The 57671-nt window shown below is 54.0% G+C and carries 46 protein-coding genes and 1 pseudogene (1 of these 47 running past the window's edge); 20 read left to right on the forward strand and 27 right to left on the reverse strand.

The window, feature by feature from the left end; translation table 11 throughout:
• The 5 genes from GTP44_RS27620 to GTP44_RS19455 all read left to right on the forward strand — a co-directional run.
• Window positions 1-235: hypothetical protein (locus GTP44_RS27620; protein WP_229256989.1), on the forward strand; the 235-nt coding region annotated here is incomplete at its 5' end.
• 453 nt (window positions 236-688) lie between these two features.
• On the forward strand, window positions 689-1153 hold the full coding sequence (locus tag GTP44_RS19440; protein WP_161020719.1) for a hypothetical protein: 465 nt from the start codon (window positions 689-691) through the stop codon (window positions 1151-1153).
• An 89-nt stretch (window positions 1154-1242) separates the two neighbouring features.
• On the forward strand, window positions 1243-2808 hold the full coding sequence (locus tag GTP44_RS19445) for a recombinase family protein (RefSeq protein ID WP_161020720.1): 1566 nt from the start codon (window positions 1243-1245) through the stop codon (window positions 2806-2808).
• A gap of 28 nt (window positions 2809-2836) precedes the next feature.
• The gene (locus GTP44_RS19450; protein WP_229256990.1) at window positions 2837-3706 is read left to right on the forward strand and encodes a ParB/RepB/Spo0J family partition protein; all 870 of its coding nucleotides are present in this window, start codon (window positions 2837-2839) and stop codon (window positions 3704-3706) included.
• On the forward strand, window positions 3703-4593 hold the full coding sequence (locus GTP44_RS19455) for a plasmid partitioning protein RepB C-terminal domain-containing protein (RefSeq protein ID WP_161020722.1): 891 nt from the start codon (window positions 3703-3705) through the stop codon (window positions 4591-4593). Before GTP44_RS19450 ends, GTP44_RS19455 begins: the two co-directional genes overlap by 4 nt.
• Before the next feature lie 258 nt (window positions 4594-4851).
• Here the strand turns inward: GTP44_RS19455 and GTP44_RS19460 are convergent, their stop codons facing one another.
• From GTP44_RS19460 to GTP44_RS19490, 8 genes and pseudogenes are all read right to left on the reverse strand, one after another.
• Window positions 4852-6396, reverse strand: coding sequence for a recombinase family protein (locus tag GTP44_RS19460; RefSeq protein WP_161020723.1), 1545 nt, complete (start codon window positions 6394-6396; stop codon window positions 4852-4854).
• 398 nt (window positions 6397-6794) lie between these two features.
• On the reverse strand, window positions 6795-8144 hold the full coding sequence (locus tag GTP44_RS19465) for a helix-turn-helix domain-containing protein (protein ID WP_229256991.1): 1350 nt from the start codon (window positions 8142-8144) through the stop codon (window positions 6795-6797).
• A gap of 123 nt (window positions 8145-8267) precedes the next feature.
• A pseudogene (locus tag GTP44_RS28265) lies at window positions 8268-8669 on the reverse strand (TniQ family protein); the annotation flags it as partial.
• Window positions 8656-10017: a TniQ family protein gene (locus GTP44_RS19470; RefSeq protein ID WP_161020725.1), complete on the reverse strand. Its 1362-nt coding sequence runs from the start codon at window positions 10015-10017 to the stop codon at window positions 8656-8658. The gene GTP44_RS19470 and the pseudogene GTP44_RS28265, both read right to left, overlap by 14 nt.
• Complete coding sequence (locus GTP44_RS19475) at window positions 10007-10978, reverse strand: TniB family NTP-binding protein (protein ID WP_161020726.1); 972 nt, start codon at window positions 10976-10978, stop codon at window positions 10007-10009. Before GTP44_RS19475 ends, GTP44_RS19470 begins: the two co-directional genes overlap by 11 nt.
• A 1-nt stretch (window position 10979) precedes the next feature.
• On the reverse strand, window positions 10980-12941 hold the full coding sequence (locus GTP44_RS19480; RefSeq protein WP_161020727.1) for a TnsB C-terminal domain-containing protein: 1962 nt from the start codon (window positions 12939-12941) through the stop codon (window positions 10980-10982).
• Complete coding sequence (locus GTP44_RS19485; RefSeq protein WP_161020728.1) at window positions 12904-13626, reverse strand: TnsA endonuclease N-terminal domain-containing protein; 723 nt, start codon at window positions 13624-13626, stop codon at window positions 12904-12906. The genes GTP44_RS19480 and GTP44_RS19485 overlap by 38 nt, the downstream gene beginning before the upstream one ends.
• A 232-nt stretch (window positions 13627-13858) precedes the next feature.
• Complete coding sequence (locus tag GTP44_RS19490; protein ID WP_161020729.1) at window positions 13859-14281, reverse strand: helix-turn-helix domain-containing protein; 423 nt, start codon at window positions 14279-14281, stop codon at window positions 13859-13861.
• 246 nt (window positions 14282-14527) lie between these two features.
• Here GTP44_RS19490 and GTP44_RS19495 point away from each other — a divergent pair, with 246 nt between their 5' ends.
• The gene (locus GTP44_RS19495; protein ID WP_161020730.1) at window positions 14528-14755 is read left to right on the forward strand and encodes a ribbon-helix-helix protein, CopG family; all 228 of its coding nucleotides are present in this window, start codon (window positions 14528-14530) and stop codon (window positions 14753-14755) included.
• A gap of 80 nt (window positions 14756-14835) precedes the next feature.
• Here the strand turns inward: GTP44_RS19495 and GTP44_RS19500 are convergent, their stop codons facing one another.
• Window positions 14836-16275: a DUF8370 family protein gene (locus GTP44_RS19500; RefSeq protein WP_161020731.1), complete on the reverse strand. Its 1440-nt coding sequence runs from the start codon at window positions 16273-16275 to the stop codon at window positions 14836-14838.
• A gap of 185 nt (window positions 16276-16460) precedes the next feature.
• On the opposite strand from GTP44_RS19500, the gene GTP44_RS19505 reads away from it, so the two are divergent.
• Together GTP44_RS19505 and GTP44_RS19510 are read left to right on the forward strand one after the other, a co-directional pair.
• Complete coding sequence (locus GTP44_RS19505) at window positions 16461-16829, forward strand: nucleotide pyrophosphohydrolase (RefSeq protein WP_161020732.1); 369 nt, start codon at window positions 16461-16463, stop codon at window positions 16827-16829.
• Window positions 16830-16831: 2 nt separating this feature from the next.
• Entirely contained in the window at window positions 16832-18724 is a 1893-nt protein-coding gene (locus GTP44_RS19510) for a DUF2075 domain-containing protein (protein ID WP_161020733.1), read from the forward strand.
• A gap of 3 nt (window positions 18725-18727) precedes the next feature.
• Here GTP44_RS19510 and GTP44_RS19515 read toward each other — a convergent pair whose 3' ends face one another.
• From GTP44_RS19515 to GTP44_RS19530, 4 genes are all read right to left on the reverse strand, one after another.
• Window positions 18728-19567: a hypothetical protein gene (locus GTP44_RS19515; protein WP_161020734.1), complete on the reverse strand. Its 840-nt coding sequence runs from the start codon at window positions 19565-19567 to the stop codon at window positions 18728-18730.
• Complete coding sequence (locus tag GTP44_RS19520; protein ID WP_161020735.1) at window positions 19564-21156, reverse strand: AAA family ATPase; 1593 nt, start codon at window positions 21154-21156, stop codon at window positions 19564-19566. Before GTP44_RS19520 ends, GTP44_RS19515 begins: the two co-directional genes overlap by 4 nt.
• A complete protein-coding gene (locus GTP44_RS19525; protein ID WP_161020736.1) occupies window positions 21143-22810 on the reverse strand; it encodes a restriction endonuclease subunit S in 1668 nt (555 codons plus the stop codon). Before GTP44_RS19525 ends, GTP44_RS19520 begins: the two co-directional genes overlap by 14 nt.
• Window positions 22811-22948: 138 nt before the next feature.
• On the reverse strand, window positions 22949-24355 hold the full coding sequence (locus tag GTP44_RS19530; protein WP_229256992.1) for an HsdM family class I SAM-dependent methyltransferase: 1407 nt from the start codon (window positions 24353-24355) through the stop codon (window positions 22949-22951).
• Between the two features lie 528 nt (window positions 24356-24883).
• Here GTP44_RS19530 and GTP44_RS19535 point away from each other — a divergent pair.
• From GTP44_RS19535 to GTP44_RS19550, 4 genes are all read left to right on the forward strand, one after another.
• Window positions 24884-27283, forward strand: a complete 2400-nt coding sequence (locus GTP44_RS19535; RefSeq protein ID WP_161020738.1) for an ATP-dependent endonuclease — start codon at window positions 24884-24886, stop codon at window positions 27281-27283.
• Window positions 27280-29220: a UvrD-helicase domain-containing protein gene (locus tag GTP44_RS19540; RefSeq protein ID WP_161020739.1), complete on the forward strand. Its 1941-nt coding sequence runs from the start codon at window positions 27280-27282 to the stop codon at window positions 29218-29220. The genes GTP44_RS19535 and GTP44_RS19540 overlap by 4 nt, the downstream gene beginning before the upstream one ends.
• Window positions 29221-29727: 507 nt before the next feature.
• A complete protein-coding gene (locus tag GTP44_RS19545; protein ID WP_161020740.1) occupies window positions 29728-30051 on the forward strand; it encodes an SMI1/KNR4 family protein in 324 nt (107 codons plus the stop codon).
• 217 nt (window positions 30052-30268) lie between these two features.
• Complete coding sequence (locus GTP44_RS19550) at window positions 30269-30886, forward strand: PD-(D/E)XK nuclease domain-containing protein (protein ID WP_161020741.1); 618 nt, start codon at window positions 30269-30271, stop codon at window positions 30884-30886.
• Window positions 30887-31072: 186 nt separating this feature from the next.
• Here GTP44_RS19550 and GTP44_RS19555 read toward each other — a convergent pair whose 3' ends face one another.
• The 4 genes from GTP44_RS19555 to GTP44_RS19570 are packed head-to-tail and all read right to left on the reverse strand — an operon-like array spanning window position 31073 to window position 36685.
• A complete protein-coding gene (locus GTP44_RS19555; protein ID WP_161020742.1) occupies window positions 31073-32911 on the reverse strand; it encodes a TniQ family protein in 1839 nt (612 codons plus the stop codon).
• A complete protein-coding gene (locus tag GTP44_RS19560; RefSeq protein WP_371867277.1) occupies window positions 32908-33894 on the reverse strand; it encodes a TniB family NTP-binding protein in 987 nt (328 codons plus the stop codon). The genes GTP44_RS19555 and GTP44_RS19560 overlap by 4 nt, the downstream gene beginning before the upstream one ends.
• The gene (locus tag GTP44_RS19565) at window positions 33891-35918 is read right to left on the reverse strand and encodes a TnsB C-terminal domain-containing protein (protein WP_161020743.1); all 2028 of its coding nucleotides are present in this window, start codon (window positions 35916-35918) and stop codon (window positions 33891-33893) included. Before GTP44_RS19565 ends, GTP44_RS19560 begins: the two co-directional genes overlap by 4 nt.
• Window positions 35915-36685, reverse strand: coding sequence for a hypothetical protein (locus tag GTP44_RS19570; protein WP_161020744.1), 771 nt, complete (start codon window positions 36683-36685; stop codon window positions 35915-35917). Before GTP44_RS19570 ends, GTP44_RS19565 begins: the two co-directional genes overlap by 4 nt.
• 239 nt (window positions 36686-36924) lie before the next feature.
• Here GTP44_RS19570 and GTP44_RS19575 point away from each other — a divergent pair, with 239 nt between their 5' ends.
• Window positions 36925-37182: a DUF6471 domain-containing protein gene (locus GTP44_RS19575; protein ID WP_161020745.1), complete on the forward strand. Its 258-nt coding sequence runs from the start codon at window positions 36925-36927 to the stop codon at window positions 37180-37182.
• A 328-nt stretch (window positions 37183-37510) separates the two neighbouring features.
• On the opposite strand, the gene GTP44_RS27625 is transcribed toward GTP44_RS19575, so the two are convergent.
• From GTP44_RS27625 to GTP44_RS19600, 5 genes are all read right to left on the reverse strand, one after another.
• Complete coding sequence (locus GTP44_RS27625; protein WP_229256993.1) at window positions 37511-38035, reverse strand: hypothetical protein; 525 nt, start codon at window positions 38033-38035, stop codon at window positions 37511-37513.
• Window positions 38036-38570: 535 nt separating this feature from the next.
• Window positions 38571-39308: a Qat anti-phage system TatD family nuclease QatD gene (qatD, locus tag GTP44_RS19585; protein ID WP_161020747.1), complete on the reverse strand. Its 738-nt coding sequence runs from the start codon at window positions 39306-39308 to the stop codon at window positions 38571-38573.
• Window positions 39308-40570 (reverse strand): Qat anti-phage system QueC-like protein QatC, encoded by a 1263-nt coding sequence (gene qatC / locus GTP44_RS19590; RefSeq protein ID WP_161020748.1) that lies wholly within the window; start codon window positions 40568-40570, stop codon window positions 39308-39310. Before qatC ends, qatD begins: the two co-directional genes overlap by 1 nt.
• Window positions 40567-41418, reverse strand: coding sequence for a Qat anti-phage system associated protein QatB (qatB, locus tag GTP44_RS19595; protein ID WP_161020771.1), 852 nt, complete (start codon window positions 41416-41418; stop codon window positions 40567-40569). The genes qatC and qatB overlap by 4 nt, the downstream gene beginning before the upstream one ends.
• Window positions 41418-43289 (reverse strand): KAP family P-loop NTPase fold protein, encoded by a 1872-nt coding sequence (locus tag GTP44_RS19600; protein ID WP_161020749.1) that lies wholly within the window; start codon window positions 43287-43289, stop codon window positions 41418-41420. The genes qatB and GTP44_RS19600 overlap by 1 nt, the downstream gene beginning before the upstream one ends.
• 699 nt (window positions 43290-43988) lie before the next feature.
• Between GTP44_RS19600 and GTP44_RS19605 the strand changes: the two genes are divergently transcribed.
• The 3 genes from GTP44_RS19605 (at window position 43989) to GTP44_RS19615 (ending at window position 45425) form a co-directional block, all read left to right on the forward strand.
• A complete protein-coding gene (locus tag GTP44_RS19605; protein WP_161020750.1) occupies window positions 43989-44408 on the forward strand; it encodes a hypothetical protein in 420 nt (139 codons plus the stop codon).
• A 207-nt stretch (window positions 44409-44615) separates the two neighbouring features.
• Window positions 44616-45149: an HAD domain-containing protein gene (locus GTP44_RS19610; RefSeq protein WP_161020751.1), complete on the forward strand. Its 534-nt coding sequence runs from the start codon at window positions 44616-44618 to the stop codon at window positions 45147-45149.
• Between the two features lie 75 nt (window positions 45150-45224).
• Window positions 45225-45425: an AbrB/MazE/SpoVT family DNA-binding domain-containing protein gene (locus GTP44_RS19615; protein ID WP_229256994.1), complete on the forward strand. Its 201-nt coding sequence runs from the start codon at window positions 45225-45227 to the stop codon at window positions 45423-45425.
• 361 nt (window positions 45426-45786) lie between these two features.
• Here GTP44_RS19615 and GTP44_RS19620 read toward each other — a convergent pair whose 3' ends face one another.
• The 5 genes from GTP44_RS19620 to dnaA form a co-directional block, all read right to left on the reverse strand.
• Window positions 45787-47541 (reverse strand): hypothetical protein, encoded by a 1755-nt coding sequence (locus GTP44_RS19620; protein ID WP_161020752.1) that lies wholly within the window; start codon window positions 47539-47541, stop codon window positions 45787-45789.
• Between the two features lie 9 nt (window positions 47542-47550).
• Window positions 47551-50073, reverse strand: coding sequence for a DUF8727 domain-containing protein (locus tag GTP44_RS19625; RefSeq protein WP_161020753.1), 2523 nt, complete (start codon window positions 50071-50073; stop codon window positions 47551-47553).
• 1009 nt (window positions 50074-51082) lie between these two features.
• The gene (gene gyrB, locus GTP44_RS19630; protein ID WP_161020754.1) at window positions 51083-53575 is read right to left on the reverse strand and encodes a DNA topoisomerase (ATP-hydrolyzing) subunit B; all 2493 of its coding nucleotides are present in this window, start codon (window positions 53573-53575) and stop codon (window positions 51083-51085) included.
• 108 nt (window positions 53576-53683) lie between these two features.
• Window positions 53684-54790 (reverse strand): DNA polymerase III subunit beta, encoded by a 1107-nt coding sequence (gene dnaN / locus GTP44_RS19635; RefSeq protein ID WP_160991933.1) that lies wholly within the window; start codon window positions 54788-54790, stop codon window positions 53684-53686.
• 153 nt (window positions 54791-54943) lie between these two features.
• On the reverse strand, window positions 54944-56350 hold the full coding sequence (gene dnaA / locus GTP44_RS19640; protein WP_160991932.1) for a chromosomal replication initiator protein DnaA: 1407 nt from the start codon (window positions 56348-56350) through the stop codon (window positions 54944-54946).
• A 377-nt stretch (window positions 56351-56727) separates the two neighbouring features.
• Between dnaA and rpmH the strand changes: the two genes are divergently transcribed.
• The 4 genes in view from rpmH to yidC are tightly spaced (at most 24 nt apart) and all read left to right on the forward strand, a layout consistent with a single transcriptional unit that may run on beyond the window.
• Window positions 56728-56862: a 50S ribosomal protein L34 gene (gene rpmH, locus GTP44_RS19645; protein WP_040378179.1), complete on the forward strand. Its 135-nt coding sequence runs from the start codon at window positions 56728-56730 to the stop codon at window positions 56860-56862.
• 24 nt (window positions 56863-56886) lie between these two features.
• Complete coding sequence (gene rnpA / locus GTP44_RS19650) at window positions 56887-57336, forward strand: ribonuclease P protein component (protein ID WP_161020773.1); 450 nt, start codon at window positions 56887-56889, stop codon at window positions 57334-57336.
• Entirely contained in the window at window positions 57333-57596 is a 264-nt protein-coding gene (gene yidD / locus GTP44_RS19655) for a membrane protein insertion efficiency factor YidD (protein ID WP_160991931.1), read from the forward strand. Before rnpA ends, yidD begins: the two co-directional genes overlap by 4 nt.
• Before the next feature lie 9 nt (window positions 57597-57605).
• Window positions 57606-57671: the beginning of a membrane protein insertase YidC gene (gene yidC, locus GTP44_RS19660; protein ID WP_161020755.1), read on the forward strand. Its footprint extends 1689 nt past the window's final position; only the first 66 of its 1755 coding nucleotides appear in the window; its start codon is at window positions 57606-57608; its stop codon lies off the right edge, out of view.

Here is a 57671-nt window from a genome sequence, read left to right on the forward strand (position 1 = left end):
CGCCCAGCTTCGTCAGCTTGGCTTCGCGCTCCTGCGCAGCAAAAAGGTTGGGTTTCATCATGGCAGAGTCGTCAAGGTTGATGCGCTGACATCATGCCACGGCCGGGCCGGTTTTTCGAGGCCCCCTGAACTACTACAACACGCCAGCAAAAAAAAGCCAACCCGTAGGTTGGCTTTTTTCATTTTCTGCGGCACGAAATTTTCACTAACTTGGCACAGTTTTCACTTACTGTGACATCCGACATTTGTTGTCCGATGCCGCGACTCTTGAAAACTAGCTTTTTGATTTCAAAAGGGTTTTTCAACAAGCGTGGCAAGCCTATATTTTGCAGTGCCGGACTTAGTGAAAATTCCGCTGAGTGCTGCCTCGAAAAATGAAAAATCTTAGTAGCGGGACGATGCAGCATCGAACGGACCTTCCTGTCAGCATAGGCAGTCCTTGAGAACGACGCAGGATGTTGGGAGGGGCGAAGCCAAGGAAAAAATCTCGCAGGTCTTGAGCTTCTGCGCAAAGGGCTTGTCGAGATGATAGAGGGGGACTGGTCGGTGACAACAGAAGAGCGACAGCTCGGCAGTGACGACTTCTGTGGGAAAAAAATCTGCGCAATGCTCAGAAAAAGATAAATTTAGATTGCAAAATGCCCTGGGCTGCACATCCTTCATCGTGCAAGACGGATGGAGACAAAAGATGCAGATCAAGTACTGCGCGGCCTGTGGGAAGAGCTTCCCGCTTCGCGCGCAAAAGCCAAGTCAAACCTACTGTTCTCAACCAGATTGCCAGCGCGTGCGTCGAAAGAAATGGCAGCAAGAAAAGCTAAAGAGCGATTCTGACTACGCCGAGAACCAAGCGCGTGCGCAACAGGCATGGAGCAAACGTAATGCTGAGTACTGGAAAAATTACCGAACTGCACATCCCGATTATGTTGAGCAAAATCGAAAAATGCAACATGCGCGAAATGCTCGGGCCACCCTAGAGAAGGGCGGGCCAATTGCAAAGATGGACGTATCAGAAGAGCGCTCTCAGCTCACGGCCGGGCTGTATCAGCTGAAGCAAATCGATGCTGCTGGGATTGCAAAGATGGACGTGTGGACTGTTGAGTTACGAGTAGTGACCCGCTCCCAAACCAGAAAATCATCAATTGCAAAGAGATGACGTGTCAGCGAGCTAGCAAACAGCTGCTATCTTGGATTTACGCATAGAGATGAATCGAGAAACAAGGTTGCAATTGACGGCTGACGACCATGCTACGAAACCACGCCACGGATGTAGAACTTACCAATTGCCCAGCTACTCAAGCTGTTGAGTACGTCCGTATGTCGACCGAACATCAGCAGTATTCGACCGAGAATCAATCCACCAAAATTCGCGAGTATGCAGCACGTCGAGGAATTGAAATCATTCGTACGTATGCCGATGCCGGTAAGAGCGGGTTGCGGATCGACGGGAGGGAGGCGTTACAGCGGCTGATTCAAGACGTCGAGTCCGGCTCAGCGGACTTTCAAATTATCCTGGTCTATGACGTTAGTCGCTGGGGCCGCTTTCAGGATGCCGATGAGAGCGCCTACTACGAGTACCGTTGCCGCCGTGCGGGCATGCAGGTGGTGTACTGCGCAGAGCAATTTGAAAACGATGGATCCCCTGTTTCCACGATTGTAAAGGGCGTGAAACGGGCGATGGCTGGCGAGTACAGCCGCGAGTTGTCGGCGAAAGTGTTTGCTGGGCAGTGTCGTTTGATCGAGTTGGGGTACCGGCAAGGTGGTCCAGCCGGGTTTGGATTACGGAGGGTTTTAGTCGATCAGAATGGCTGTGCTAAAACTGAACTCAGCCGCGGCGAACACAAGAGTTTGCAAACTGATCGTGTCATTCTGGTGGCTGGACCCGAGGAAGAAGTTCAGACGGTAAACCAGATGTATCGCTGGTTTATTGATGATGACATGGTTGAGTCTGAAATCGCAGCTCAATTAAACAATGAAGGGATGAGGACCGACCTGGGACGGCCGTGGACACGCGCCACCGTCCATGAAGTACTCACCAACGAAAAGTATATTGGCAATAATGTGTACAACCGCACGTCATTCAAACTAAAAAAATTACGGGTGGTTAATACGCCGGAGATGTGGATACGGAAGGAGCAAGCCTTCGAACCGATAGTGCCCAGTGAGGTGTTTTACACAGTCAAAGGAATAATGCGCGCGCGTGCGCGTCGCTATACGGAGGAAGAACTGGTCGAGCGTCTTCGGAATCTCTATCAAAACCGAGGATTTCTATCTGGGTTGGTAATCAACGAGACAGAAGGCATGCCGTCTACGGCGGTGTACTCTCATCGGTTTGGAAGCTTGCTCCAGGCATATAGGACCGTGGGATTTTCTCCAGATAGAGACTATCGTTATTTGGAAGCAAACCGATTTCTGCGGCGGTACCACCCTGAAATCATTGCTCGAGCCGAGCATTCGATCGTTGATCTAGGCGGAAGCGTCACTCGCGATCCCGCCACTGATCTACTGCGGCTGAATAATGAATTCAGCATTTCTTTGGTGCTAGCTCGTTGCCAAGAACATGGGGCGGGCAGGTACTCCTGGAAAATTAGGTTCGACACGAGCTTGGCGCCAGACATCACGGTCGCCGTGCGACTTGATCGTACCAACCAGAACCCGCTCGATTATTATCTCCTACCGCGTCTCGACTTTGGCCTAGCACGTGTAAGTTTGCGGGAAACTAATCCGATCGAATTTGAGGCGTATCGCTACGATTCCTTGGACTATTTATATGGTATGGCTCAGCGTGTACTGGTCAGAAAGGCTGGTTGACATGGAACAGTGGCCTAGTGAAATGCAAATGATCCCAATCGACTTGATCGAAACGCTAAACCCGAGGGAGCGCAATAGCAAGATCTTCGAGGAGATAGTGGCGAACATCAAAACTATCGGCCTAAAAAAGCCAATTACCGTGACCCGGCGTAAGCGCTCCGACGGCTCCGAGCGTTACTTATTAATATGCGGTGAGGGGCGGGTCAAAGCTTATCGAGCTCTAGGTGAGTCCACAATTCCAGCACTTGTGGTGTCAGTCGATGATGAAGCCGCACTCATTATGAACCTGACCGAAAACATAGCGCGCCGCCAATATCGCCCGTTGGAGGCTCTGCAAAGTATCGAACGTCTACGTGACCAAGGTTACGACAAAAAAGCGATCGCTGCAAAGACTGGACTTCGCCCTGAGTACGTACACGGAATTTTATCGCTGCTGAAAAATGGTGAGGAGCGTTTGCTTGTAGCAGTAGCGAAAGGCCGAATCCCGTTGACGGCCGCTTTGCACATTGTTGATGCCGGTGATGATAATGGTGCCGTACAACAGGCGCTACAAAACGCTTATGAATCCGGGGCGTTGAGGGGGCAGCAGTTGCTGCAAGCTAGGAAGATCATTGAGAGTCGACAGTTGATGGGGCCATCGGTTTCTTCCGGAGCGAAGCACCGGCGCGTCGATGTGTCAACTTCCAGCCTGATTCGTACGTATCAAAAGGAAGTTTCCCGTCAAAAGCTGATGGTGAAGAAAGCGGAGTTTGCACAGCAGAGATTGTTGTTCGTAACAGGCGCCTTGCGTCAGTTGCTTGCCGATGAAAATTTCGCGACGCTATTACGAGCTGAAAGGCTCGACACCTTGCCAAAGTATCTTGCTGATCGTGTTTGGCCGATGGGGAACGCGGCATGAGCAAAATCGCCCTGGGTTTCATTCCGGAGCCCATCACAATACCCATTGATCAACTTCTTCTATCACGTAAAGTCTCTCCTGAATCAATCACTACTCGAAAATTCGATCAGATCCGCTCCTCAATCGAGGAGATAGGGCTGATAGAACCGCTATCCGTGATAAAGGCAGAAAAGCATGGCGGCCAGTCGGATCTATATATTTTGCTGGATGGTCATCTTCGCCTGATAGCGCTACAACAGTTGAACTGCAACGATGCCTGCTGCCTGATTTCTACAGACGATGAGAGCTATACCTACAATACGCGAGTTAGTCGCCTATCGACGATCCAAGAGCATTACATGATCCGTCGCGCCATCGAGCGCGGGGTGAGTCCTCAGCGGTTGGCCAAAGCGCTGAGTGTCGACGAGAGCCAGATCAGCAAAAAACTGAACTTGCTTCAGGGGATTTGCCCAGAAGCGGCTGAGCTGCTGACCGATCGTCAGTTTTCACCGGAGATATCCAGAGTGCTGCGCAAGATGAAACCAACACGCCAGGTGGAATGTGTTGAACTCATGACCTCCGCAAACAACCTGACGATCGCCTATGCTGAGGCCATGCTTGTGGCGACACCTACATCCATGTTGGTTGAGGGGAAAAAGCCTCAGCGGATGTCGGGAGTATCGCAAGAGCAAATATCAAAAATGGAACGAGAGATGGGCAACCTTCAACTGCAGTACAAGACGGTCGAGCAAACATACGGCCAGGATGTATTGCATCTGGTTTTGGCCAAGGGATATCTCGCAAAATTATTGGAAAATAAGGCCATTTCGAACTATCTTAGAAATCGTCAGCCCGAGGTCTACTCGGAATTTGAATCAATCGTACAGACTGTCTCGATTGACCAATAGCCCTTAATTAAAGACTGAGCCTGCTCAAGTCTTGTCAGGCCTACTTCGTTACGAAGTAGGCCTGAAATGTTCTTTAAAAATTGACGTCATTATTTTTGGGCGCACGATCAGTCAGCGTGCGCTTAACGGGTTACCTTGGCCCACCGTCGGGAGTTGTAGATGGATTGTGAATCAATAATTGACCTCGGCAGCGGGTGATCCGTATCTCGGACCGAGACGTAAATCTTGGACATGCATTGATGTAGCTAAAAATCATAATCATGGTTGCAGCGCTCCGAACATGTCGTTCATGTTGCTGTGGCGACGCGCATTGAGCGGATTGGGCGAATCGGGGTGCGCAGGCAGCGGTATCCATTTCCCCTTGTGATCAGCCATGCTGACCAGATAGAACTCCAATGCGTGGCGGTTGCTTGGGTCGAGCTTCGCGGCGATGGTGAAGTCGGCCCCCGCCGCGAGGCTTGCACGCAGCCGCCAGCGATTGCCGGCGCCTTCCTTTTGACATCTAACTGCCGCGATTTTGAGGATGATGCTGTCGTTAACTCGCAGCATGTCCTTGCCAGCGGCGACGGTGGCAGTTCCACCAGCAGCTAAGATCAGCTCGCGGGCTTGCGCGACGAGAGCTATCCGAATTTTGCGCAGTGCGCGTCTCGATTCGACATAGGAGAATGCTTCTGGGGTGTCCAGCCCGGCCAGCGCGTATGCGTTGGCGAGCGTCCCGAAGTGGTATTTGAAAGTCTGAGGTGTCGGGGCCGGCGCCCGGGTGGAGATCAACAGGGCGGAGATCTTTCCATGCTCGGCGTGGACCTCGCGCAAGATGTCCAGCAACTCGGCGTCGGAGTAGCGCCTGCGCCGCTCGCTCCGCTCGGCTTGGGCGCTGGCAAATATCATTTTGGCGACCAGCGCGGGGAAGGCCCCATCCCTCCTGATCCACATATCGGGTGGGTTCTTAACCGTCCGCTTTTTGAGCTTGGACGATCTGCGATTGTAGACCGCGTGCCCTGCATACTTCTCATTGGTCAGCACGCTCCTGACTGTGTTCTTCGTCCAAGGCTTCCCTGCCTCACCGAGCGCTCCGGCCGCGTTGAGCATGGTCGCGATGCGCTTGTCGCCAAGCTTGAGCCGCAAATACCAATCGTAGATGGCATTCACGACCATTACCTCGTCGTCGGACCCCAAGCCCAACACGACGCGGTCGGTTTGGACGGCCTTGCGCTCGCCGGCCCGCAGCTCCGCTCGCGGCTTGCCAGCCTGGTCCACGGCGATCCTGCGAAGGCCGTAGCCGGCGGCACCGCCCTGCTTGAACCCCATGAGCGTGTAGTTTGACTGCGCGGCGAAGACCCTGGTGGATAGTTCCCGACTGTATTCGCCGGCCATTAGTCGCTTCAAGATTTTGAGGATCGCTGCCATGGGCGAGTCGTCATCCGCGAAGGGCTCCGCGCAGTATACGACATCTATCCCCGCGCGGCGGCACACGAACTCGTAGTACGCGCTCTCGTCGGCGTCTTGGAACCGGCCCCATCGGCTGACATCGTAGACCAGGATCATGTCGAAATTGGCGGATCCTGAGGAGACGTCTTCCAGCAGGGAAAGCAGACCGGCGCGACCCTCGACGTTCAGCCCGCTCTTTCCACTGTCCTCATACGTCCGTACGATGCTCAGCCCACGCCGGTGAGCGTAGGCTTCGATGGCCACCCGTTGGTGTTGGAGCGAGTAGTTCTGTCGCTCGGTGGACATGCGGACGTAAGTGGCCGCGCGCTTGCTTGCAAGCGGCTCGATCGGTAGGTTGATCGGACTTCGCACCATGGGCTTCTCCCTCGCTAATTGAACCGCTGTTGAGGCATCTCAATATACGCCTCTCCGGCTCGGCTAATGTGGTGAAGGGAGGGGGGCCATGGATGCGTTTCAAGAAGAGCTGATGTTGAGGCTGGCGCGGGAGCTTGCAGTCTCACATGGGACATTTTTCGCTGCGGCGCTTTTGGCCGACATGGGCGTGCCATTTCAGACGTCCTTGGAAGCGCTGACATCTCATTCCCACCGCCTAACGCACTTGTCCGGTAAGGCGTTCAGCGGGGGCTATACGGTCCTAAAGACTTAGTGGTCCAGTATCGAGTCAGTATCTTCACATGTGATGGGGAGTGATTCCAAGCGGGCGGCGCTACTGAGTAAGCCAACTGTTATGTCAATCGAGAGACCCCACACAGTTACAACGGGGGGAAAGAGATGCTCCTTGAGGCTTGCGAGAGTATTAGTTCTGAATCCGACCGTCTGAAAAAATATTGCCTCTTGCCGTCGACGTTAGGACCTGTCACTGGTGTGACTTGAGTTCGTGCAATTAGTCCACGAGATGACGTATTGAGCATTTTGCTGAGGGTTGCAGCCGCAACGTATGTCGCTTGAAAGCGCGTGATTTCCTCGTTGGAGATTCGGCGGGCGTAGCCGGATCTTTCCATTCTCGCGGAAAGTAGGCCCGCTTCCACTAGATCGTATGCAACCTGCTCTTTAAGCCCAAGTATCTTCGCTGCGTCTGAAATCGACATACTCAGCAGATGTTCCTTCCGCCAATGTTCAAGCCATTCGCGAAGACTTTTAATAGAGAGCTGCATCTTGCCAAAGGGAGTGTCTGCAGGAGTTTGTACGATGCGCGTGATCTGGCCTGCGTTGAGTGCGCGGACTAGTGCGATGAATGCTCCGGATTCTAAACGCCAGGACTTGAGAGCTTGTAGGATGGTCACTGGATCACATGGCGGTGATTCTATCGGTGCCGGCTGGAGACTTGGTAATACTAAGCTGTCTAATTCGTACCTTGGCAACATCCACGTCGAGCTATTGCCTTTACCGGCCGAAAGGTATGGATGAATCACTCCGGCTGAGATCAACTCTCGCACTCGTTGTCTTGGTAGCGCGAGATAAGCAGCTGCAGATCTAAAATCTATGCTATGCGCTGCTAGCACGTATATCTCAGCAACTGAAGTAATAGGCACAGACCATGACTGACGCCCGCTTGGATGGATCACCTTTTTGGCCTCGATCAATCCCGCCAGGTGCAGTTGTTTAACTCGGGTTGGTGTGCTGCCGGAGATCTTCGCCGCCAGGCCAATACTTGCTCGAGCGCTATTTGCTCCCTTATTTTCAAGGCGTCGATTGCGCCTGCACACTAACCCCCACCAGTGTTCGTTGACGTAAGCATCGAACGCCTCTCGTAAAAATGAAAATTCTTGGTCGTGTAGATCGACGTAAAGCCAGTGATACAGGCGCCCAAATGTTTTCTGAAGGCTGAATGAAGCTGCCCCTTTTTCTTGCACGTCGCGTAGAAACGTGTGAAAACCTATCGGCCAGTTCTTGAGAAACTGTGATGCTCGCTCCACTACAATGATGCTCGTCGAAAGACTCTGGAGTCCGGCGACCTGACCTGTTCGTAGCTTATGGCTCGGCTCCGTGAGAGCAGCGATTTTTTCAAGTAGACGTATCCATTGAGAAGGTGTAAGTCGAGGTAGATTGAACGCTTCATACTGACGAGATCTAGCGATCAGTGCACTCTGCAGTTTGAGCACTCCAGATGGTGCCTGCAGGCTTTTACAGTTCGACAGAGATTGGCCGCAGGTACAGCGTGTGCAGAAGTGTTCTATCTTTTGGCGGCGCTGACAACTGGGGCAACTGTCAATAAGGTAGGCCTCATGCGTTAAGCAGGTCACGCAAAACTTTACTGCCCACTTAGCGCGTAGGTATGGACTCTCCGCTAGGCATTGAGGGCACCATCGGAAGAGTCCCGTAAGATAGTCGGCTTTGCATAGTCCATCGTGAAGTATGTCTTCGTGACGGAAATACCACGGCCACGGTCCCTCCAGATTTTCAAGCTCATCCTTGGTGAGATCTAAAGACTGGAGAATAACGTCTTCTGTTCGTCGATGAGTAGTTTTTAGTGCTGCACACAGCCTAGTTAAGCTCCCATACCCGTTGGCGTTTGCAACACGTACTAGATACCCATGACGCGATTCAGTTATGCCGGGACGTGGCCGGATCGGTAGACCGGAAAGGTGGCTCGATGTGCCAGCATCAACGGTTTCAGCTAACTTCATTTCTTACCTCGCCAGCATTTAGAGATAACTCATACAAATATTCGCGGTGACTGGACGATATAGTAAGGAGCTGGCCCCCCATCAATTCAAGAAAGTCCGTTGCGGTAAGCGCATTGGCATCCTTAGGGAATGGCGGCCATACTCTAGCGAATCGTCGGAATCGCAAAGCTGCGGTAGGATCTGTTGCTGCCCTGGCGAGGCTGTTCAGTATTTTTGCTGAGATATCAATCGCTCTTGGGTCGGCACTACCATTTATCTTAGTCGCCGGCACAAATGATCTGTCGGCGTGCTCCATCCAGTCTTGAAGGCCTGCCCACCAGAGTTGGACTTCACGTTTTTTGCCCTCGCGCTGAGAGATGGTGAGCGCTGGATTGAAGATCCATAGATAAGAGTCTAAAGCTTCGAAGTTGATATCGTTTAGCATGTGTTGTATTGCCTCTCTCAAGTTTGAAGGCAATGTTTTATTTCGCACTGCCGACCTGAGTAGGAATAGCAGCTCCTTGGTTTTGCTTTTCTCGGATAAATGCACCAGTAGGTCGCTCGACTCTGTCCGATGCCACCTCGCCATGACCAGGCGAATATGTCGAATGAGTCCGCGAGGCCAGCCAATCAAGGCGGATCCGAAGCGCCAAGGTAATGGTGTTGCGCCTGCGGGTGTTCGGTCACTGTCATTGCGCATCTCATGAAGTATCATGTGTAGCCAGGAGAAAACGCCATATGTAGATTGGAGGCCGTCGGCCACTCGGAATTTTTCCATTTTTTTCGTGGCTAAAATAGGCACATCAAAGCCGGCAGCGGCGGCGATGCTGATTGCAGTGTTCACCAGACTGTACGGCGCTGGCGCCGCGGACAGACGTGTGATTTGAGTTCCGCAACGGCAGTTCCAATGTGGTTTCAACTCAGACCAGTGGAATACCTTTCCGCAATCACATCGGCCGATAAGAAATTTGTGATGTATCGGACATGCGAGCACAAAAGGAAGGTCCCATAGTGCTAGGTGAATTCCAAATGACTGCACGCATTGCGGGCATATCCGGAACTGCCTTGTGAGAGGTCTTTGCCAATACTCATCCAGGCCGATAAAGCTCGGCCTGGCATAAGTAAAGTGCTCCTCAATCCAGAGTCGTCGATAGTTGTCCGCTGCCCTGCCTATGATCTTATTGATCAAGTCCCAGGCTGCAATTCTATTTTTTAAGAGTTTTGATTTGTAGAGAGTCGCGATCGCGTCTCCAATCGGTTTCGGTATCTCATGACCATTGCTGGTGAAATGACGACTGACAAAGCCCGCTAGGCTTTCACCAGGTTGGTAATTAGGCCGCAAAGGGTAAAGGGGCAACTCATGCAGCATTCTGGCGCCTCTTATTTGAACGACCGATCAGCGCTCCCCGCTCGAAAGGCTCGCCAGCGCGATCGAGTCGACGGAATTCGAAGGTGGAACTAAATGGATTTAATTCATTCACCCCTTCGCGCCAAATTTGCGTTGTGAATGCTAGGGCTAGCTCTGTAGGCGTGATACGAGTTAACTGTTGCTCGAAGACGAGACGTATTACGCCGAGTAGTAGCGACTTTACAAAGGCCACTCGTCCATCAGTGGCTGCGTGTAGCCGATGGCCTAGCTCTTTCCAACTCATTTCGCCTTTCAAAAAGGGCACTGGTAGTGATGGTGTTAGTGAAGTGAATAGCTGGAGACATTGGGATTCGATATTGTCCTCAGGATCTTGTCCCAATGCCATTTGTACATGTCTGGTGAACCGCCTTCGTAGCTGCTCATTCACTCTCAACAAGTCCTCAACACGAGGTAGTCCAAGCAATGTGGTGGGTACTTGCATGTGATCCATTACACTCTTCAGCCAATCGCCCACCATGTATTGAGTGGGAGACTGACCGCGGTCCTGGATGTGATTCGCCTCATCAAACATCAGCAGTTCAACGCGGCATTCTCGTGCCAAATGCACAGCGCGGGCAGTCTTCGTCGAGGTTGTGCCGAACGATGGACTGGGGTCGCCTAGCTGGGTCAGCATAACTTCGGCCACGCTGCCGATTGTGGCCGCTGGCGGGATAGCTACGATTAATACTGGGACGATGTCGCGCTCGGGAATAGACGTGCGAGGATACTTAGTTTCCAAGGCTTTGCACAAAGTAGTTTTGCCCGATCCTGATTCACCGGTCACGACCAAGTGGCTGGCGACGCCGGTCTCTCTGTATAACCTGACCATCCGATCAATTTCGTTAAACGCGGTGACGAATGGCGGGAACTCCAAGTATTCGCTGGTGAAGTTTCGCAGGGTTTCAAATTCAGTTAGCTCCATCTCACCGGCCCCCACGGTTAAGTTGGAAAGTCGGCAGAGGCTCCGGCGGTGCCTCGTCTTTCGCGTCAAATAGTGGGGTAAATTTCTTTGCTTTCTTGGGAGGTTCTGCCGCTAGCTGGGCGTTTGGATTGCTACTGGTTATCCCATGTATTTTTGCCGCTCGGCGTCGCGTACGCTGCTTCCGACTTTGCATCAGTTGGTCGACTGAAACAGCAAGGTCATATTTTGCTTGAAGTAGTGCTTCAGGATTTTCTGCTGCTTGCCCGTCTTCCCGGATCTGACGTCTGATCAATTCATGCTGTGCGAGCGTCAAGCCTTTTGCGTATGCTTGATCTAATGCTCGGATAGATACTGGGTCTTGCTGATCCGGTGCCCAGATTTGGATCGTGCATAGGTCCTCGGGATCGTAGACTATCCGGAGTTTTGTTCCTGGCCCCCATGTGTGCATGATACGGTCAAGCTCTTGTCCGCCATAACGAATGCCACGCAAAGTTATACCGTCGCGTTGGAGAGTTCGCTCGGCGACCAGGCCGATGCGCTTCTGCAGGAGTTCAATGCTATTGGGCAGCTCTGGCGTCCTGAAACGAAGTCCCTCGTGCCACTTAGCCCAAGGAGTAGTGCGAATTCCTCTCTGGATTGTCTGAGCATAAATATCGAGTAGCCATTTTTCAATAACCTGTTTGCATTCAGCGATGGTTAACACAGCATGTTTTTGGGGATCGTATTCGCCGCGCTCAGCTAGCTTAGCTAGACTGGTGCCGGGCAATTGGTGGCACAAACAGTAATTCAGCGTTCCCTGAAAACGTTCTATTTTTCCTTTAAATCGAGGCTCCTTTTTCGGGCAGAACAGGTTATGGATCGACAAATCCATTGTTACCCCCTCAAGTCCTGTCCCGTGGAACTCCAATCCGTTATCCATTGCGAGACAATCCATAACGCCGTAACAAGGCCAAGCATGCAAAATCTCTAGCCCGGGTATCACTTTTTCAGTTGGCGTCTTAGGGAGTATTGAGTGCCGAAGTGCACCCATCACGGCCATTGCCGAAGGGCCTCCGAAGTTGAGAAAATAACCTACAGGAAAACGGCTGAAGGAATCAATGAGTATGGTCAGGATTGGGCGCCCGATAGGCACTCCTGAGCGCTCGTCAATAAGAAATAAGTCTAACGGTGTGTGATCAACCTCAACGCGTTCTAGGATGCGGGTCGCCTGCGGCGCCATCTGAGCTATGCGGTGTCGGTCATTCGCTGCTGACTTTCCTTTTTGGAGTCTAGTACGATCATAGGATGGCAGGAGCGCAAACATTCGATAGCTCGTACGCAGTGCCGGTGTTCTGAGTTGTTCTTCCGGTAGCCTGCTGTGATTTTTCTGCAGGATTTTTCCTGCAAGGCGAGTGTGAATAGATGTGATCGTAGCCGCTGGACTTGCTGCGAACGCCTCTTCTGTGGCTTCCCCAAAAAGGTCGAGAATCTCGTCGGATTGACGAAGAATACTGTTTCCCCGATGCGCGAATCGGGGTATAAGAGCGCGTACATCTTTGGAGTATCGGTATTTTGAATGCCAACGGTACACGGTAATCCAAGATGGCGGCTGCGGATCCTCAATCTGCTCAGCTACCTCGGTGATAACTGGATCAAGATGTCGTTTGGAAAAAGCGCGCACGCCCTCTTGGTCCATCGCACGAAGATACGCCATACGTCGACGAATTTCAGCCTGATTTCTTTCTGATAGTTCACTTAAGGGACGGCCATAGATCTGAGTTCCATCCACGCGAGCGGTCGTCTGACTAGCTTTGATGCCCCCTGCAGTGAACGCTGAGAGCAGGTCGGCTTTAGAGCTCAATATAATTTGGCCATCCGTAAGGCGCTCTAACACTACTTGGTCGTCATTGCCGAGGCGCTCCAACCGATACTCGACGCCCAGCCAATCAAAAACCAAACCTGTCCGAAAGGCGAAACCACGCATGTTCGTTCTCCTCTTTGAGTATGAGAATAGTGCTGTCGTCTAGTGGTGAATTGAGATCGCATGTCAGCAGGCCCATGAGTAGCAGGCTGTAGGGATCGAGCTCTACATGCGATAGCGGTGCGATTGCCGCGCCCAGCGATATTGGGAACAAAGCTTGCGTTTGCTGTAGCTTGGCAACGCATTTCAAATAAGTTGGCAGTAGTCGCGGCGCCAGGTGATAAATGCGTCGCAAATTGCTAAGTCTAGGTTCGATTTGAAGAACCCTGTCAGTCAAGATTACGTAGTTTCGCTGCTCTCTTTCAAAGTGTTTCGTTACCTTGTCCAGCTTTGATTTTGTGTCAGGCTCATAGGCGAATTTATGCGGCTTAACTTCGACGAGAATAGATTCACCATTCGCAAGCTTGAGTTCGAAGTCAGGTGTATACCTTCGTAGCGTGGGGCCGTCCGCGTAGTGGACGGTTTGTGGTTGCTCAGTGTATTGCGCTACTAATGGAGAGGTCTCGAAATGATAGATAGCATCTAATTCAAGCATTCCTTCGTGGTGAACCATACGCCCCGTCTTGCGACTTGGGAATTTGCCTCTCATAATTCCGCCAGTGGGGCGGACAATGCTTCTGGCGCGTTGGTGTTCTAAGCCGTTGGGCGTTCGCCCCTTCCAGGTACCTTGCCAAATGACGTGCGTCATCTCGAACTCCAGTCACAATAAGTAATATGCGCTCCTCGACGTACTGGGCGATACGCTCTATGCCTGTTTTAAGGCAATAGATTCCCCAGCCGGTGGTCATAGACAACCAGAGTTTTCATTAGTCGAGGGATGAAAGGACTTGACGCGCCTGTGGCGGATTGCGATACTTGGCTTGTCTAAGGCGGTTCGCAAGAGCCGTGAAGCGGGTCAGGCCGAAAGGTTTGATCCGTTTTTACATTTGGACCTCCATATTTCTACGGCGCCGCAGTCGCTGCAATGGCTCAGTTTCTTGCTGAAGAACGACTTCTGGCAGGTTGAGTAGTTCTCGAATGAGCCGAGCCTGGGCGGGATGCAAGCCGTCCAGTTTCTGCCTAAGTGTGTCGAGCATCCAGTAAACGTCTGGATGAGCATCGGGTTCTAGTATCAGCTTGCGATCCGAGGCCTTGGCGGCAGTGCGCAACTCATCCTCTTCAGCAGATGTAAGCGGCAGCGTGGCGACTAGTTTTTCCACGAATTCAATCGTTGGCGGCCCCTTGAGACCGACCTCTAGTGCCGAGATGTAGGTCTGATCGTAGCCAATTAATTCTGCCAAGTCATTTTGCCGGATGCCGTGGCGCATCCGGATCTCGTGAAGCTGGCGGGCGAAGGGGCTCATAGCAAGTTCGCAAAATAGATCAGTTGAATCGCAGAGTACGACACTATGAACAGCTATGTCAATATGTAAGTATTTGATTTAAAAGAGGAAAGGGTTGACGGTCAACCCCACCAAAATCTAAGCACAGCCACTTTTATAACTAATTGATATTTGAAATTATCAATCAGCACAAAAAATCTCAAGAGGCAGAATTTTTAATGAAAAAATGTGTAAAATGTGTGTGGAAATTACACATTGGAGAGAGCCATGGATGCGAAAAAGCGACCTATAACCGTGAGACTCAGCTTGGATATGTCGCCTGAAGCGAATGACTTGTTGGAACGTTTGGCATCTGCAAACGGGACCACCAAAAGTCAGATTTTGCGCAGGGCAGTCGCGTTGTATCACGTTGCCCATGAGGCGACAGTCTCGGGCAAGCGTATTGGAGTGATAGATAAAGACCGGAATGTTGTCACTGAGTTCGTCGGTCTGTGATCTCGCTTTTACTCCCGAGTCGAAAAAACAATTTAACTACTTGCCCGTTCGCGATCAAGCGAAAGCAAGTCTTTAACATGCTATTGGCGCTTGCTTGCCGAAGCCCTCGGCATTCCATTAACGTATGCGATTCGTGAAGCGAGACCGTGTTCCTCGATGAACTCTGTCCTGATCTGCTGAATGGTGTCCAGCTTTCTACCCAACTTGCCGATGTCGACGAGTAGGAAGACCGCGCGGTCCGTGTCCTCGCCCTTTTTATAGAATTCCAGCTGCTTTGCGTAGCCGTGCACCACGTCCGGATTGGTGGATAGCTTTATCTCGACCACAACTTTGGATGCGAAACCGCTGGAAACCTTGAAATCAACGGGCCCGTTTCCGGAATCCGCCTCCGGAGTCAGGTCCAGGTTATTGGCTTTGCAGTGGGCGTAGGCGATGGCATAAAACAGCCGCTGGCTCGCCTTTTCCTTCCTAGGCTTCCCTTCTTCGGTCCATAGCTCTTTCCAAAGGCCTTTATTTTCTATCAAGTCTTGGAACTGCTCTACGATTTTGCCGACGACTTCCTCGGCGGCGTCAATGTCTAGTTTCAGCTTCGCGTATTTCGCGAGATCGAAAGGGAACTCGTTCGGTATCGACTCCAGAAGGCGCATCCAGAAAGCCTCCCCGTTCCTGTCGCAGGCGAAGTCATATGGTTTCGGTTCGACTTCTCTCAGCATGGCCAGCAGCGTTTCGAACGCCTTCTCGCTCCCCAGCGCGGCGTCCTTCATCTGCACCTTCTGAGCCCTCGTCATGGTTGCCCATATTTCGCCGATGCTTCCGTTCACTCTTTCTCTGAGCGCGTCGTTTTCGGCTACGACTCGCGAGATATCACTCCAGTCTGTGGCGATAGGCAGCGCGCGGACGATGTCTCGAGGAACCAAAATGAGCGGATCTCCCGAGCACGGATTGCAGATGAGGTTCATGTGTATGCCGCCCAAGACATAGGGCTTTCTGGGCATCTTCAGACTGCCATTTACCCTGTCGGTAAATGCGATCAGGCTTTTAAGGATGATGTTGGTGGTCATGTCACTGATGCGGTCCGGGCCGATTCCCTCCTCGAACAACGCCAGCGCCATGAACAGGTCAACATCCTCGACTCCCAGTCTGACGATCTGGGAGGCCGTGTCCAGCGTCGAAGCGACCAAGTCACGTCCGAATCCGGAACCCCTTACCGAGGTCCCGTACCCTAGGCAGGTCCAGCTGATCTCCGAAAACTTGAAGAGGCGTTCCGCCCCTTTCCAAGCCGCGTCTCCCTTCTGCTTTGAGCCTGCCAGAAGTTTGATGATGGTCCGGAATCGCTGTGTGTACTCGCCGATTGCCCCGTCATGCATTTCTGGATGCTTGCTGTATACCAGTAGCATCGGATCAATGAACAGGAGAGTGTCCGTAGCGAGCAATACGTTCACGACGTCAAATTCCGCCAGCACGTCTTCCGAAAGCTTAAATTCGCTGCTGATCGTGGCCGGATTGGTTATCTTGCCCATGAATATCCTCTGTAAGCACGGCGAAAAGCATTCCTCTGCTAGCAAGCTTGAGAAAATTTTCTCACAGGAAATTGACTATAATTTAGCATACGACCGGATGTAAGCCATGTCCACCACCATTTGTCTGATGTCTTTTTCTGAGGCAATTTAAGGCATGCGGCGCAATTACTTTCAAGGAGCAAGCAATGGAGTCCAGGAGCCCCGATTTGGAAACGCTAAGAACCATGCTACGCACTTTTGTTGTCGAGCGGGAATGGGGGCAGTTCCATACGCCAAAGAACCTGGCCACTGCGCTAAGCGTGGAAGCGGCGGAACTCTTGGAGCCGTTCCAATGGCTTGCTACCGGCGACGGGGACGAGTTGACCGACGGCGCCCGTGCGGCGGTGCGTCTGGAGATGGCGGACGTACTGGCATATCTGCTTTTGCTGGCGGACAGGATGAATGTGGACCTCTGCGCAGCACTTGCGGAAAAAATCGCCATAAACGCTGGAAAATATCCTGCGGATGAAGCGCGTGGTAGCTCAAAAAAATACACGGCCTACGAGGGGAAGTGACAATGCGCATTTACGCCAGCCACGCCAAGCACTTTATTGAGGACTGCGAGCGGAACCAGATCACCGAAAGGATGCGACTGGGATTCGAATCAGCCCATGGCTATACCCCGGGACCCAGCGAGATTCAATCGTGGAGGAACTCGCTGCGGGCCTTGGCGATGGTGCTGGGCCGGGCGGGACTCGTGGATCAGGGTGTCCTGCTCGAATACAAGCTGCCACAGACGTCTAAGCGGATTGACTGCGTTCTATGCGGCTTCGCGGCCGACGGCCAGCCGGCGGCGCTTATCATCGAGCTAAAGCAATGGGAGACTTGCAAGGAAGCGGAAGGGCCCAACGAAGTGATCTCGTTTGTAAACGGGAGGGAACGTGAGTTGCTCCATCCCTCCGAGCAGGCACGTCGGTATGCGCAGTATCTCGAGGACTCCCATGAGGCGTTCTACGCCGATCCCCAGCCTTTGCTGGCGGTCCCGTGCGCCTATCTCCACAACTACCTGACTGTGCGGAGCGATCCGCTCAGGAGCGGGAAATTCACAGACCTTCTAGCCGCGTCCCCGCTGTTCACGTCCGATGATGTGGACGACTTCGTGGATTTCATTCGACGCCACGTGGGCCATGGCGATGGCCTGGTTGTGCTGAGTCGCGTCGAGCAATCGCGATACCGTCCGAGCAAGAGGCTCATGGAGCACGTCGCAGCAGTCATAGAGAACGACCGCTCTTACCTGCTACTTGACGAGCAACAGGTAGCTTTCGACAGCGTCTTCACAGCACTCAGAAACGGCGTCCACAACCGGACCAAGCAGGTAGTCATCGTGAAGGGCGGGCCTGGGACTGGGAAATCAGTCATCGCGATGAACTTGGTGGCTGCCTTGCTGAGGAGTAGCTATTCAGCCCACTACGTCACCGGCTCCAAGGCGTTTACTGAAACGATGCGGAAGATTATCGGAACGCGTGGGGCCGACCTGTTCACCTATTCGAACAATTATATGCAGTCACCACCGGATGCCGTAGACGTCCTCATCACCGACGAGGCGCATCGGATCCGCGAGGTAAGCAGCAACAGGTTCACTCCCGCCTCCAAGAAATCCGGTATGAGCCAGTTGGAAGAGCTCATCCGTGCGTGCCGCGTGAGCGTCTTCTTGATAGATGATGCCCAGGTGGTAAGGCCAGGTGAGATTGGTTCCGCCGAATACATACGCGCCCAGGCGCAGGAGCTTGGATGCACTATTCAGGAGTACGAACTTTCCGCCCAGTTCAGGTGCAACGGTTCGGAACGGTTCGTCAGGTGGGTAAGCGCTAGCCTTGGATTAGGAAGTGCTTCTGTAGACGATTCGCCCGGAAGCGAATTCGATTTCCGTATTTTCCGCTCGCCCGCTGAGCTTGACCTTGCTATACGGGAAAAGGCCGCGAGTGGACACTCTGCAAGGATGATGGCAGGGTATTGCTGGCCATGGTCCGATCCCAATGATGACGGAACTCTGCCGAACGACGTGGTTGTCGCGGAATTCGCGCGCCCTTGGAACGCCAAACCCGACGCAGGCCGACTTGCGAAGGGAATTCCGAAGTCCAATTTTTGGGCCTACCAATCCGGCGGGATCGATCAGGTAGGCTGCGTATATACGGCGCAGGGCTTTGAGTTCGACTATGCGGGTGTGATCTTCGGGAACGACTTGAGGTACGACTCGGCCACAGGCGCCTGGCTTGCCGACAAGACAAAAAACTACGACGGAACGGTAAAACGTTCCGGCGCCGCCTTGGTTCGTCTTCTTCAAAATACCTACCGGGTCCTGCTATCGAGAGGAATCAAGGGATGCTACGTGTGTTTTCTAGACGAGGAAACGGAGGCATATTTCAAATCCCGTCTCGGCGCTTTTGAGAACGGGTCTCAGGCAGTCTAGCCTTTACGCAATCATTGGTAGATCCTCAGGCTTGGCACAGAAATACGCACCTGCAGGGAGCTGTAATAGTTTTGCACGAGCAGCTCTCGCATAAGGTGCGTCGCTGCGAGTCGCACGCCTTATTTGCTCCTGGATACGGTTGATCGCTGGGCGGTCCTGATCTTCAGCTAGCAACTCCATAAGATTCTGATAGTGATCCTCTACCTCCCGCATGACCCGCTTACGCGCAGTAATCAAATTACCAAGGTTCAGGCCGTAGAGCTCGATTGACTTGCTGGCGCGTAACCGCTTTACGTCTCCTATGCAAACCATGCTCGGCATGGCACGTCCGTCATCGGGATTGATATCGATCAGGTCAACATCGCCCAACTTGGTTGGGTCAAGCAGAACAGGGAGTTCATCTACCTCGCAGCGGTCGTCCCAGCGCGCTTTTGGGACTGCGGTCAATAGAGGGAACCAGCTTCCTTTCCCAACTGTCTCGTCAGTAGCCTCGTCCTTATTGATGCTGTTCGAACGTCCCGCAGCCAAACAGAAATTCTCGATAGAGAACGCAAGCCAAGGGTAACCGTCATCCGAGTCGGCTTCAGTTCGCTTGGCCTCTCCCTTTGGCCTAAAGTGATCTACAGCGAAGAATGACTGAGGATCATTGCTTTCTGAGTACCAGCACTTACCATACGACATTTTGGACAAGTACCGCGTAAAAGCCCGCCATACGTGCGCCTTCTTGGCAATGAAATCCTTGCGCTCCACTGAGGGGAGCGCCTCCAGTTGTGCCTGAGCCCGCTCGGCAACCTTCAACACCTTCTCTGGAATCAGGGTAGGGTCTCGCTTCACATAAATCACGCATTACCCTCCTTGGTCATCAAGTGCTGAATCAACGACTTCATAGCGAGATGTCGACCTCGGATCTGCTCTGGCGTGAGCGGTGGCCGATCTGCATATCGCACGTCATGCCACGCACGCAAGAAGTCCTGATACAACGGCTCGCGATCTTCATACAAGAAGCCAAGTCGCGCTAGCTTGTCGTTGATGGAGATGAGCTGTCTCTCTTGGGCTGCTGACTTGTCAATCAATTGCGCAAGAGCATTGCGTTCGTCGACCATGTGCTGAGTTTCGACGTCGAGGCTTGTAGGTAGACCAAATATTTCTGTTAGAGTCGCCGTGAAGCCCATGCCCTTCGGATCTGCGTAAGGGGCTGACGCCGTCACCATCCCTTCTGCACCTTGCGTGATTATCCGTACTTCGGCACGAGTTAAAGCAGAGATCGTCAATGGATTGTGTGAAGTGAGGATGATGTGGCACTTGTCCTTATCCGCCGCAATCCCGGTCCAGTCCTCAATCAGTTTCAGGTAGCTGTGCTGCCAATGCGGGTTGAGATGGGTGTCGGGTTCATCCAGTAGGAAGAGCGCGCGCTTGCCACGTGAGACGCGAATCAGACCAAGCACCATCAAAAGCTGTCGCTCACCGTCTGACAGGTCAGCAAAGCCCACATCACCGCTTGCATCGTTACTCCGGGTTACCCAAAGAAGGACTTCCCGAATCAGATCGGAGATGTCCATAGCCTCCAAGGCATAGAACATCTCGCGCTCATTGGCAAAGCCTTGCGCAAACTTCTGCAACGTTGCAAGCGAGTGTAAGAAGGCTGCATACTGAGGCTCTGATTGTTTCTTGTCGCGGTAGTCATCGATTGCATTGCCCTCTAAGGCCAGAGGATGGAACGCTAATTCATTTAGACTCATGGCTGTACGCCCCGCTGGTCCACCGGCCCCCCACAGATCCTCAGCGAGGGCCTTCTTACCTTTCGCGAACCATGGCTCACGAAACAGGTTCAAGATCGAGTGGAAGCCAGTGATTCCCAGCTTGCTTGACAGCTCCTGAGTCACCTTGGCGTCAGGGAACGAAAACAGCGCCGTCAATGCTAAAACACCATGAATTGGGCGGCAGTAGAATAAGCGTCGGGCCGCTTGCGCTTCTGAAACCTTTTCAGCGTTGTCTTCCAGCTTGATGGCGTCATAATATCGACGCTGATGGCTGTCAAACAGCGATTCCAAACGACGACTGCCGCCCGAGTAATACCCGAAAACCAGGTCCGGAAACCATTCCGTCTTGCGCTTTTCAAACTCCGTGCGTTTGATCTCGCGGTCATCGACGCGGATAGCCGGCTCGCCGGGTACATTGCTCAACGTAATATGGACGTGCTCAAACAAATCGAGGTTATTTGGCTGAATGCGGTAATCTACCCGGTAGTGAAAACGCGGCTCATTGCGGCGCAAATCCACCCATCGGAACACTTGCGTGATTGCCTCAATCAGGTTGGATTTTCCGGCACCGTTCTGGCCGATGAGTACCGTCGTGAGGTGGCTTTCATCAAAGTTCACCTCCAGTTGCTTCAAGTTTTTGAAGCCGTCGATGTATACCTTATCCAGCCGCATGGCTTGGCTCCAGGGAAGTTTGGTTGTCTTTGACGTAGCCTTGGGCCACCTCCCAAACCAGTTGCTTATAAAAATCGGCCACAGGTAACTCGGCCACTTTAAATAAGGCCTCTGCCGTAGCGGATGCACCCATGCGGCGAAGGTGGCCTGCGAGGTAAGGCTTGTCTTTTACGTCGTCATCTTGTCGGCTTTTGGTCATGGCGGCGGCTTCTTTCGGTTCTCTTGTGGCTCGGGGTTGCCTTGTCGTTCGCTTTTTCGGCTGATGGGTGGGCGAGGAACGCTGAGCAGCGACGCGGGCCAGCAAGACACTGGCTGGCTCGTCACTTGGGTCTTGCTCCACCAGCTCACCACGGAAGGCTTTAACCAGTAGTTGGGGGGCTAGACGCTTAGCATGAGCGCGCATGGCTGTGTAGCGCGCCTCAATGCGGTCAGCGATGGCAAAAAGTATCTCGACTTGCCGAATGATTTCTTGCTGCTCATTCTGAGGAGGCAGCGGAATCGGGAACTCAGTGACGGCTCCCATGGAAATACGCTGATGCCCAGCTGTCGATTTAGCCTCTACGGTCAAATGCTCTCTTAGCAAGGGGCTGGAGAAGCATAGCTCAAAATACGAGCCTTGCTCAGGGCTGGTGAGTTTGGCCCGAAACAGCCGATCAGGGTAGTAAATCTGCCGATTACCTAGACCTCGTACAACAGCGCAGTTGGCTACGTAGTCCAGACTTCCACTCAAACGTGTGAAGAGAACATCCCCGTCTCTGAGCAAATCGTCCGCACGCACTTTGTCCAAATTTGGCAGATAACGAACATCGTTAAAATCAATTTCAAGCGGGCGCACGCTGCTTGAGCGTAAAACAGGATATGCGCTCAGGCCTCCACTAGGCACGGCGGATGTCCCGCTCCTCATGTGTAACATGAACTCAGAAAACCGTGCCCAACGCCAACCTTCGGGTAATTCATGAAGTCCTTTGAGTCTTGCCCATTCTGGAGTCGCCAATTTTTTACTCCCACCTGCGATGCTTGATTCTCTCCAGCTTTGTGTGAGCCCCCCTGTTGTCGCTGAGTCAAACACCGCCTGCCGAAATCGCTTGAGGATGCCCGGGATGGCATCAAGGCGGTCGTTGCAGGCGTGGACACGGGTGAGCAGGGTATCTAGTTGGTCGGCAATGCGGATTTGTTCCGCGCGCGGCGCCAATATGAATGGTGCGGCACGCCCAGCCTCTGTGCCTAGGCGCGGCATGTTCATGCCATGACTCTCGGCGTCGACATAGTTTAAGAATGCAGGATGCTTCAGCCAATGGAACAAATAACGGGTATCTAGATGCTCATCGCACTTAATGGGAATGATCTCGGTTGTGCAAAAACCTGGGCGGTCTGCAATGATCACTTTGTTGAGATAGGGGCGCAGCTTTCCATAAAGGACATCACCTGCCTCAAAGCGATTTTTGGTGCTTTTGGACTGACGCTCGGCAAAGGTCCAACGTCCCAAAAGTCGTGAACTGTCCTTCTCAAGGTCTTCCAATTCCAGCACCCAATTGTCAGGCTTCATATCTGAAGGCTCGGCCTTGATCGTCTCCCCATACTTGACGACGGTGCCAAGTGTCGTGATGCTCCAAGTTGACGGCAGCTGCTGAGGCGTGAGTCTTGTATCACTCATTTCCACTCCCCACTAAAACCGCACACCGCGCCAGCGAAACGTTGGCGGCTGCTTGCAATGAGGAGGCACAGTTTAGTGTGCAGGGCGCTGGGCCTGTGGCGTGTTCGGCCGATGCCGCAGGCAAACGAGGCAGTTGGCTCATGCGGAGGGGCCTTCTCGCGTATCAGGGGCCTCTCCAGCCGCCGTGTTGTATAGCAGCAGGTCATCCAGTTCTGCGTCGGGGTCTTCGCCAAGGGCTTCGACCAAGGCCCGCAGGTCGGCAAGTGCGGCATTCATTTCGCGCATGGCCAAGCAGGCCAGCATGGCCGGTTCTTCGCGTTGCTGTTGGGCCGTGTCAATGTTGTCGTCTTTTAGCCAAGCTAGGTCTAGGTTGTCACCACGCACGGCAATCTCCTGGCGGGTGAACTTGCGCCAGCGCCCGGCTTCGCCCGTGTCTACGCGCTGGGACATGGCCGTGATGCCACCTTTTGGGTCTGCGCCGAATACGTCTTCAAACTTATCACGCGGCACCTCTTTAGGGGCATCGACCGGGGTGCGGAAGTAGTCGCGCGTGAAGGGGGTGCGCTTACCGAACTGAGGCATGTTGGCGCGCATGTCATACACCCACACGTCTTTGGTGTTCCCTTTGTCTGTTTTCTCTCCTTTGGTGAAAAAGAGCACATTGGTCTTGACACCCTGGGCATAGAAGATGCCAGTGGGCAGTCTTAGAATTGTGTGCAGATTGCACTTGTCCATTAGATCACGGCGAATACTGGTACCTACATTGCTTTCAAACAGTACATTGTCAGGCAGCACTACTGCGGCCCGCCCGCCCGGGGCCAAATTACGGTAGATGTGTTGCAAGAAGGCAAACTGCTTGTTGCTGGTTTCAAAAGTCAAGTCTTTGCGGCTGGGTAGACCGCCACCTTTCTTGGTGCCAAACGGTGGATTAGAAAGAATCAGCGTGGCCGGGGGAAGGTTTTGGTGGTCATCACTGAGGGTGTCGCCATAAATCACGCCGCCTTCGATGCCATGCAGCAGCATGTTCATCAGCGCCAGGCGATGAGTATCCTGTACCAGCTCCATGCAGAAGAAGGTGTTATTTCGATAACGGCGCTGGGCCTCCTCACTCAAGCTGTCGAAATCGTTGTTCTGGCGTAAATAGTTGTTAGCCGCGATCGGGAAGCCGCAGGTGCCAGCGGCTGGGTCCTGGATCACGTCGCCGAACTGGGGCTTCATTAGTGCCACGATGCTGTCGATCAAATGGCGAGGCGTGAAGTATTGGCCGGCGCCACTTTTCTTTTCGGTGGCGTTGCGCTCCAGCAGGTCTTCATAAAGGTCGCCGAGATCATCGCGCTGCACGCTGTACCAATCGAGAGCGTCGATGTCTGTGACTAACTTGCTCAGGGTAGCCGGTTTGGTAATGAACGTGTTGGCGTTGGCGTAGATTTGCTGGACTGCGCCACGGCCGTGCAAGCCGTAGCTCAACAGCATTTCTTTGTAGATATCGAGCCGCTCAGGGGCAGAGGCTTGTAGCAAATCATCCCAGCGTGTAGCAGAACCCATAACTTGAGATTTCTGGGCCTTACAAATCAAGACCTTACTTAAAGTGAGAACCATCTTGTGGGATTTCGGGAGGCATCTGGTGAGATATCCCTTTTACACACGCCGATACTCAGCCGCCAGATACCTTCCTGACTAAGTTCTCCCATCAGCATTGTCCAGCATTTGGATCAGCGACAAGCAGACGTTCGCGCCCAGTGTGACAATGCGTGAGTTTTCCATGTGGAAAATTTGCTATTGTTGACTTCAACCGGCAGAAGCGGACTCTGCGTTCAGCATGTCGGAGCTGACCAAATCACTTGCGACCGCCAGTCTAACGCCATTGTTGAACCGGACAGGTGTAATGAAAGCACCAGATGTGATCCCCGGCCGCATGGGATATCTCCGCCAGCCGCGTGACGGAGACCTCGAGGTTGACGACTGATCGTCGTCTGAATACTTCGAGGCGGCGGGAGCACCTTTGCCTATCAGTACGATGCCATTCGCCGCGGTACGCTGAGTCCCGTGAATATAACCTAAAGGGAGTAGATAATGAAACTGCAGGCGTACCGGTTGCAGAACTACCGCCGCTTGCGGGACGTTGTCATCGAACTCGATGACGAGATTTCCATTTTCGTGGGTGCCAACAACAGTGGGAAGACGTCTGCCGTCCAAGGGCTCTACTCAATGCTACGGGGCGACGCGAAAAAGTTTGAGCTCTTCGACTTCAGCGCAGCGCTATGGGGCGAAATTGACGCCATCGGGAGTACGGCCTCAGGGGAAGATGAAGAGCCCAAGAGGTTGCCGTCCATCCTCTTGGACCTCTGGTTCCGTGTTGGCGAAGATGACCTCGCCACCGCGATGTCGCTGCTTCCCAGCACTGAGTGGGATGGCAAGTGCGTCGGAATTCGTGTGGCGTTCGAGCCCCGCGATGCCTACGAGCTCGTCCGGCGATTTCGTGAACTGCATGAAAGGGCCAATCACGCGGCAATCGCGCTAGCGTCAAAGCCCACGGCAGATAGTGAACCTGGCACCGAAGCGGGCGCGGAAGCTGAGGCGAGAGCAGAGGCCAGCGAGTACAAGCCCTGGCCAGAAAGCCTGACGAAGTACCTCACCAAGGAACTGAGCAAGGAATACACCTTCCGATACTATGTGCTTGATGAGCGTGCCTTTATCGGCTATCAGGCAAAGGAGGCCGACTACGAGCCGCTTCCTCTTGGCAAGGAGCCCGGCGGCGCGGCCATTCTCAAGTCGCTGTTGAGAGTGGACTTCCTGCGCGCGCAGCGGCACCTTGATGACCCCGATGCCGGTGGTTCTGATCGCGCCGAGAGTCTTTCGCGACGCCTCAGCCGTTTCTATCACCGCAATCTGGAGAAGCGTGGTGACGACCATGCAGCTCTCAAAGCGCTCGACACCTCTGAGAAACAACTGAACTTCCACCTAGAGGAAGTCTTCAGTGACACCCTTAAACGTCTGGCGAAGCTCGGCTATCCAGGTGTGAACAATCCTGAGATCGTGATTCGAGCGGACTTGGACCCGACCGCTGTACTGGGGCAAAACGCCAAGGTTCACTACGTGGTTCCGGGGGCAGTCACCGCTCAGCTGCCCGACACCTACAACGGCCTGGGGTTCAAGAACTTGGTCTACATGGTGGTTGAACTTCTCGACCTGCATGAACAGTGGAAAGCCGAGGAAGACAAACGGGCGCCGCTCCATTTAGTCTTCATTGAAGAGCCAGAGGCTCATCTGCACGCGCAGGTTCAGCAGGTTTTCATCAGGAACGTTTTGCGCATACTTGAGGATGCCAACGACCACGCGACTTTTTTCCACACGCAGCTTGTCGTCACCACGCATTCCCCGCACATCCTTTATGAGCGCGGATTCTCTCCCATCCGTTACTTCCGTCGCGTTAGCGACCAACTGGCCCATCACACGGACGTGCGGAATCTGTCCCTTTTCAAGACGGGCGAGGCCGACGCTCCAGCGCGCGAGTTCCTACAGCGGTATCTGAAGCTGACGCACTGCGATCTCTTCTTTTCCGATGCAGTCATCTTGGTGGAAGGGAACGTCGAGCGCCTGCTCTTGCCTGCCATGATTGAGTCGGCTGCCAAGCGCCTCCGATCTTCGGCTTTGACCATTCTTGAGGTTGGTGGCGCGTTTGCGCATCGCTTTCAGGAACTCATCGCCTTCGTTGGGCTCACGACGCTGGTCGTTACAGACCTTGACAGCGTGACCGTAAAACCGGATGACGAGAAGGCTGCCGCGCAAACCGCCGACGCTGGCGACGCCGTGGATGAGGACGATTTAAAAGCCTTCGAGCTCGAGGACGACGACGCGACACAACCGAGCGGCAAGCAGAAGTCCAAGAAGTACGGCAGCACCTGCCATGCGCACATGGAAGGTGCCGTCACCTCTAACCAAACCCTCATCAGCTGGATTCCTAAGAAGCGCTCGGTGGCCGAGCTCTGGGAGGTTACGGCGGAGCAGAAGACGTTGTCGCTGGCCGAAGGTTCAACGGCTGCGGTCCGAGTGGCCTATCAGACCAAGGTTTCGGTGACGGTGGGTTCGGAGACTGCACTGCTCTGTGGTCGCACGCTTGAGGAAGCATTTGGTCTTGAGAATTCCAACTGGTGTCAGGCTGAGGCGAACCGGGCGCTCGGCCTTAAGCTAAAGCGCGCCCCAAGCAGTCCCGAGGAACTGGCCGAGAAGTTGCATGACAGAGTAGCCGGCAAAAACTTCGACAAAACCCGCTTTGCGCTAGAGGTTCTCGCCAGTGGGCCGCTTAATGGCTGGAAGGTCCCCGCATACATCGCCGAGGGGTTAGTCTGGCTCGAAGCGAAAGTGGCCCATGAGCTTGAGGCGGATGCGGCCGTCGCCACCGAAGCTGCGACGATTAAGCCGACGGCGGCGGACACTGTCTCTGTCATTATTGGCACGGAGCACACGGCATGAACAGGCGAGTCGATAGCCCGGATACCGACGCCGACCGCGCGATCCATGCGTGCATTACCGCGACTCCGCCGCAGCCATTCGTGGTTCGTGCCGGCGCAGGTTCCGGCAAGACCACCTCCCTCATCAAAGCGCTGGACTGGGTGATGTCGGAGCACGGCGCCGGTATGCGGGCAAAAAAGCAGAAAGTCGCGTGTATCACCTATACAGAGCTCGCCGCCAATGAAATCCGTGCGGACGTCAACGCCGCCCCGCTGGTCCATGTCTCCACCATCCACAGTTTCTACTGGGCCATTGCTAAGACGTTTCAGGCCGACATCAAGGTTTGGCTGATGAACGACATCCGGAGGCGGATATCGGAGCTAGAAGAAGAGTTCAAGAACTACGGCTCGCGTGTTTGGCAAACCACTCGCGATAGGAACAAGGCCGACCAGGAACGCCATGCCCTAACCCTGGGAACTCTGGACGGCGTCAAGACATTCAACTACGGCGTCGGCAGTGATTACGCAAAAGGCATTCTCGGCCACGAGGACATTCTTCAGCTTGCAGATTTTTTGCTCCAAAACCGCCCTCTTTTCCGAAAGGTCGTGGCGCTGAACTATCCGTTTGTGTTCATTGACGAGAGTCAAGACACGTTCCCGGGTGTGGTCAAGTCCTTCAAGGAAGTGGAAGCCCAGATGCGAGGCAAGTTTTGCCTTGGGTTTTTTGGCGATCCGATGCAGTCTATCTTCATGAGAGGGGGAGGCGAAATCCCGCGCGAAGACCATTGGGGGGCCATCACAAAACCGGAAAACTTTCGCTGCGCCAAACAAATCCTGGACGTCGCCAATGCTGTACGTGCGCAGGGTGACGGCATGCAGCAAGTCCGTGGCCTACACGAGAGGGTTGACGGAGAGCTCAAGCTCGTGCACGGCTCGGCCCGGATGTTCGTGCTCCCGAACACGCTGAACCGGACTGAGACCTTGGCAAGGGTTCGAGCGTGGTGCGCGGCGGCGGATGGCGACGAAGGCTGGACGACTCCTGACCTTGCGGTCAAGATTCTTGTCATCGTGCACCGCATGGCCGCAAAGCGGCTTGGCTTCGGAGGCATCTACTCGGCGCTGAACGACAAGACGTCGGATGCTATGAAGCAGGGGATGCAGGACGGTACCGGCTGGCCTGTTCGACCGTTCCTCAGCTTTGCGCTGCCAATCATTGCAGCGATGACCGTCGGCAATGAGTTCGCAGCGATGAACCTGCTTCGAGAGTTTAGCCCACGGTTGACGCCGGCTGCCCTAACTGGCCGCCGTGCTGCAGGCGTATTGCGTGAGCTGCACGCAGCTGTCTTAACACTCGTCGCCATGCTGGACAACGCCGATACCACTGTTGGTGACGTAGCCATCCATCTCCGCGACTCTGGCTTGTTTGAGTTCGACGAGCGTTATGAGCGATTGCTTGGCTTCGTCGGAGACGTTGCTCAAGAGCCCGAGGCCGCTGATGCGGCTCCCACCGAAGGGCGAGCCTCGGACTCGGCAATGGCCAAGTTCTTCAAGTGCTCCGCACAAGAGCTGTGCCCCTATGAACGATATGTCTCAGAGGGCTCTCCCTATGCTACGCAGCACGGCGTAAAGGGCGCCCAGTTCGACCGCGTCATCGTGGTGATGGACGAAGAGGAGAGTGACTACAGAACATACAATTACGAGAGGGTCTTCGCTAGCGCTGAGGCTCGTGCGGCAGATCATGCGCGGACCCAAGGCGGTGACGAGAACACTTGGAGTCGAACGCTGCGGCTGTTGTATGTATGCTGTACGCGTGCCAGGCGCGGTCTGGTGCTGACGTTCTTCGTCTCCGACCCAGCTGCGACTGTAGAAAACGTAGTGGCGAGCAATATCTTGCCGAGGCGTGCAATTTTGACTGAGGACATGCTGGCTGTGCTGCCACCGACTGCGATTACTGCATAGCTACTGGTCCACCTTTCACTTCGATTGTCCGCTGTGGGGCGATTTGGATCGATAGCAGTCGTCGCGCGACCATCCGTTTCGTCTTCGTTGGTTGTTAGGCAATGCTGGCGTATGATGGCCCGGGTCCGGCCAGCAGCGGATGATTACATTTACCCCCTCGCCGAATCAAAAAACATGTTCATTTACGTCTTGGCCATTACGAGTATAGCGCTTGTTGCATTGTTCATTGTTGGGGTCTCCTTCGCTATCGCAGGCAAGGGCAATCGAGCGCTGTGGTTACCAGTAGTGGTAACGGAGATAACCGTTTGGATCGTCATCACGTGCACCGTATGGTCGGCTGTCGCTGCAAATTCTCGCGCGTACCTTGCACTGATATTTTGGTTGCTGAGCTTTCCGGTGGTATTGTGGTTGAGCGCGCGCTATTTTAAACGGTGGCGAGGGTGAGTTTTTGACTCATAACGGCCAGGCGCCGCCGTTGTGATGAAACGATTTTAAAAAGAGGTTATCTTGCTGCCGTCTCTTCCGTCTGCCCATGTTGATTACATCAATGCTAAAGGACCGTTTGAATGCTTTACCTCTGATGATGCCGAACCTGGCTATGTAGTTCTTTGGGCTCTTGATGAAATTCCAAAAAGCAATTCGGATGTTGAAATAGAAATATACGCCCCAGGGTTTGTAGCCTTCGGAGGCGATGGCGGTGGAGAGTTGCTTGTGTTCGATTCCAGTGGTGCCGTCTTCATGTTGCCGATGATTGGAATGGAACCTGATTGTGCGATACGTGTAGCGGAAACATTTGAAGAATTTATAAGCCGGTTTGACCTTTCGAGTTGAGAGAACATCAGGCCTAAAAAACAGATGTCCAATTTGAGCTCCACAATAGGGCTAATACTACGGGCATTGGTTAAAACTATTAATCTACCTTCTCCCGATGACTCAATCTAAAATGCAGGAACTTCGGAACCGGTGCGTTGCACTTCAAAGCGCAATGGATGCCTCTCGAAACTCGAGGACGGATGATGTATGGCTTCATTCGAGCTTTAAGACGTTTATGCGAAAATACAATGAATTGGCGACCGATACTCAAGCGGTTATGAAATTAGCTCCGCCAGTGGATTTTTATGATTTGACGAAAATTCCAAGTGCGTTCGATTCTGTCACCATTCAACAGCGTATATATTATGATGAGGTCTACACAAATCTCTTGATTCTTCGTGCTTTTATTGAGGCGAGCGGCGGGTTGGATGAAGTCGAAGCAGATAATATTTTGAATTTCTTAAAATCTAATCTTCGTAAGGCCCTATTTTTTGAGCCAGAACAGGAGAAAGTGGTTCAAAATGCGATTGAAAGTTTATTGATTGGAAAAGGCATGCAGAAGGGACTCGCCTATGACCGTGAAACAGGGCGTGTGAAGCATGCTGGAAAAGAGTCAGTCCCCGATTTCGTATTTAAAAATGAGCATATGGTTTTAGAAGTAAAGCTTTGCAATCGCCAGGGCAAACTTGCTGAAATCATTGATGAAATGAATGCGGATATCGTGGCATACTCGACTGTTTATGAACGCGTATGGTTTCTCATCTATGATATCGGGTTCATTCGCGATGAAGATGAAATCATTAAAGGACTGCAACAGTCTGAACGCGTCAAATGCGCAATCGTTAAACATTAGCCATTTCTAAAAGTCTTGACTCACCAGTCTGCTCAGGGCGTATGCGGGCCTTCGCTCGCTTATGCCATCATGCAATTCGATTTCCAGATAGCGGAGCCGGTGTCCCGGTTGCCATGCCGTTCGGTACCCGGCTTGCGGGTGACAATCGCTATCTGGATTGATGAGAATACTCAGGATGGCCCCAAATTAGGGTGCGGGTACGAACAGATCGGTGCCAGCCCTCGCGCCGAGCACTGCCAGCCGGCCGAGATCGGCCATTCGGATTAGCCCTCCGCGCATGGCACCGTCAGGTAACGGCTTTGCGCCGACCAGTTCTATGCCTGGCAGTAAGCGAGACAATGCTGAGGCCTTCTTGTCCATGGCTCGCGCAAGGTCGGCCAGCGGGATGTAGCTCTGGCGGAATGCCAGCAGTTGATGTGGCAGCACCACACGGCATGGTTGTCCACGACGTTGAATCGACTCCGACTCCAGCAGGCCCTCATCCATCCAGTGTGAAATGGATTCCCATTTCCAGCCTGTCGCTTTGGCCAGTTGCTGAATTGACATGCCGGCTTCGAGTAATGGTGCGCCGAAGTATTGCGACACATCCGACCTCAGGAAGGACATCTCACCCAGCGTTCGAGTGTGCGTGATGGCTTTCACTTTGCCATTCGCAATCGCCATCATCAATGACTCGATGGCCTGCTTCTCACCCATACGACGGCTGGTCAGTTCCGCCCAGGTGATTGCAGCATCCTCGTTAGCCGCAGTGGGTTCAGCCAACTCGACCACATAGGCATGCAAATCCAGCAATGATTGACGTGCGACCGGACCACCTTTCATGAGGTCTTCGCGCCAGCGGATGTCTGACCGGATAACGCCGGCCGCCTTCATACGTTCAAGCACGGCAGGGGAAACGCATGCGAGTTCACAGGCAGCGGCGTCGGAAATCCATCCTTCGCGTTGTTGTTGGATGCGCTCAACCTCAGTACATGGGATTTCATACACCTGGCCACGAGTGCCGGTACGTCGTGTGCGGTGCTCGCACTCACCGGCCTGAAGTGAGTCGTGAAGTCGAGAAACGCTGACCCCGAAGGCTTTCGCGGCATCGGGTGCCCGCATGTATCCGCTCGCATCCACGGCCATGTCCCTGGCGGAATCTAGCCCCAGCACGCAATCGGACTTCTCGGCCGCGACGTCGATGATGATCTGCAGGAGTGGTTCAAGCGGTGTTCCCTGGCAGAGCTTGCGAAGGCTGATATACCAATCGCCCAATAGCGTATTCAATGTGCGAGCATCTTTGCGTCCGGCGGCAATTCGCTGCTCGACATGGGTCCGAAATCCCGTCGGCCAGTCAGCTAAAAGGGCTTCAAGCGGTGCATGAAATTGGATCGCATCGGCGACGGATTTCGGCAGGGCTGCCAGGCGTGGCAATCCTGGCTGGTTTGGATCGGCATACAGACAGAGGGTCCGGATGACTTTCACCAAGACGCTGACGTCCACGTCGTGTAAAACCGGCTTTATGCGGACATGCTGGTTACTGCTTTCCGCAATAAGCGCCGACAACCACAACTGCGCACGGGTTGCCTCTACACGAGGCAGCTTGCCCAAGTCGTGGCCACACGAGCACAGTCCAATGTACATGCGCTCCGTCGACAAGTGATTGCCGCAGGCGTTGCAGTGGTCGATAAGTTGTATGCGATGCTCGGGACATGCAGTGACATAAGTGTGTTCCCAATGATGCCGGAGGTATGGCGATTCGATCAGGCATGCAGGGCATACAGCATCAGATTGTGCACGGTGCAATTGGCCCCAGGCACGGCAGAGGTCCTCCTTCTGCTTGGCAGATTCCGTCCACGCTGGTTCCAGGCCAAGGTTACGTGCGACATCTACTGTGCGCATCAGCAATGCACGGCGATTGCGCTCGACACCTGCGGTTTGTGTCAGATTACGCCAGTTCAAAAGCGAATTATCGGAGGCGAGGCGGCGGTAGAATCCCATTCCGGATTCGCCATTCCGAGGATGGGGGGTAACGATGAGGCTCATGGCTTAGTTCCTGACTTTTTACGAACTGGTATGGATGCAGAATTGCTGGTTAGAACATGGACGTATGCCTGCTTTAGGGCTGCGGGTTCTACGTCCAGGCTCTCGATGCCGGAATCCTGGAAAGCTAGTTTGTGTGGTGACCCTGCGTGGCTGACGTCTTCGAGTGCTGTCTGACAGTCTGCGTATGTGATTGGGCGCGGCGCCTCGTTCACCATGGAGCGAGCCAACTCTCGCATGAAATCAGCAAGTACCCCGATCAGCCCCCCGGATAGGAGATAGCTCTGTTGCGTCAATGCGCGGCTGCTCACGGCAATGGGATAGCCTGCCGCAGCAAATAAGCGTGCATAATTTGCAACGCATGAGAAATAGGCCGTCATCTCATGTGCATCACTCGCGTCGTAAGGCAAAAAATTGCGTGCTGGACAGGCCCTACGGCGGAGCTGTTCATTGGCTGAAAAGAGTCGCTCGAGTCGAGGTATGCCGAAGAGAATCAGCGTCAGGTTGAGTGTGTCGGCCAGAGTCTTGAGCCAGTCACTAGCAGCGCGCGGTGGAACACGCGACCCTTCATCAACAAGGTGTGATATCTCGTCAAAGATCACCACACGTGTGCCAGCTAGACGCAACTGCGCCACCATCAGATCGGACAGCGCTCCGGCCGTCATGCTGGCTGGTACCTGGATTCCCAACGAGCGCAGCACACTCTTTGGAAGCAACTTGGCTGTTGCGGATTGAGGAACCTCTACAACAAGTACCGGAACATGGCGCCGTCCATCGACACGGTTTTCAGGGTAATCCCGCGATAGCGTGGCAATAAGAGACGATTTCCCCACACCGCTCGGACCTGGTACGCGAACAATTTTGGGCGCAAATCCAGCAAGGGCATCATCGATACGCCGTTTAAGAGCAGAGAGGTGCTCCAAGAACATGGGATGCGGAAGCTCGCAGGTCTCAATATCACGGCGCAGTTTTTGGGCTGGCGTCACAGCAGTTTTTCTCCAGTGGTTCGGTTTACAATGGACATCAGTGGTGCGTCGTCGTACGAGACGGTGGCAGGCTCAGGGGGTTTAGGTGGTAAATGTGGGTTGGTCGAAGGCTCTGGACCAAACGGCACTGACCATGAAAGCGGGCGGTCGACGGCTTGCTGGACAGCTGACTGGTTTTTAGCCTGGCGCACGGTTGCCTTGTCTTCCTCGCGCTTGCTACGTGTTTTGCCCGTCTTGCCCTTCTTGGTAACTGCATCGTCAATATCGTTCAAGAATTTCGTCTTGTCGTCTGGTACTGCCCAGTTTTCCATGCCCGAGTCGAATTCGGCTTTAGCCTGTGTAAAGGTCCATGCGGGTGTGGTCGGACGAACATGTTCGTGGGTCAGAGTGACCAGCGGAAGGTTCTCTCCCTCGAACACGTACGCCTGGCGAAAATCATCGGGGTTATAGACGATATCGAGCTGGGCATGGTCACCATACTTTGCTAAAAGATATGACATGGCATCGCCCTTGTAACGGAAGCCGTGCTCAAGCGTGATGCCAGTCTTGGCGCTTAGCGCACACCTTTTGTGATCGTAGAGCGCAGCCATCCATTGCTGGCGTGGTGGTGGCATGGTGATTGGATGTCCCATCTTTTCGGTCAGGTAGGTAAGGCGCTCAAGCGGCGTTTTGCCCTGGACTGACTTGACCAGCAGTTCGTCCCAGCGGAGGCGGTCGAGGGGAGTGTTCACCCAGCTCTCGTAAAGCCACCGGACAACCCACTTCTCCAGCGCATTGAGGGTCATCAACTCATCGCCAAGCGCTTCCGGGTCACGCACGCCGTCTTTTCCTTCGAAGCGAGTACAGCCAGGGAGCCGTTGCAGTGCTTCCTTGAGCGACCTGTTCAGTCGCTCGATAAATGGCTTGCCTTGCGCTTCCTTGGCTTTGCAGTGCTTGACGTCCATCCCGAGTTTCTGCAAGTTGACAATTCGTCCGCCCTTGGTCTCTGGTCCATTGTCAAAAATGACCTGGGCAGGCGTACCGTAGATATTCATTGCATGGGCGATGCCCATCTCCGTGAAGAAGGCTGCCTTAGCTGGCGTCAAGTACATTTCAAGGCAAGACAGCGAATCCATTTCGCGCGGCGAACCAATAACAAAATGCCAACCAACGGGATACCCAGTACAAACATCAATCGCAAGCACAACATAGATGGTTCTGGCGATGCCATGGGGAGTGCGCACTACGAATGGTAGGTGCAGTGCATCCTGCTCGATACGGACAAATGGGAATGCTGCCCGAATGCGCCTCTTCGCGAACGACTTGCCTGCGACACGGGTGAGCGGGTCCATTCGGTCATACTCGGCATCAACGGTCAGGCTATGAATAACAGCGACCACGAACTTCCGGCTGATATCATGCTTAGCAACATGTAGGCCGCTTGCGCGAGCTTTCCGGTTGATGTATTCGGTCAGGTCTAGGACCGTCCATTTGGACTGGGTAACCAGGAACTCACTTTGGACAACGCCCTCGATGAACGCTACAAGGGCCGGCGAGTACCTAGCTTTCTCATTACCTTTGTTTTTGTCGCCTTTGAGAACCGGAAGACCAAGCAGCTGATTTTTACGAGCGCGGAACAAGGTTGCACGGGATGGAAACGCACAGATCACCGGCTCGCCGGCATTTTCACGCAGGTAGGAATCGCGAGCGAGAGGGATCGCTGCGTCAAACGACAAATGGCGCTTCTCTTGGATGTCATTGATCCGGCGCAGTGCGTTGTGCAGCAAAAGGACCTTGGCTTGTAGTGTCGAGTTATCGTGCTGGGCCACTATGCTGACGCGTGGCGCACCATGTCGATCCAGCACTAAGCTACCAGTCGATATCCCGGCGCGGATGCTCGCTTCATCGACAAACCGGGATTCGTGCTTCTCGGAGTCGAAAATATGGATGGTGCCGGCATGGCTGCGGCTGTCCAGGACTTCCCAATAGCTGCCTGGTTTGCCAGGCAACGCCAGCTTGTCCCCGAGGCGCAGATCGGAGATCATGAAAGCAGCTCCTCAATCAGACACAGATGGCTCAGATCGCCATGTGCGGCCGACAGCTCAAGCGCGGCGCAGATGTGGTGGTGTGCCAAATCTGCTTGCAGCACGCCGATAGCCAGAAGGAGAGGAATCAGGCCAGACGAAATCTGGAGATCGATGCACAGTGCGCCTTGTAGTACCGGGCCGGATTCGCTGTAGTGCTCGACCCGGGCGATGAGGTCCGGCGTCAGGTAGTCCTGGGCACGCGCTAATGCTGGCTTCAGCAGTTGAGCATTGGCGATGATGGGGTGCCGCTCGTCCGAGGGCACAACTATCGTGGATAGCGGATAGCAATACGCGTCCATGATTTCCCGTGCGCGTTCGACCTTCGTCCAGTAGTCGTTATCACCTTCGTAGCCCTGAAGTTTGACTTCATAGGCGCGTTGCAAACCGTCAATCTGTACTGTAGCGAAGTCTGGGGTGTACTCTGACTCCCCGCGGCGGCCACCACGCTGTTTACGTGCATCAGATACTTCTTCCCGAGTGGACAAAAGTCGCTGGCCGACCAGGTCGACGGTGAAAGGCTGTTGTTTGAAGGAGCGCACGCGCGGGTCAATGCTGAGAATGTGAGCTACCAAGCGCTCTGCGTCAGAGTCAAGGGTGATATGGCCGGCAGCTTTTTCGGCAAAGGTGCCGATGCGCGCCTTACCGTAGGTCCTGGCGGTAAGACGGACACCGGCGTTCACAGCGGTCTGGCGGCTGCGGACGCCATAGGATGGCGAGGTTTTCAATTCGGGCCTCCGAAACTCGAAGCATGGGGGGCCTCATGCTCGGCTAAAAACTCACCGTTACCGTGTTGGGTCAGGGAGGTAGGATGTGAAGATCGGATTGGCAAATGGTTCTCAAAAAAAAGTCTTGTTAAAGCCATGTAGTGCGACCAGTTTTGAGTCAGTCGTATACGACCGAAAAAGGTTGTGCGAAAATACCGGCACGAGAAAAGCAGGGGCCACTTGGAGGCCGAGGGAGAGTAATGAATAGATTGCCACACAGGAGTGGCGAGCTGCCCCAGTCTTACGAGGCATGGGAGCAGGCTGCGAAGGAGTTGATAGAAATCGAGATGATGCGGCGTGGCATCCGATACAAACAGCTTTCTCGGATGCTTGAGGAGCTGGGAATTGACGAGTCGCCCGATCAGATAAACCGAAAGGTTAATCGCAAGAGGTTTAGCGGTGCATTCCTGCTTGCTTGTCTGTTTGCCATGGGTGTGAAAACCGTCTCGCTTGACTAGAGGCAGCATCAAGCAAGGTTGATCGCGTATTGCCGATTCCCTCAGATTTGCCCATAAACAGACCTGTGTCATCACCTACTCCTCTAGTTGTACCCTCTCAAAAATAGGGACCCAACCGAGCAGGCGGTTACCAAGACTATTACTGGCTCATCGTGTTAAGGCTACAAGCGGGCATTGCGCCAGCTTATTTCTGTTTATTACTCTAGGCAGCATTCGCGTGATTATCAAGCTATATCTTCTACCTAAATTTTTCATCCTGTCATGCATGGTGGCAGCCGAAATGTGAGAAAGGTGCGGCTCGCCGCAGCTTCTATTGCCGCCCCCCGTGCTAAACAGCCCACTTCACTTCGCGAAGGATGAAGCCTAACGCATGCACAGCGAATTCTGCATCTGCCTCTTCCACCTGGCGCAGCTGATGCTTATTTGCCTCGTTGTCCTTACCTCTTGGATGCAGGCGGTTGATCGCTTCAAGTGCCGAGCGGAGCGCCACCATTTCTTGCTCACCAAACTTTACTTTCACAGCTCTAATCCAATGCCCTAAATCCTGCTCAATGGGGTCTGCATCCCCCGTTTCAACATGCATCCAGCGCGAGATGACCATCACAGCAGCATTACGGCATTGGTCAACCACGGATTGCGGAAGCTCACGGTAGGCAGAACTGAGAACACGTTCAAGCGCAGCCTCGACACCTCTAACGCATCCCGGGTGAATTTTTGACTTATCGAGTTGCGGAAGTATGCCAAACGCGGATTCAGCACGTAATGTCACCAGAACGTCACCAGTGGCGATGCGCTCGGTCTGGAGGATTCGCCACAACGAATAACTGTCACGCTGGCCTAAGGCCAGCTGCATGCCTTCCCCACGATTTTGCTTTTGTATTAAGGAAGTGCACTCCATGAACACGCTAAGCTCTTTACTAACTCGGCCGTTGCCATTAGCAGCCTTTAGCATGTCAGAGTTGAGAGCCGGATGAGCTTCTACTCGAACGGACTCCCAACCGATGCCCCCGAATTTTTGGAAGAGTCGGCCTCGCCGAATTCGGCTCGCAGGATCAAACGACTGGTCAACAAACATGGAGTGAAACGGCGAGTTGTCGAAATCTCCAGGAAGACTTAGTAGGTCGGCCGGACTCTCGATCAAAGTGGCTTGAACCAAAATCGGCGTAGGCCAGACGGGGCTCGTTGGGCCTTCTAGGCCTTCGTAGACTAATCCAGTCCTACGGTCAAACCCCATCCTTGACATGCGTTACCTCCATTTTGTTCTATTGTCCACTGCAGGGTGCCGAGCTTTAGCATAGTCAAGTTGCCAATGCTCAGCGTGCCTGACCATACGTGTCCGGCATTTCGACATTCGTCCTTCGCCTTCGATTTCAAACCAAATGATAACGCTACGAACGGCCCATCAGACAGAGCAACTGATTACTATTGTAAGCAAGTGAAGCTGCAGCTTGGTCGCTTCGCACACCCCATAGCGTTGCCAAGCGCTCTGCGGTGTCGTGAGCACTCCATGGCATGACCGTAGTTCCCGCGACTTTTGCAAATGGTCCATCACTTTCGGGAACAACTCTATCTGGTGGCATCTTGGCCGCAAGGGCGCGACCGTTGGCAGATTCAAACATCGCCGGACCCACACTGAACCAGCACCCAGATGCTTCTGCCGCCTTGAGTTCTGCGGGAGTTCCTGAAAACCAATGCATGATAGCCGTTCCAAAACCTGGGTATTTTTGCAAGATAGAGAGCACGTCCTTAACGGCACGGCGTGAGTGGATACTTAAAGGACGGCCCCCAACCGCAGCACAGCGCCGAATGACAGACTCGAAAATGTGCAGCTGAATTTCGTACGAATGCTTGAACCGTGGTGACCCGTCAAGCCCGACCTCGCCGACAGCGGATGCGATTGCAATTTGCTCCAGCAACAACTCGAGTTCTGCCGCGCGGTCATGAGCAATTTCGGGATGGAGACCCGGCGTAACAAGAATCTTAGACGAGGCACCTAATACCCTGGATGTCGCCTCGAACGCTCTCGGGCTTGTTGTCACGAGCCACGTAAATTCGTTGCGGAGCAAAGCTTCCTTGTAGACCTCCCGTGCGTTTGGATAGAGGTCAAGGTGACAGTGGAAATCCATCACAATATTCCATCTGCTTGGAGCAGAGCCTCAAGTTCTTGAATCCCAGTATCGAGCACATTTCTGTATAACGCACGGTCATTGGTTGAAGCGAACGCCAAGGACGCGCCCAGGAATCTGTCGAGACCTTGGTCGCGTACACTCAAAACAGCTAAAGCGGCAGCCATCGGATCGTCCGGGCCGCTGGACTTGTCCGAGCCTGCAACAGTTTCATGAACGTACCGCGTAGTGTCGCGACCTGCTCCCCAAGCGAGAAACGCACTTTTGCGAATCATGCAGGGCACACAGCGCCCGCAATGGACGCGGTTGTATGTTCGGAATCGGCCGCAGCTGGTAGAGTCGGAGGCCAATGTTCCAAGTAGCTCCTGGTCCAGACATTCGCGCAGCATCTCACCTTTAGTTTTAAAGCGATAGGGGAGGTCGAGCCTAACTGCAACCTCCAGTTGGTCGAGTAATTCTTGCAGCATCTCAATAAACAGTGGGTGAGTGGTACGTGTACTCAGGCTTGCGACTCGGCCCGGTACAAGGGGCGGATTGATACAGATGAATCCATTCTCTGGAACTAAGATTTGCACAGGCGAGCCGATAACTCTGGATGCCGCCAGAACTGCGAAGCCGTAAAATGCCAAAGAGCGGCCACGAGTTGATGACTCGCGAGGGCCTTTAAAGCTAATGCCATGACTCCACTGCATATGCGTTTCTCTGCCGCCAAGGACTGCGGCATAATGACGTTGCCGCTCAGAGTCCTCGTGCGCCAACTGTGAGACAAATATTGGGCGACGGCCTCGGCTGATTAAATCGATGCCACCAATAAGGCTGTCTAGTCCTCCCGACAGCAAGGAGACGCAGTCGCGATCAAAAGGCTGTGCCTTCCCATCAGGAGGAGCAACACCTCCATCAACGAAATGAAGGGTCCAATAGTCACCAGTTAGAACTTTCAGCATGGCCTCGGCGTGAGCTTTTAGGGGTGTCCAAACCAACGGCTCATGAAGTCCAACTGTGAGCTCGATGGTGCGGGTCCAACCATCGGCACTTGTGCTTCGTAGACCTGCTAGGTCTGCTGCGCAGACGGACAAGCAAAATTGAACGAAGTCCCATGTCTGCGCTGAGGGGCGAAATCCCTTACGCTTCAGCGATCCTTTCCAACCTCGAGCGATGGTCCCCACGCCAGAACGCTGAGCGGCCTTAAATAGCGTGAAGGCGCGTTCGTCCGCAGCGAACGTACCTGGCAATGCTTCGACAGATGTACATATGAATTTCATGAAGCGAACACCTCCAGCGTTGATTGCAGCACTTCAACTGCCAGCCGCTTGGGATCGTGGCTAGCCGTACCCTGCCGCTCCATGATGACTCGGACTTCTGACTGCACATATTCCCGCACATCTTTCCGATACAGTTGAATTTGTTGTGGACTGTACTTCAATCGTTCGTAGGTTTGCCCTAGTTGGAGATCCATGCGATTGCAGACATCGCTAGCAATCGTGATGGCCATTACATCGTGAATTTGCAAGTCAGTCAGCGCGAATATATCAATGCTAGGGTTTAGCTCATAGAGCTGGCCAAGCGCTTCGGCCGCTGCGTTGCGTAGAGACTCGTCATCCGTGCTTCCAGTATCTGGGAGTACTTCCTTGACCAATTCCAGGATGAGGTCATCGGCAGATAGATTTCCTTGACGTACCCGGTCAACCCAGTCAGTGACGCGCGCATCTGATCGGTCGCGTGCCGATGCTAAGAACTGGCCCAAGGCGCCAGCTCCTTTCGCTGTGCCTCTCATGGTTGAGGCAGCACGACGAGGGCCTCCCATTCCTTTGTTGACCATGCTCTTTGCCGCTGACCGTAACGACTCGCGTCCGCCACCCGCGAGATAGGCAGACATTTGCGTACGTGCAGCAGCGAAACGCCGGCTGGGAGCATTGGCTGCATCTTCTTGAGCGGCGTTCTCTTGGCCTGAAGCGTCAGCATTATTGTCGGCCGCGTCATCGCCAGCATTCGAGTCCGAAGCGTCAGCATCACTGGAGTCGGCGCCGTCAGCCCCAGCATCGGGCGTAAGCCATTCTGGATCGAACGGAGAACCGCCTTTGCCTCCGGAGCTTGAAGTAGATGTTCCCATCAATTAGGCACTTTCTTCGCGCGTTGAATGGCTGCTTTTGTCGTCTTGTTCACGGATGTCGCCAATTCCCACTTTTCAAGCACAGGACGGGCCCACGTCTGCGTGTAGAGCTGGGGAATAATGCCGGGCCCAATATCTGCCAATGGTGCCTCGCTCAAAAGTGCCGCAGCCTTCGCGCCTAGTTGGCTGAAAACCTTGCATGGCTCAATGAGCGGAACTACATCTTCACCAGCTCGCCAGGTTCGCTTCGAAGCCTTTAACTGCCAAGCTCGAACCATCGCCATTTCTGATTGAATAGCGCCAGCAGCCGTGATGGCCTGCGTCAAAGGAACGTTGGAATTCGACGCGCTGACGAGCGCATCGCGCAATGCGCGGCCTTCAGGACTCATGTTATCGGCACCGAAGTCTCGCGTGGCTGTGTCTCGGCTGAGATGCAACAGTGGCCGTAAGTCGGTCTCTCCAAGTGCAGGATGCAGTTGCAGCCACTCGCGCGTGAACGCGTCGTCCGTAAAAGGTTCCGGAAGGGGCTTACCTGGATCAGCGGCCAGTAACTCAGCTGCACGCAGCGCGTCGATTCGACCGTCGGATGCTGACGTCACCAACGTGCTAAGCGCATTGGCTAGGGTTTCATCGCAGCGTTCGACGAGATGCCACTTGGCTAGCGAAGGGATATCGAGAGTGATGCCTTGTGGCTCTGCAAGTGCTGACCGTAGATAGACAATGTTAAGGAACCGCTTCATGAGACGGGGATTGGCATTAACGGCTTTGGATCGGGTGAGCAGGGGCGCGAGTCCTTCTGCCAGTCCCATGAGTGCGACCATGCGCGCATCCCCCGTATTTATTAGACTTTGCAAGAATTCGGTGGTGATGGCATCTCCACGCCAACTAGCCTGCAAGCGCGCCGGAATCGCTTTGACTGCATGCGTGAATTGAGGCTCATCTATGTAGCCATCCGCGTGTGCTCGTTCCATTAGGAGGAGTGCCAGATATGCTTTGGCTTCGTTGGTGCCAAGCCGGGGCACGTGCAGCGGTACTTGGATCAGCTTGTCGAAATAGTTGGTAGCGACGTCGCTAGATATTTGGGCTCCTTCAAAATGCACACGCACAGCGCCGCGGATGAACTCGTTATCGGCCGCGATGACGAAAGCACTTCGCTTGAGGAAGAGCAGGAGCCGAATTGACTCAAGCGTGGATATGGCGGTTTTCGGCAGACAGCGGTCCAGGTCGTCCACAAAAACAACCAACGTCACTTTGAGCTCCTCTAACAGCTCCTCCAAGGCATTTCGGAAGGCTTGAATTTCGTTGGGTAATGAGATCGGCTCTGCCGGTTTCAGTAATGAGTCGCCTTTGTCTTCTTTGCCCTTTGCGTCATCGTCTTTATCCCCGTCTTCATCGTCGGCACCGTTCCCGAAGCCAAAAAAACCGCCAGCTTTGGCAATAGCTTTACCTATAGACCCAACAGGCACTCCGGTATACAGGGTGACTGCTGCTTCGCCGCCTAGTTGCGCCAGGCGGAGCAGGTTAATCCTCTTAAGAAGCCGCTTGGCTTTGCTGAACAGTTTTTCGTTGGAAGCGGCCAGGCGGAGTACCTCGTCGCCGACGAGTTGAAGAAGTGCACTGCGTGCACCTTCGAAGTCCTGATAAAGCCAGGGATTGAAGGTAACCACCACATAGGTATTCTGGTCCGGCATTGAGGAGTCTCTAAGCCGACTCTCTACCATTCGCACCAACGAGGTCTTGCCGGCGCCCCAGCCGCCAGAAATCCCGACCGAAATCGGCATGCCCCGCGACTGCTGCAAAAGTTTTGCACAGGCATCGGCGACTACGCCGAAGTTCAAATAGTCAACTATTGTCTCGTTATCTGACCACATGTGGATGCCCTCTTATGGAGTAATTCGGTGAGGACGCCGAACTAACTATTTCGGTAAATTAACTTTTTAATATTACCATAAGTTGGTATGAAAACTACGGATGTTGACTATTGATAACGTTGGGAGAGTTAAATAGATTTGGATCGTCTGCGCATTCCGAATTTACAACGGCGCTATCGCACCCACCACACAAATTCCTGCGCGCTATAGCGCTTACTGATCCCGCATACGCACAATCACCTCGGAACAAGACCTCCTCGATATCAAGGAAGAACGCAACCTTCTACGGCGGTTGGCAGCTGTGCCATGCAATTAATGACGGCTGAAGATGCGAAGCCCACGGCTCTTGATGATGTACGCTCGATAGCGGTGGTGTTGGTGGGGACAAGGTCTGCGACTTCACCTAGATTTTGCTAATCACTATCGCGCAGCGACTTGGTAGTGGTGAGCATCACTGCGTTCAATCCAAGCAAATCCCGACTGCACCGACACTCATCCACCAAAGCAAAAATCTGGTACGTAATTTCGCGAAAAAGCCTCATTTGTAAGAATCCGACACTCCGTATATCGTTAAATATGCACGCTACCAAGCGCGTAAATAAGCCGCTTTACCTACCGTCAAGGTGCGTGCTAACGTCAGCAGAGGGATGGTGCCAAGGCCATTTCGATCTTCAAACTTGGCCATGCGAAAGGTGAAATATGGTCAGCGATACCGAGTTCCCTGAGGTCCCACCGGACTTCCCGAAGCCCCGACTTCTGGGTGCTGTAGGCGGTGCCGCGCCAAAGATTTTGCTGGTCCGCACCGGCGAAGGTAAGTTTGCGGCGCCGACGAAATCTGACGACGAGTGGGCGTATCGCTGGCGCGTTTGCGAGCACCTGGCGGGTCAAATCGTGGATGTCGCGGCACGCAGTAAGGCCGGAAAGCGTTCGCATATGACGGAAGAGGCAATCCTGGCCCAGTATGTCGTTCGGATGAAGGCTGCAGGCTGGGGGAGCGACGAAGAAGTAACTTGGATTGGCCGGCGCGCCGCCGTGTTGCTGGATTGGCAGCTGCCAGAATTCTTTCAGCCGTTGGCAGAGGACGCTGACTCAAGTGCTACACCGCTCCCGCCGTGCTAGAACCGCGCACAGCGCTCGATCTGCGCTCGTTATATGTCGATCTGATCACTGATTTCGTCGGATCGGCTCGGAAGCTTTGCTCGGGTGAGGTGGTTTCGGCATCTCGTCAAGAGCCCTTTCAGAGAACTGAGCTGCCATCAGCACCGCGTTGCATTACCCGAGGTTCGGCGGCTGTGTATGAATCGGTAAAAAGTGAGGCACTCGTAAATGGACAATATCTTGAACGCAGCCGACGAGTCGTCGAAATTATGCCTCGTGTACCTCGACTTCGACGGGGTTTGCCACGATGACTCTGTGTACTGGAGCAAAAAAGCGGGGATTCATATTCGCACTCCGGGCAGAATTTTGTTCGAATGGGCGCCGATCCTGGTTCAGCTGCTAGCGCCTCACCCAAACGTGAAGATCGTACTCTCCACGTCCTGGGTCAGGGTTCGTGATTTCGATTTCGCGAAAAGCAAACTACCGCCGACTCTGCAAGCCAGAGTTATTGGTGCGACATATCACGCGCGAGAGATGCAAAAATGGGAATTCGACAATATGAGCAGAGGCGCCCAGATTTTCGCAGATGTGCAGCGTCGTCGCCCAGCGTATTGGCTTGCAATTGATAACGATGACAAATTCTGGCCGGCCCATTGCCGGGACAATTTGATTAAGACTCAAGACGAACTCGGACTAAGCGATACGGAGGTCCAGGCTTCGATCCGCGCTAGGTTAGCATCGTTCGCATGTCTGGACTCTTAGCCGCTGAAGTGTTGACCGGACGCAATCGAGACTTACCTGGATTTTTTTGGAGGATTCATGACTATGATGGTGACCATGACGTCCAAGGGGCGGATCACATTGCCCAAAAAACTGCGTGACCAGTTGGGTCTGGTTCCTGGAGCTCGCTTGGCGTTTTCCCTACTCGGCGATGGGAGTGTCGTTATGCGCGTCAAGCATCGGCGGCTTTCTAGTTTGGCAGGCATCCTCACAAGACCAGATCAACCCACAATTTCTATCGACAATATGAAACGATGAAAACTCTAAATCTTGTTAGACATTACTATGTCGAGCAGGCAAACCCCGGAGCGACATGCTGGCGTCACTAAGGGATCAATGAACGGGGTGCGCCACCGCGGTGGAAAAGCCGGCAATGCGGGCTGCGATGACGGCGGCGCACTTACAGGCATTGATGGCGAATTAGCGCGACGACATCGCCGCCGCGAGGTCGCAGGCGCCGGCCAGTTCCGCACCGTACGGGCGCCTGTTTGCCGATTCGTGACAGCACAGATGTGGCGCACCTAGGTCGCCTGCACGGTTACTGGAAAAGTCAGGCACCGTGCTAGCGCTGAAGTGATCCCTCGAGCTCCCTTAGGAGTTTTATCTGCCCAAGAAATTCTCAGACGAGCGTAGATGATTGCACCTGTCCTTCGAGACTAGGTTGCGCCAAAATTCTAGTTAGGTCCAGGATGCGGTTTAAACAGCGCCTGAATAGAGCGTCATTGTCAGTCATCAAACCCATGCCTCCAATCGCTGGAATTCTAGGTACATTGCTAAATATCCCTTGGGATTCCCATTTGGAAATATAGTTTGGATTATTCCATTCCAAGGCATATACCGCAACTACGGCGACTATATTAGCACTCGATGCAAAACCGTTTCTCGCGTCGAACACAGCCGTCCCCTCGTAGTACTTTGAATAAATTGCAGGGATCGCATACTGACGAACTGAGTTCGCAGTGCTATATTTTGCATCTAATATCACGTAACGATGCTGTTCCGCGGTTTCCCACTTTAAGACGAAGTCGGGAGTCCAATAAGGGTGCTCTGCTGAGTGACGATGTGCAACGTCTATTAAGTCACCGTGCCTGGTATTGGTGTTAAGCTTCTCTACGATAGGCTCATACTGAACGGTTATTTTTTCAGAATTCTTTGAAAAAACAACAGTTTTAGTCATAAAGTCTCCGTACTCTGGATGAGCGGTACTATCGATAACTAACCAGCCAGTGGAGCTAAATTCCTCAAAAATATGATAGAACGTAAATAATTCATATATTTTTGAAAGGGATTTCATCTTTAACATAAACTGTAACTTACCAATAGCGGGAGCACCAAGCGAGTACCAGTCCGCCAACTGCGTAAATAGAGCTCGGTAGACACGGGTGCTGCGGACAAAGGGCGTCATCACTGGTACCAACTCGCCCATATAAGTCACGCCCAGCTTACGTTCGAAAAGGTCAATAAATCCTTCAATTGCCTCTAGTGATGCATGGCACCGAATCAGCATTCCCTCTGCGGTCACAGACAAAAGCAACCGAGTAAAGGACTCGTAGCCGGCCGGCGTATTTACCGTACTACTGGAAAAATCCGAAAGCTGATTCACTAACGCGAGAAGTCCTCGTCGCATTGAAAATAGCCCGCCCAAGAGAATGTGGTTCTCACCGACGTCAGCGGTGGGTTGAACTGCTGATACTTCTATGTCACCCAGGTCGAAATTTCTTCCTCTCAACGAGACATCACCAATTCCTGTGGCAGGAGTGAGCGCATCCAGGTTGCTCAATACCTCTACAGGGTCCACCTCGCATGTAAGTTTATTCGTAGACCGAAGCGGTAGTCTCTTCGGAACAAGACGCTCCCTGATGTTCGCTATCAGCTCTTGGCGTGTGGACTGCAAAACCGAAATGATTCCTTCAGCGACAGTCAGTAACGTCTCTGGCTCAATCTCCTCACCAGGCAGGTTTCCGAAGGGCGTAGAAGACCTAGCCAAACAGGCTTTTACTAACAGTGGAGAAACCTCTGCCAGATACCGAATCATCTTCAATGCTTGCTCGGCGCTTGTCTTCTTCGCCAGCACATCGAAGACAATCGGTATTACATTCTCATCAAGGTAAAGCCGGGCAACAACCTTTCCGAAGCATTCACTTAAATATGTGCGCACTGCGGTTTGATAGACCTGCGCACCTCCGCTCTGCATTACGAGTTCAAACGGGGTCTCGTAGTCTTCGAACCTGATTATTGGAGCGGAGAGTTGAACGGCTTCTGCCCGAACAGATATCGAAAGATAGTCGGTCTCCTTTATTACAAAGGTCTGTGGAGAGTTTTCATCATAGATGAAATCTTCGCCGCTAATACTCACTAGGATAGCGTCGTTCATAGTTTCTGGTTACCAGCAGAAAAAGTCGTATGAATGCAAATCCTGCGAACCATATGCAATCATGCGCTCCAAGTATTTCGCCGACCGCGGGAGCACTAGCTCATCCAAGTCAGTCTTGAGTAATTCTAAGCGAGACTTGAAGCGGGTTCCATTGCCATTCACCAAGGGTAGAATGTGCTGACAAACTGCCAAATCCAATGCGGTCAGTTCGTTGTCTTCTCCCATGAGTGCCCGAGCTTTATTGCAATAATGAAGGATAGCAATCTCTTTACGTGGGCTTATACTCACCGGCCGCCCATTATTCATGTCCAAATTGACCAAAGTTTTTTTGATACGTTGAAATGCCGCCTCTTCTCGTGGGTCGAAAACTGGAAGCTCATCGGATTTTCCAAACAGCTCATCCATCTGTGTTGCAGGAAGAGGGAAAGCTATTTCTAAAGATTCAGATGTGGTCAGACTTTCGGCATGAGTTATTTCAGACTCATCAATCACTATGATAGGAGCGCGGTTAATCAAACGCTGGCTGAGAGGCTCTGTTGTACCATCATAGTTAATGGTGCCGATAAATCGCATCGCTGAGGGAATTTTAATTTCCTGCTGGCCGAGTCGTAGAGTACGGTCCTCCTTGCCATCGGCCATATCCATAAACGAGGACCAATAGTGTTCAATTGGGCTAAGATTCGCTTCATCCAACAACAAATAGGACATCGCGCGCTCTTGCTCGGTTTCCGCTTCAAGCGCGGAGAGGTAGTCGTATACACCAGTATTTGACGGCTGGAAGCGACTGGTCAAAGGATTAAAGTAGCCAATGAGGTCTTTTTGGGAGGTCCAGCCGCGTGCTACGGGCACCTCGTGAAGACGAGGAGTGAGGCCTTGAACTTGCGCTAGCAATCGTGCCAACGTGGTCTTACCAGTGCCAGGCAGTCCGGCTAATACTGTAATAAATGATTGCTGGGTGGTGACAAGAAGGTTTGCAATTTCCCAATCCTGCATAACCCGTCCATGTTTGGCTAACATAGTCGCAATAGCCCGTACGACTTCCCTTTGCTTATTTACGAAGTTTTCAGATTGCGGTAATGTAAATGTCTGAACATTTACGTTTTTTTCAGATATTGTCTCCGGGAAGTAGCTGCCGTTAATTGCATCAACCAACGGCTTCAACTCAATTAGCCTTGCTCGTAAGTGTTCGGACGATTTTTCAGCTTCAGATTGTAATAAACGTTTCGAGTCCTTGAGGACCTTTATCTCTTCTTTTGTAAATTCTTCCACACTGCGAAGTTTTTCGATTTGCTTTGAAACTTCACTTAGTGTCTTAAAATTCGAATACTCAGATTTTTTCGCCGCAAGCTGGCGCTCGACGTCGCCCATTTCGGACTTAAGCTTTTGGAAAGAAATGTTGGTCTCGGCCATTGCGGTTTCAATTTTCTCCTTTTGATTAGCTTGGATTTCCTTACGAATGTTTTCTTTTATCTCTTGAAGCTGGTCGCTTGCCTGACGTTTTTCGGCATCAAGCTCTGATAACCTCTGCTGTGCACGCTGCTGCTCCGTATTCAATGCCATTAAAGAGGACTGAATTTCGGATTCTTTCTCTCGTTTAAGACGGTCTAAAAAGCGAGCTTCGTTCTGCTCGATGAACTTCGACATGACCTCTCTGCCGCTTTCAGTGGCGAAGGCCGCGAGCATGGAATCCTGCAGCTCAGATTGAACGTCAACGATTGTTCCGATAATACTTGATAGCTTTCCGAGCCGCTGCTTAATGAAAGGTTTTGCGTTTCCAGGCACTTTCTGTAAGGTTAGAACGAGAGAATCAACCTTTGACTTTTCAATAATTCGTGCACCGATATCACTTTGCAGCTTAAGGCAATACTTGACAACTTCCGCATCGGAAGCGTAATCGTAAAAAGCACCAGTTCTAACGACTTCCAACCCGCCCATTATTCTAATAGGACTATCTTCCACGTCTACAATTTTCGCTGCTGCAATTTTTGAATCGATTTGGTAGATTTGGGCGTTTGCAAGATTTACTCCTGGCAATGGAGCATCAATAAAGTCTAGTACCAAAGAATTGGAATCTTGCCCAGGTTTCCAGCGAAATGGACCGTAGACATTTGTTTCATCATCGATAAATATGTATTTTGTAGAGGGCATGCCAACGGTCTGGATAAGTCGACCATTGGGATTTGGGAGTGGAGCATTTATAACCTGGAAGAAATCTCGTGCTTTTGCCTCGTCAGCCATGTTAGCCGTCGCAATATATTCACAGGCTTGCGTACTATCAATATTATCCGATTTTTTGAGATTCGGCGTTACCTTCAGTTTGAAAAGCGTATGGTCAGGAAATCTTTTTTCTAATTCATCATAATGGCTGGTAATGAAAACTTTTTGAGTTTTACAGAAGTTGTCTCTGCTAATAGGGATTACTTTGTCATCAACAATTTCCGCTACGGGGAAAACCATTCCGATAAGGGGATTGCTAGAATTTGGATATAAAGTTTGTGCCAGAACTGTCCGGTCCATCGAGTCGTCGATCATGTATGTGCCCTAGTAATGTTGTCAATTTCGGCCTCTCAGGCTCAGTAAATAGTCTACCCGAAATTTCAACATTAGATGCCAGGAAGAAAACTTTATTATTTGATTTTGGCATTATGGCAACTAGATGGTTTGCGCACGTTTCCGAGTCTTGCTCTGTAGAACGTTTCGAACCATTTATGTTGCGAGGTGGGAGACTTACACCAGGCATAATTTGGGTGTGACGCGTACGTACCGCGCTGAATGAAAAGTGTTTTTCACCAGGCGTCAGTTGCGGTCGTGACGCATGACCTTTCAACCAAGCAGGAGTCGCCGATTACCCGCTTCCCTTCATCAACGGCCGTTCGCCCGGGCTTTTCTGCTTTTGAATCGTGCGCTTCAACGCAGGAGCGACTTTTCGGCCCGTGTTCATTCCATAATCCGGGCAACGAGAAGCGTTTAGTGGTGATCGCGTTACCAGGAGAATACGATGATTGGCGCTCCGTAAAAATCCAGAACAGCCCAGGCATTCTTGGGCGCATTTCCTGCCGAGTTGACGCAAGCAGAGGCGGTGCCAAAGATACCAACGGAGAGCCTGGCAGAGTTGTTCTGACCAGTTAGCTCGTCGCATATTTCAGCGCTAGGCGAAGGGATGCGCCCGAAACCGCAGCTTCGTTCTGGCCCGATGGAGTCCTGCGGTCGGGGGCGCTCGCCGCAGACTTTCGCTTATCTCAACCGGAGGAATTGTCGTGGGGTGTTTTCCTCCTTGGGACGCAGTTGTCCGTAACGGCCTTCATACCGCTTTCGTTCAAGAAATGCATCGCTTGCTTTCCGTCGGTCCGGTCGTGGAGACCCATATCCGTTCTTCTTGCGAGCCATTATCGACAGCTGCCTGCACATAAAAAAGGCCACCTCAATGTGAGGTGGCCTTTTTCATGTGCAGGCACTCTATGCTATCGAAATGCATTAATCCATAAATGTCTCAACGAATGGTTCTCAAAATCTCACTTTATGGGTCCTGCTACACATTTGTTTAGACGTCGATGTTGCCAGCACGAAGTGCATTGGTTTCAATGAACGCGCGACGTGGTTCCACGTCATCACCCATCAGCGTCGTGAAGATCTGATCCGCCGCGATCGCATCCTCAATCTGCACCTTCAGCAAACGGCGCACGGTCGGGTCCATGGTGGTTTCCCACAGCTGTTCCGGATTCATCTCGCCCAGACCTTTGTAGCGCTGTTTCGACACCACGCGTTCCGACTCATCCCGCAGCCACTGCATCGCCTGGTGGAAGTCGACCACCGCCGATTCCTTGGTGCGTTCGCCTTCGCCGCGGCGCACGAAGGCGCCTGGGCCGATCAGGCCGGTGAAGGTGGCGGCGGCTTCGGCCAGTACGCGGTAGTCGGCGCTGAGGACGAAGTCGGCGTCGATCGAGCTGACTTTGACGTTACCGTGGTGCATGCGCTCGATCCACAGCGCGTGCTTCTCGTTCAGCTCGTCCGACCGCACGCTGACTTTAACGGCGATGTCGTTGATGTTGCTTTCCAGCGCGCGGGCCGAGGCTTCGGCCGCTTCCAGCGTGCTCATGTCCAGCTGCACGCCGGTCATGATGGCGGTCAGCGCGGCGCGGTCGATCACGCGCGTCAGACGCGTCATGATGACGTTCGACAGGTTGAACTGGCGCACCAGTTCGCTCAGCGGCTCGCCCTGGATGACGTCGGCGCCTTCGCGCGGCGTCAGCGCGGCGGTGTTCAGCGCTACATTCATCATGTAGGTGGCTTCTTCGGCGTCGTCCTTCAGGTAGCGCTCGTCGCGGCCGGCTTTCACTTTGTACAGCGGCGGCTGGGCGATGTAGATATGGCCGCGCTCGACCAGCTCCGGCATCTGGCGGTAGAACAGCGTCAGCAGCAGGGTGCGGATGTGGGCGCCGTCGACGTCGGCATCGGTCATGATGATGATGCGATGGTAGCGCAGCTTCTCGACGTTGAATTCGTCCGGGCCGATCGAGGTGCCCAGCGTGGCGATCAGCGTGGTGATCTGTTCCGACGACAGCATCTTTTCGAAGCGCGCCTTTTCCACGTTCAGCACTTTACCGCGCAGCGGCAGAATCGCCTGGAATTTGCGGTCGCGGCCTTGCTTGGCCGAGCCGCCCGCAGAGTCACCCTCGACGATGTACAGTTCGCACAGCGCCGGGTCGCGTTCCTGGCAGTCGGCCAGTTTCGACGACAGGCCCAGGCCGTCCATCACGCCTTTGCGGCGGGTCAGGTCGCGGGCCTTGCGGGCCGCTTCGCGCGCGCGCGCCGCTTCAACGATCTTGCCGCAGATGATTTTGGCGTCGTTCGGTTTTTCCTGCAGGTAGTCGGACAGCGTCTTGGCGACGATCTCTTCGACCGGGCCGCGCACTTCGGACGACACCAGCTTGTCCTTGGTCTGCGACGAGAATTTCGGCTCCGGCACTTTGACCGACAGCACGCAGGTCAGGCCTTCGCGCATGTCGTCGCCGGAGATTTCCACTTTGGCTTTCTTGGCGAAGTCGTTCTCGTCGATGTATTTGTTGATGACGCGGGTCATCGCCGCGCGCAGGCCGGTCAGGTGGGTGCCGCCGTCGCGTTGCGGAATGTTGTTGGTGAAGCACAGCACCTGTTCGTTGTAGGCGTCGTTCCACTGCATCGACACGTCGACCGAGATGGTGGTGTTCTGGTCCGACTGGCGTTCGCCGGTGGCCTGGAACACGGTCGGGTGCAGCACGGTCTTGGCTTTGTTGATGTATTCGACGAAGCCGCGGGTGCCGCCTTCGAAGGCGAACAGTTCTTCCTTGCCGGTGCGCTGGTCGGTCAGCTTGATGTTGACGCCGTTATTCAGGAACGACAGTTCGCGGATGCGCTTGGCCAGGATTTCGTAGTGGAATTCGACGTGGGTGAAGATTTCCTCGTCGGCCCAGAAGTGCACGTCGGTGCCGCGCTTGTCGGTTTCGCCGATGACCTTGATCGGCGAGACCAGCACGCCGTCGCGGGTTTCCAGTTCGCGGTTCTGCGCGACGCCGCGCACGAATTCCATCTGGTGCACTTTGCCGTCGCGGCGGATGGTCACGCGCAGCAGTTTGGACAGCGCGTTGACGCAGGACACGCCGACGCCGTGCAGGCCGCCCGAGACTTTGTACGAGTTCTGGTCGAACTTGCCGCCGGCGTGCAGTTCGGTCAGCACGATTTCGGCCGCCGAGCGTTTCGGCTCGTGCTTGTCGTCCATCTTCAGGCCGACCGGGATGCCGCGGCCGTTGTCGGTGATCGAGATCGAGTTGTCCGAGTGGATGGTGACGTGGATCTCGGTGCAATAGCCGGCCAGCGATTCGTCGATCGAGTTGTCCAGCACTTCAAACACCAGGTGGTGCAGGCCGGTGCCGTCCGAGGTGTCGCCGATATACATGCCGGGACGTTTGCGGACCGCTTCCAGACCTTCCAGGATCTGGATCGAGGAGGCGCCGTATTCTTCGTTCTTTGGGACTGGTGCTGCGTTCTCTTCGGACATGTGCTGCTTTCTGAATATATCGATTGTCTACTACGTCATCCCGGCAGAGGCCGGGATCCATGCTGAGCATGCGTTCTATGGGTTCCGGCGTGCGCCGCAACGACGGGCTTAAATGCGCATCGGCATGACGACGTATTTGAAGTCGGCATTGTCCGGGATCGAGATCAGCGCCGACGAATTGGAGTCGCCCAGCGCGACATTGATCTGGTCGCATTTCAGGTTGTTCAGCACGTCCAGCAGGTAGGTGACGTTGAAGCCGATGTCGACGCTGTCGCCGCCGTAGTCGATTTCCAGTTCCTCGACCGCTTCTTCCTGGTCGGCATTGGTGGAGCTGATTTTCATCAGGCCCGGCTCGATGATGCAGCGCACGCCTTTGAACTTGTCACTGGTCATGATGGCGGCGCGTTGCAGCGAACGCAGCAGCTCATCGCGGCCGATGATGAATTCGTTCTTGTAACCCTTGGGGATCACGCGGGTGTAGTCGGGGAACTTGCCTTCCACCAGTTTCGAGATCAGTTCGATGTCGGCGAAGGTCAGCTTGACCTGGTTGGCGGCGATGTCGAGTTGCACCGGCTCGTCGTTTTCTTCCAGCAGGCGCTGCAGTTCGATGATGGTCTTGCGCGGGATGATGACTTCCTGGCGCGCGAACGACTGTTCGGTCTCGACCTGGCAGAACGCCAGGCGGTGGCCGTCGGTGGCGACGGCGATGACGTGGTTGCCGTCCAGGACCAGCAGCAGGCCGTTCAGGTAGTAGCGGATGTCCTGCTGCGCCATCGAGAAGTGCACCATGTTGAACAGGTGCTTCAGGGTTTTCTGCGGCAGCGTGACGGTGGCGCTGTAGCTGTCGGCCTGTTGCACGGTCGGGAACTCTTCGGCGGCCAGGGTTTGCAGCGCGAAGCGCGATTTACCCGACTGTACCGCCAGGCGCTTGTTTTGCAGCGTGATGGTGACGTCGCCCGATTCGGGCAGCGCGCGCAGGATGTCGAGCAGCTTGCGCGCGGCCACGGTGGTGCCGGTCACGTCGGGGCCGGAGCCGATGTCGGCCTTGGTGGTGATCTGGACTTCGGTGTCGGTCGACAGGAAGGATACGCTCTCGCCCTCTTTGCGGATGAGGATATTGGCCAGAATCGGCATAGTGTGCCGACGCTCGACAATACCGCTCACGATCTGCAGTGGCCGGAGTAGCGTATCTCGGGTGGTTTTGACCAATTGCATAGATTATCCTCAGTAAAAATTAACGTTGTTTCAATTCTTTTTGCCTTGTGAGCAGGCGGACAGGTTTGACTAAATGATAAAGCCAAACTAGCCGTGCCGCCAGCCTTGCCACCGCCGTCACACCGGCTTTCGCCGGTGTGACGACGCGTATGCTTAACCCTTCAAGGTTTGCTCCAACACGTGCAGCTCGTGGTTGCATTCCGGATTCTTGGTGCGGTCCAGCGCGATCTTGCGCACGGCGTGCAGCACCGTCGTATGGTCGCGGCCACCGAACAGCTCGCCGATTTCCGGCAGCGACTTCTGCGTCAGCTCCTTGGCCAGGTACATGGCGATCTGGCGCGGGCGGGCGATGTTGGCCGGCCGGCGCTTCGAGTACATGTCCGCCACCTTGATGTTGAAGAAGTCGGCCACGGTCTTCTGGATGTTCTCCACCGAAATCTGGCGGTTCTGCACCGACAGCAAATCCTTCAGCGCTTCCTTGACGATATCGATCGTGATGTCCTTGCCGTGGAAACGCGAATACGCCAGGATCTTGCGCAGCGCGCCTTCCAGCTCGCGCACGTTGGAGCGCAGGTGCTTGGCCACGAAGAAGGCGACATCATCCGAGAAGGTCACGCCTTCCTGCTTGGCTTTCTTGAGCAGAATCGCCACCCGCATTTCCAGCTCCGGCGGCTCGATCGCCACCGTCAGGCCGGAGTCGAAGCGCGAGATCAGGCGATCATCCATGCCGGTGATCTCCTTCGGATAGGTGTCCGAGGTGATGATGATCTGCTTCTTGGCGGCGATCAGCGCTTCGAACGCGTAGAAGAATTCCTCCTGCGTGCGGCTCTTGCCGCCGAAGAATTGAATATCATCGATCAGCAGCATGTCCAGCGAGTGGTAGTAATGCTTGAAGTCGTCGAAGCCCTTGCGCTGATAGGCGGTCACCACGTCGCGCACGTACTGCTCGGCGTGGATGTAGCGGATGCGCGCGCCCGGCTGGTCGGCCATCACCTGGTTGCCGATGGCGTGGATCAAGTGGGTCTTACCCAGGCCCACGCCGCCGTAGAAGAACAGCGGGTTGTACGACACGCCCGGATTGTTGGCCACCTGGATCGCGGCGGCGCGCGCCAGCTGGTTGGCCTTACCGGTGACGAAGCTGTCGAAGGTGAGGTCGGTGTTGATCTTGCTTTGCTCGCGGCGCGGCTGGGCCGAGGCCGGCATTTCCGGCACCGACGGCGCGGCCTCGGCCATCGCCAGGCGGGCGTTGTTGCTGGGCGCGCCGCCATTGATGTCCGGCACCGGCGCCACCGTGGCGGTGGGCTTGCGCGGCGCGTTCAGGCGCGGATCGAGCACAAACTGCACCTCGGTCGGCTGCTCCCAGTACTGGCAGGCCAGCGCCGTGATGCGGCTGGCGAACTGGGTTTTGACCCAATCGAGCTTGAAGCGGTTGGGCGCGGCCACGCGCAGCTTGCCCGCCTCGTAATCGAGCGGGATAAGCGGCTTGATCCAAGCGCTGAATTGTTGCGGCGTCAGCTCCAGCTCCAGCTGGGCGGAGCACGTCTGCCAGAAATTTTCCATGAATCGACTGCCTGTGTTCTTGCTGTATAAGGGTGTGGGCAACTTTGAAGTTTTTCACACGTAACGCGCTATTCTACTCTCGTCCGCCTAAGTTATCCACAGGCGCGCCAGGATTTTTTGCGCGCCGGGCGCTCGCCGGGACGCCGGGGCGGGGCAGTCAGTTGTTGACAAGCCGGGCCGAAATGCTGATAATTCAGGGTTCCCCGCCCGTATTCCTTGTTTCTTCACATGGAGTAGCGAGGATTTAGCGGGCGATGAGATGGACCCAGCTTGTGCCGGATAGCGTTGGCATGGGTGCGCGAAGTGTCATTGGCACCAAAAACTGACGGGCCGTCTGACCCGATTTTGCATTTTTTTCTGCTTTAAGCGAGACCAACATGAAACGTACTTACCAACCTTCCGTTGTACGCCGTAAGCGTACCCACGGCTTCCGCGCACGCATGGCTACCCGTGGTGGCCGCCAGGTGCTGAACGCACGCCGCGCCAAAGGCCGCAAGCGTCTGGCTGTATAAGCTAGTCACTTGTTAGCTGATCGCGTGGACAGCTGCGTTACCAGCGGCTCGACAGGCGAAGGTTCACACGACTTCGCGCGCGCTCGGCGTATCGTTAAAACGGATGAATTTTCATCCGTTTTTCGTTTGCGCCCCAGCCAAAAAAGCGCGCACTTCGTGCTGTACACCCGTCTGAACCAACTGCCGCATGCGCGGCTGGGGGTCGTGGTGGCCAAGCGCTTCGCGCCGCGCGCCGTCACCCGCAACACGATCAAGCGTGTCACCCGCGAACTGTTCCGGACCACCGGCCTGCCGCCCCTCGATTGCGTGGTGCGCCTGGCCCGACCGGTCAACAGCAAGGACGGACCCGCCACCACTGCAAAGCTGAAAGCGGCCTTGCGGGTGGAATTGGCACGTCTGTTCGCCGCGCAGGCCAAATTGTCCGGCAAGCCGGGCTTGCCTCCGGCGCCGCCGCCTCTATCTGGGGCGCCATGAAAACCGTGCTCCGCCTCCTGCTGCGTTTTTATCAACTGGCCATCAGCCCGATGATGACGCCGAGCTGCCGCTTTTATCCGAGCTGCTCGAACTATGCGCTGGAAGCGTTGCAGGTGCACGGCGCCGCCAAGGGTAGCTGGCTGGCGCTGCGGCGCGTATGCCGTTGCCATCCGTGGCATCCGGGCGGGCACGATCCGGTGCCGCCGGCCGACGGCAAAACGAATTCTTCATCGACCGCTTGCGGTTGCAACCACTCCTGAAAATACCTAATGGATATCAATAAACGTACTATCCTGTGGATCGTGTTTGCGGTGTCGCTGTTTGTTCTGTGGAAC

It is taken from the genome of Duganella lactea (assembly GCF_009857505.1).
GTDB lineage: Bacteria > Pseudomonadota > Gammaproteobacteria > Burkholderiales > Burkholderiaceae_D > Rugamonas > Rugamonas lactea.

What these genes read in the sequence shown, in the direction of transcription:
- GTP44_RS19440 (WP_161020719.1), top strand. Translation starts at nt 689, where the DNA reads ATGCAGATCAAGTACTGCGCGGCCTGTGGGAAGAGCTTCCCGCTTCGC.
- GTP44_RS19445 (WP_161020720.1), top strand. Translation starts at nt 1,243, where the DNA reads ATGCTACGAAACCACGCCACGGATGTAGAACTTACCAATTGCCCAGCT.
- GTP44_RS19450 (WP_229256990.1), top strand. Translation starts at nt 2,837, where the DNA reads ATGATCCCAATCGACTTGATCGAAACGCTAAACCCGAGGGAGCGCAAT.
- GTP44_RS19455 (WP_161020722.1), top strand. Translation starts at nt 3,703, where the DNA reads ATGAGCAAAATCGCCCTGGGTTTCATTCCGGAGCCCATCACAATACCC.
- GTP44_RS19460 (WP_161020723.1), bottom strand. Translation starts at nt 6,396, where the DNA reads ATGGTGCGAAGTCCGATCAACCTACCGATCGAGCCGCTTGCAAGCAAG.
- GTP44_RS19470 (WP_161020725.1), bottom strand. Translation starts at nt 10,017, where the DNA reads ATGCTGCATGAGTTGCCCCTTTACCCTTTGCGGCCTAATTACCAACCT.
- GTP44_RS19475 (WP_161020726.1), bottom strand. Translation starts at nt 10,978, where the DNA reads ATGGAGCTAACTGAATTTGAAACCCTGCGAAACTTCACCAGCGAATAC.
- GTP44_RS19480 (WP_161020727.1), bottom strand. Translation starts at nt 12,941, where the DNA reads ATGCGTGGTTTCGCCTTTCGGACAGGTTTGGTTTTTGATTGGCTGGGC.
- GTP44_RS19485 (WP_161020728.1), bottom strand. Translation starts at nt 13,626, where the DNA reads ATGACGCACGTCATTTGGCAAGGTACCTGGAAGGGGCGAACGCCCAAC.
- GTP44_RS19490 (WP_161020729.1), bottom strand. Translation starts at nt 14,281, where the DNA reads ATGAGCCCCTTCGCCCGCCAGCTTCACGAGATCCGGATGCGCCACGGC.
- GTP44_RS19495 (WP_161020730.1), top strand. Translation starts at nt 14,528, where the DNA reads ATGGATGCGAAAAAGCGACCTATAACCGTGAGACTCAGCTTGGATATG.
- GTP44_RS19500 (WP_161020731.1), bottom strand. Translation starts at nt 16,275, where the DNA reads ATGGGCAAGATAACCAATCCGGCCACGATCAGCAGCGAATTTAAGCTT.
- GTP44_RS19505 (WP_161020732.1), top strand. Translation starts at nt 16,461, where the DNA reads ATGGAGTCCAGGAGCCCCGATTTGGAAACGCTAAGAACCATGCTACGC.
- GTP44_RS19510 (WP_161020733.1), top strand. Translation starts at nt 16,832, where the DNA reads ATGCGCATTTACGCCAGCCACGCCAAGCACTTTATTGAGGACTGCGAG.
- GTP44_RS19520 (WP_161020735.1), bottom strand. Translation starts at nt 21,156, where the DNA reads ATGCGGCTGGATAAGGTATACATCGACGGCTTCAAAAACTTGAAGCAA.
- GTP44_RS19525 (WP_161020736.1), bottom strand. Translation starts at nt 22,810, where the DNA reads ATGAGTGATACAAGACTCACGCCTCAGCAGCTGCCGTCAACTTGGAGC.
- GTP44_RS19530 (WP_229256992.1), bottom strand. Translation starts at nt 24,355, where the DNA reads ATGGGTTCTGCTACACGCTGGGATGATTTGCTACAAGCCTCTGCCCCT.
- GTP44_RS19535 (WP_161020738.1), top strand. Translation starts at nt 24,884, where the DNA reads ATGAAACTGCAGGCGTACCGGTTGCAGAACTACCGCCGCTTGCGGGAC.
- GTP44_RS19540 (WP_161020739.1), top strand. Translation starts at nt 27,280, where the DNA reads ATGAACAGGCGAGTCGATAGCCCGGATACCGACGCCGACCGCGCGATC.
- GTP44_RS19550 (WP_161020741.1), top strand. Translation starts at nt 30,269, where the DNA reads ATGCGAAAATACAATGAATTGGCGACCGATACTCAAGCGGTTATGAAA.
- GTP44_RS19555 (WP_161020742.1), bottom strand. Translation starts at nt 32,911, where the DNA reads ATGAGCCTCATCGTTACCCCCCATCCTCGGAATGGCGAATCCGGAATG.
- GTP44_RS19565 (WP_161020743.1), bottom strand. Translation starts at nt 35,918, where the DNA reads ATGATCTCCGATCTGCGCCTCGGGGACAAGCTGGCGTTGCCTGGCAAA.
- GTP44_RS19575 (WP_161020745.1), top strand. Translation starts at nt 36,925, where the DNA reads ATGAATAGATTGCCACACAGGAGTGGCGAGCTGCCCCAGTCTTACGAG.
- GTP44_RS27625 (WP_229256993.1), bottom strand. Translation starts at nt 38,035, where the DNA reads ATGCAGCTGGCCTTAGGCCAGCGTGACAGTTATTCGTTGTGGCGAATC.
- qatD (WP_161020747.1), bottom strand. Translation starts at nt 39,308, where the DNA reads ATGGATTTCCACTGTCACCTTGACCTCTATCCAAACGCACGGGAGGTC.
- qatC (WP_161020748.1), bottom strand. Translation starts at nt 40,570, where the DNA reads ATGAAATTCATATGTACATCTGTCGAAGCATTGCCAGGTACGTTCGCT.
- qatB (WP_161020771.1), bottom strand. Translation starts at nt 41,418, where the DNA reads ATGGGAACATCTACTTCAAGCTCCGGAGGCAAAGGCGGTTCTCCGTTC.
- GTP44_RS19600 (WP_161020749.1), bottom strand. Translation starts at nt 43,289, where the DNA reads ATGTGGTCAGATAACGAGACAATAGTTGACTATTTGAACTTCGGCGTA.
- GTP44_RS19605 (WP_161020750.1), top strand. Translation starts at nt 43,989, where the DNA reads ATGGTCAGCGATACCGAGTTCCCTGAGGTCCCACCGGACTTCCCGAAG.
- GTP44_RS19610 (WP_161020751.1), top strand. Translation starts at nt 44,616, where the DNA reads ATGGACAATATCTTGAACGCAGCCGACGAGTCGTCGAAATTATGCCTC.
- GTP44_RS19615 (WP_229256994.1), top strand. Translation starts at nt 45,225, where the DNA reads ATGACGTCCAAGGGGCGGATCACATTGCCCAAAAAACTGCGTGACCAG.
- GTP44_RS19620 (WP_161020752.1), bottom strand. Translation starts at nt 47,541, where the DNA reads ATGAACGACGCTATCCTAGTGAGTATTAGCGGCGAAGATTTCATCTAT.
- GTP44_RS19625 (WP_161020753.1), bottom strand. Translation starts at nt 50,073, where the DNA reads ATGATCGACGACTCGATGGACCGGACAGTTCTGGCACAAACTTTATAT.
- gyrB (WP_161020754.1), bottom strand. Translation starts at nt 53,575, where the DNA reads ATGTCCGAAGAGAACGCAGCACCAGTCCCAAAGAACGAAGAATACGGC.
- dnaN (WP_160991933.1), bottom strand. Translation starts at nt 54,790, where the DNA reads ATGCAATTGGTCAAAACCACCCGAGATACGCTACTCCGGCCACTGCAG.
- dnaA (WP_160991932.1), bottom strand. Translation starts at nt 56,350, where the DNA reads ATGGAAAATTTCTGGCAGACGTGCTCCGCCCAGCTGGAGCTGGAGCTG.
- rpmH (WP_040378179.1), top strand. Translation starts at nt 56,728, where the DNA reads ATGAAACGTACTTACCAACCTTCCGTTGTACGCCGTAAGCGTACCCAC.
- yidD (WP_160991931.1), top strand. Translation starts at nt 57,333, where the DNA reads ATGAAAACCGTGCTCCGCCTCCTGCTGCGTTTTTATCAACTGGCCATC.